Genomic DNA, 55057 nt, shown 5'->3' on the forward strand with positions numbered 1-55057 from the left:
CCCTGATGGCCGGATAACCAGCCGTCCGGTCTTGCCGAGGCGGTTACGGGCGTCTTCGATGGCGGCCTTGACCGGCGCCTCCTCGAGCGGCTTGCCGCCGGAAATATGGACGTTCTTCAGAAGCTGCGGCACGGGTTCGAATTTCTTCGACAGTTCGCTGACCGGCCGGCCCTGCCGCTTGATGCAGGCCAGCACCTGCAGCGCCGAAACCAGGCCGTCGCCGGTGGTCGAGAAATCCGACAGCACGATATGGCCCGACTGTTCGCCGCCGACATTCAAGCCATGGGCGCGCATATGCTCGACGACATAACGGTCGCCAACCTTGGTGCGGTGCAATTGCAGCTTCATGCCGCCGAGGAAGCGCTCGAGGCCGAGATTGGACATCACCGTCGAAACGACGCCGCCGCCCGCAAGCCGCCCGCTCTGGTGCCAGGATTCGGCGATCAGCGCCATGATCTGGTCGCCATCGACGATCGCGCCGTTTTCATCGACGATGACGACGCGATCGGCGTCGCCGTCGAGCGCGATGCCGATGTCGGCGCGCACTTCGTGCACCTTCTTTTGCAGGCCGGCCGGATGGGTCGAGCCGCATTCCTTGTTGATGTTGAAGCCGTTGGGCTCGACATTGATGGCGACGACTTCGGCGCCCAGTTCCCACAGCGCCTCGGGCGCCACCTTGTAGGCCGCGCCATTGGCGCAATCGACGACGATCCTCAAGCCCGTGAGCGACATCGAGCGCGGCAAGGTGCGCTTGGCGAATTCGATGTAGCGGTCATGCACGCCATCGACGCGCTTGGCGCGGCCAAGCCCGTCGGAATCGGCGAGCGCCAGTTCGATATCCTTGTCGAGCATGCTCTCGATGCGCTCCTCGATTTCGTCGGAGAGCTTGTAGCCGTCGGGTCCGAACAGCTTGATGCCGTTGTCGTAATAGGGGTTGTGCGAGGCCGAGATCATGACGCCGATATCGGCGCGCAGCGAACGCACCAGCATGGCGACAGCCGGAGTCGGGATCGGGCCGAGCAGGAACACGTCCATGCCGGCGGCACAAAGACCGGCGACCATGGCATTCTCGATCATATAGCCGGAAAGCCTGGTGTCCTTGCCGAGCACGACACGATGTCGATGGCTGCCGCGCTGGAAGGAAAGGCCGGCGGCCATGCCGACCCGCATCGCGATTTCAGCCGTCATCGGAAACTTGTTGGCGCGTCCGCGAATGCCGTCCGTGCCGAAATAATTCCCTGCCATGCTAGTCAGCTTCCTCGACGTTTCTTCCCCGGCACGTCATGCCACAATTGGCCAGGGCGCTATGATCACATTGTGTGATTATACGTTACCAATCCTTAGAAAACCATTGTTGTGCACTGCACACATGTGGCCGCAACCTGACATGCCCAGACTGCCATGTTGCAATATACAAGTCATGCGAGCCTTTCAGCGCGGATGCACCAGCAAAATCTTGCTTTGGACCAGGCAACAAACAACGATTTCATCACCTTATCGGGAGAAACCGGTCTTCGGCGATATATACGCCACTTAGCATCTGGCGCAACCGCCCGTTGAGCGGTATTGATTTGCAGGGACGTATCATGGGCTGCTGCAACGGAGAAACGCTATGCTCATCCACCGACTTGCCACTTTGACCGGCCTCGCCGTCGCGACCTTGTTCCTGACCGCGCCAGCCAACGCACTGACGATGGCCGAGTGCAGCACGAAGTACAACGCCGCCAAGGATGCGGGGACACTCGCCGGCGCGACCTGGAACCAGTTCCGCAAGGCTCAGTGCGGCACCGACGCCGCCGCGACGACCGACGCCAAGCCGGCCGATACCAAGAAAGCAACTGACACCACGAAGGCTGCCGAGACGAAGCCGGCCAAGGCTGCCGCCGCGACGGACGACAGCACGGCCAAGGGCCTGACGGCGAAGGAATGCAGCACCAAATACCAGGCGGCGAAGGCCGCCGGCACGCTGAACGGCATGAAGTGGAACGACTTCCGCAAGTCCGAATGCGCCGCCGGTGCATCCGCCGCTGCCGCCGCCAAGCCGGCAGCCACCAAGGCAGCCGCGGCTCCCGCCGACGGCAAGGGCCTGAGCATGGCCGAATGCAGCACCAAGTATCAGGCTGCCAAGACGGCCAACACGCTGAAAGGCATGAAGTGGAACGACTTCCGCAAGGCCGAATGCGGTACCGGTGCCTCGGATGACGACACCGTGCCGGCCGCCGACGAGGCGAGCTACACCAAGGAGCCGGCAAAGCCGACCACGGCCGCACCCAAGGGCGTCACTTTCCCGTCCGCGATCTCGGCTAAATATTCCAGCGAGACCCCCGGTAAAGGCCGCATGCACACTTGCCTCGACCAGTATTATGCCTTGAAGGACGCCAATGCGCTTGGCGGCCTGAAGTGGATCCAGAAGGGCGGCGGCTTCTACAGCCTGTGCAATGCCAAGCTGAAGAGCTGATCGCTTAGCCATAGTCTCCAAACAAAGGCCCGCGCATCGCAAGATGCGCGGGCCTTTTTTGTTGCGCGAAGACGCATACTGCCTTGCTCGCAACTGCATGTCGCCGGGCTGCCGGGATCATCAATTCGCCTACTGCCCACCGCCAGGCTCATCGGTAGTCCGTAACGATTCTGTTGAACATATAAAGAACAAACCGTATACAAAAAGACGTCAAACTTATTATCAACCAGGAGGGTCTTATGCACAGTTTGAAATTGGCGGTATTGGCTGCGACCGCATTTGTCGCTTGGAGCGTCGCCCCCGCAAGCGCACTGACGATGAAGGAATGCGGCGAGACCTATCGAACAGCCAAGGAAGGCGGCACTCTGAACGGCATGGACTGGACGGCTTTTCGCAAGGAGAAGTGCGCGACATCAGCAGCGGACAGTGTCAGCGAGGATACGGTCAAAACCGAGCCGCAGACGAAAAAGGAAACCAGCGCGGCGGTCGCCCCCACTGTAGCGCCCGCGGGCGTGACATTCCCAACCACGCTGGCCGCCGAGTTCAAGACCGAAAAGCCCGCGAAGGCGCGCATGAAGACCTGTCTCCAGGGCTACCATGGCAACAAGGACGCGGGCACGTTGAACGGCCTTCGCTGGATCCAGAAGGGCGGCGGTTATTACAGCCTGTGCAATGCCAAGCTGAAGAGCTGAGCGACAAGACATCTGAAGAAGAGAAGGCCTGCGAACCGCAGGGTTCGCGGGCCTTCTTTGTTGCCTTCGAGGGCACGCCCGCGGCGACGTTGCCAATCTCCCCCGCAAGGGGGGAGATTGGCTATCACCTAGGCTTTCGCCAATCGTCATCGTCGCAGATGCGAGGTCGCGGACAACTCCTCCCAACGCCAAAAACAAAAAACGCCGCGGAGCAAGCCGCGGCGTTCGATGAAATCAGTGGTCAAGCTCAGCTCGATGGCTGCGGTTCCATGCCGCCTTCGGGCTCCGGCCCCTTCTTGCGCCGGCCGCCGGACTTCGGCACGGCAGAGCCACGGCTCGGCGGCGTGTCGTCGCCAAGGTCGCGCGCTGGCTTGTGGCCGGCGATCAACTGCTTGATCTCCTCGCCGGACAGCGTCTCGTATTCCAGCAGGCCCTGCGCCAGCGCGATCCATTCCTTCTTCTTCTTGGTCAGGATGGACTTCGCCGATGAGTAGGCCTCGTCGATCAGGCGGCGCACTTCGGCGTCGATGATCTGCGCCGTTTCTTCCGACACGTTCTGCGTGCGCGCCACCGAGTGGCCGAGGAACACTTCTTCCTGGTTGTCGCCATAAGCGACATGGCCGAGCTTGTCGGAAAAGCCCCAGCGTGTGACCATGGCGCGCGCCAGTTTGGTCGCCTGCTCGATATCCGAAGAGGCACCCGAGGTGATGTTTTCCTTGCCGAACTTGAACTCCTCGGCGACACGGCCGCCCATCATGATGGCGAGCCGCGAGATCATGTATTTGTAGCTCATCGAATAACGGTCGCCTTCGGGCAACTGCATGACCATGCCGAGCGCGCGACCGCGTGGGATGATCGTGGCCTTGTGCAGCGGATCGGCCGACGGCACGTTCAGCGCGAGAATGGCGTGGCCTGCCTCGTGGTAGGCGGTCAGCTCCTTCTCGGCCTGCGTCATGGCCGACGAGCGGCGCTCGGCGCCCATCATGATCTTGTCCTTGGCGTCCTCGAATTCGGCCATGGTGACGAGGCGCTTGTTGCGCCGTGCCGCCATCAGCGCGGATTCGTTGACGAGGTTCATCAGGTCAGCGCCGGAAAAGCCCGGCGTACCGCGCGCGATCACCTTGAGGTCGACATTGGGCGCCAGCGGCACGTTGCGCACATGCACCTTGAGGATCTTCTCGCGGCCGACGATGTCGGGGTTCGGCACCACGACCTGGCGGTCGAAGCGGCCTGGCCTGAGCAGTGCCGGATCGAGCACGTCGGGCCGGTTGGTGGCAGCGATCAGGATGATGCTTTCGTTGGACTCGAAGCCGTCCATCTCGACCAGGAGCTGGTTCAGCGTCTGCTCGCGTTCGTCATTGCCGCCGCCGAGGCCGGCGCCGCGATGACGGCCGACAGCGTCGATTTCGTCGATGAAGATGATGCAGGGCGCGTTCTTCTTGGCCTGGTCGAACATGTCGCGGACGCGGCTTGCACCGACGCCGACGAACATCTCGACGAAGTCAGAACCGGAAATGGTGAAGAACGGCACATTGGCTTCGCCGGCAACCGAGCGGGCGAGCAGCGTCTTGCCGGTTCCCGGAGGGCCGACAAGCAGCACGCCGCGCGGAATCTTGCCGCCGAGCCGCTGGAATTTCTGCGGATCGCGCAGGAACTCGACGATCTCTTCCAGATCTTCCTTGGCTTCGTCGACGCCGGCAACGTCCTGGAAGGTGACGCGGCCATGCGCTTCGGTGAGCAGCTTGGCCTTCGACTTGCCGAAGCCCATGGCGCGACCGGAGCCGGACTGCATCTGGCGCATGAAGAATATCCAGACGCCGAGGATGAGGATCATCGGCAGCCACGAGATCAGATAGCCGAACAGCGAATTGGAACCGTCTGTTTCAGGCCGCGCATTGATGGTGACGTTCTTGTCCTGCAGCCGCGAGACCAGCGAAGGATCGCCGGGCGAATAGGTCTGGAAGCCGCTGGCATTGTCGGTGTAGGTGCCGCTGATACGGGCGCCCGCGATGGTCACCGTCTTGACCCGGCCCGCCGCGACATCCTGCAGGAACTGCGAATAAGGCACATCGCTGGAGGCCCCTCGCGTCTGCGGCGTCTGAAACAGATTGAACAGGGCTATGAGCAGGACCGCTATGATCGCCCAGAGCGCGAGGTTGCGATAGTTCGGATTCATCAATTGTCCCGTTGGCGTCCGCGGGGCGGACACGCGTCATGAGAGGAAACTTGCGCCTAACATAGGGAGAGCGTCCCCCCTTGCCAAGCAGAACAGCACGTCTGGGTTAAGCTTTCGCGCAACCATCAGCCGGCACTGTGGCCGCTGAAAGGCAAGGGCGGCACCGGGGCCGCGCCAATCAGCCCGGCCACGGCCCGCGCCGGCGCCAGGTCGAAGGACGGCAGGAAGCGGGCAAAGGGCGCAACGACCGGCCGCACTTCAACCGCCATTGGCGCCCGGCTATCCCCCGACAAATCAAGGCATTCACCGGCCTGCCACAACGCCGGCTCGGCGGCGAGCGCGGCGCGCATCAGGCTCGGCGGGGTTTTTCCATCGCCCTTCGCCAGCCGCTTCGCCGCTGCTGCGCCGAACGGGGCAATCAACAATGCGCTGCTGCTGTCGTTCAATGTGATGCGCCGGCGGCCATCCCAGACGGTGCCGTCCGTGATGGCAGCGGCGGAGGGCAGGCCGCGCGCCTCGCGGCGCAGGAAGATGCCGGAGCGCCGGGAATCCACAACCGTCCGCGACAATGTGGCGCAAAGAAATCCAGCCCTCAGCCGACCGAACAGAGTCTCGCTGCGGGCCTGATCCGGCAGGAAGGCAATTCCGCCGGCCATGGCCAGCAGGATACGCAACGCATAGACGGCCGCTCGCTCGTCACCTGTGTTCAGCAAAAGCGGATCAAGACGAATGAGCCCGCAGGACAGCCGGGTCGCGAAATCGCCGATCAAACTAGCGGCGGCGAGGCCGAGTTGACTGCGCGCGCGGCCCTCATGCGCGGCCAACGCCAGTGCATCGCCGATGCGCTGTGCACCGTTGCCGTCGGCAAGGGCTGCCCGCATGCGCGGCCGCTCGAAAGCCTCGTCGGCATTGGTCGGGTCGTCGGCCCAGCCGACATTCTCACGCCGCAGGACATCTCGCAGCGCCGCGCGCCGCAACCCGAGAAGCGGCCGCACGATCCACGCGCGAGAGTCATACAGGGTGGCCGGCGCCATGCCGGCAAGTCCCCGGCCTGCCATTTCGGCATGGCCTTGGCCCTCGTCCCGCGCCAATCCTTCTGCGCGCGCTTGCCGCATCAACACCGTCTCCGCCTGGTCATCGGCGGTATGGCCGGTGAGGATCATGCCGACGCCTTCGGCTTGTGCCGCTTCGGACAACAGCCGGTAGCGCGCCTCGCGAGCGGCGGCGGGCAGGCCGGTCGATGGCTTGAGGCCCGACCATGTCAGGATGCGGTGTGAAATTCCGAGTCTGGCGCACAGCTTCGCCACTGCTTGCGCTTCCGCAGCCGAACCGGACCGCAAACCGTGGTCGATCGTCACCGCCAGCAGCTTGGTTGCCGGCGCCGTACGGTCGAGATGGTGTCTGAGAAGAAGGAGCAGGGCGGTCGAGTCGCTGCCGCCGGACACGGCCGCAACAGCGCCGCTGGTAAAATCGATATGCGAAAAAGGGTTAGACGAAAGGTCCGGCTCGGTGTCGAGCATAATGCATGTCGCCCAAAAGTGATCCCGGTTTCAGGACAACGACATGTAGGACAAGGATCAGCAGGCAGCCAGAGCCTTCTCTTGCTTGACGCGTTCCTTGAGCGCACTGGAAATATCAGGGTAGCGCTTGCCGACCTCGCTGAAGGTGGCACAGGCAACATCATGCTGCTTGAGGCCGACCAGCGACACGCCGAGCTTCAGCAACATGTCGGGAGCTTTCTTGGCCTTGGGGTAGTCCTTGCTGGCGGCAAGGAAAGTCTCGGCCGCATCGCGGTATTTCTGCTGGCCGAGCAATGACTCGCCCAGCCAGTAATGCGCGTCCGCCGCCTTCGCATCCCTGGGGAAGCGGGCGATGTGGTCGCGAAAACCCTGCTCGGCGGTGCCGTAGTCGCCCGAGAGGATGAACTGGTATGAGTTGCGGTAAAGCTCCTCCGGGTTGTTGGTGGCGGGCAACGCCGCGACTACCGTGTCGGACTTGCCGGCCTTGGGCGCCGCCCCGGCGACTGGCGCGGTGTCCTGCGCCGGCGCGGTCGATTGTGTGTTGCCGCCGGCATCGATGACATTGCCATTCTTGTCGACGGTGATGGTGCCGAAATTCTTTTCCGGCGCTCCCGTACCGGGAATGACCTTGCCGGGGTCGCCATCGGGAGATTCGACGATGACGTCCTCGACCGTCTTGCCGCCTGCCGATTGGTCGTTGGCGGGCGCGGCGCCGGCATCGGCCGGCGCCCGTATTGCCGGGGCCGCCGCCACGTCGTTGTCGGGGCCGGTGGTGGCGTCCGATTTCTTCTGCGCCGGCGGCTGCCCGCCTTGCGTGCCGCCACCTTCCAGCTGCTGGAAGCGGAATTCATTATCTTCCTGCTGCTTGCGAATCTGCTCCTGCATCTGCAGGACCTGGAAATTGAGTTCCTCGATCTTGCCGTTCATCTGCCGCAGTTGCTCTTCCAGGCTGGTGACAGCGGCAGGATCGGACTGCACCAGCTGAACCTGGTCCGGTTTCTTCTTTTGACCAAAAAACCCCGGCAATTCGATACTGGGAAGATGGAAGGTAAAGCCGCTGTCGGTTGATTGCCCTGTGCCACTAGCCAAGGCGGTGACGCCTGATAGGAGCAGCAGCGCAAGCGTGCCGCTCAGAACCGATCTCAAATGCATGTGCCTCTCGCAGTGATTTCGTTAGCTTGTTCGCGCCTTCCAATCAGAATGGGACCAGCCAAGCGCCCTCGGCTCATAGCAGGAGCCGAGACTTCGGCCAAATTTTGTTTCGAGCATCCGGATATGAAAAAGGCGGCCCCAGGGCCGCCTTTCGCGCAGGTATGTTGCATTTTTACCGCTAGACGGCCGCGCGTTCTTTGACGCGCCGGTCGGCTGCGTGATGCCTCAGGAGCCAGCACCGCTGAGCGTGGTGACCGCGCGGCGATTCTGCGACCAGCAGGAGATGTCGTCGCAAACCGCGACCGGACGTTCCTTGCCGTAGGAAATGGTCTTGAGACGGCTGGCCGAGACGCCCTTGGCGACAAGGAAGTCACGGGTGGCGGCGGCGCGGCGGGCGCCGAGCGCCAGATTGTATTCGCGCGTTCCGCGTTCGTCGGCATGGCCTTCGACGACGATGGCATACTGCTTGTACTGATTCAGCCACTGCGCCTGGCGCGAGAGCGTCGTCTGCGCGTCGGCACGGATCGAGGTCGAGTCCGTATCGAAGAAGATGCGGTCGCCAATGTTGACGGTGAAGTCCTGCGCCGAGCCGGGCGTCGCCGCGCCGGCGCCGTTGAGGCCAAGATCGGCCGCGTTGTTCGGCGTCTTCTTCGAGGCGCAACCGGCGATGGCGAGCATCGCCACCAGCGCGATCATGACCGGGTTTCTGGTAAGTGCTGCGATACGGCCCATGCCGCCTCTCCTTCGTATTTCGAGTGATCTACTTTGAGTGATTTCGTTGATCACCCAGTAACCACGTTTGGGTTAACCGGCATTCAAGAAACACGGTTAAATTTTGGTTTAAGCTGCCCGTCCGCAGCCGTTTCGGCCTGAAGCCACAGTTCACGCGGACCCTAGGCGTAAATACGGCCAAAAGGCGGCCAAGGCATGGAAAAGGGGCCGAAACGGCCCCTTCTCAGCATGTGTGGCAATTCAGCCGAACCTATTCGAGCAGCGGCGACCAGGCCGGGTCCGAAGCGAAGTTCGCCGTTGGGATCGATTGCTCGTTGCGTCCGGTCAGATCGACCGAAACCAGTTTGGGGCCACCGGCGGAATCGCGGAAGAACATCAGCACGCGGCCGTTCGGCGCCCAGGTCGGTCCCTCCTGCTGGAAGCCGGAGGACAGGATGCGCTCTCCCGAGCCGTCGGTCTTCATGACGCCGATCTGGAATTCGCCGCCGGTCTGCTTGGTGAAGGCGATGAGGTCGCCGCGCGGCGACCATACCGGTGTCGAATAGACGCCGTCGCCAAAGGAGATGCGGGTCTGACCAGAGCCGTCGGCGCCCATCACGTAGATCTGTGCGCGGCCGCCACGGTCGGAGGTGAACACCACCTTGCTGCCGTCGGGCGAATAGGACGGCGAGGTGTCGATGGCGGTCGAATTGGTCAGCCTCGTCGTCGAACGGCTGCGCAGGTCCATAGCGAAGATGTTGGAATTGCCGTCGTCGCGCAGCAAGCTCATGATCACCTTCTGGCCGTCGGGCGAAAAGCGCGGCGCAAAGGTCATGCCGGGGAAATTGCCGACCAGTTCGCGCTGCCCCGTTTCGATCTGCAGCAGGTAGACCCGCGGCTGGCCGCTCTCATACGACATGTAGGTGATTTCCTGCCGGTTCGGCGAGAAACGCGGCGTCAGCACGATCGACCTGCCGTCCGAGAGATAGCGCACATTGGCGCCGTCCTGGTCCATGATCGCGAGGCGCTTCTTGCGCGCATTCTTGGCGCCGGATTCGTCGATGAAGACGACGCGGGTGTCGAAATAGCCTTTTTCGCCGGTCAGCCGCTCATAGATGGCGTCGGCGATGATGTGGGCGACACGCCGCTGATTGGCGTCGTTGGCGAAGAACTGCTCGCCGGCCATCTGCTGGCCGGCAAAGGTATCCCACAACCGGTACTGGGCGCGGATGCGGCCGTCGGCTTCTTTGCTGACGCTGCCGGTGACCAGCGCCTGCGCGTTGATCACCTTCCAGTCGTCGAAGCGCGGCGCTGCATCGGGGTTGGTGATCTTCTCGATAAAGGCGCTCTTGTCGATCGGAGCGAACAGACCCGAACGCTTCAAATCGGCGGTGACGATCTGCGAAATCTGAGCCCCAAGCGCGTCGCCGCCCTGGAAATCTGTGATGGCGATCGGCAGCGGCTCGACGTTGCCCTTGTTGACGTTGAGCTCGACCAGCGCCAGCGCCGGCAACGTGCTGGCAGTGGTCATGCCCATCGCCATTGCTGAGACCATCAGGAGCGGCTTGAGGATTGATTTCATGTCTTCTCGCTTCTCGTACTGATTTTCGGATACGCGGGCCGCCTTAGAGGCCCAGCATCTCCCTTGGATCGAAGGTGACGCGGACGTCGGCCCAGATATCCTGCTTGCCGGCGGGAACCTGCAGGCCGGTGACATCGCATTTTTGCACCGCACGAACGGCACTTTCGTCGAACTGGCGGTTTCCGCTCGACGTTTCGACCGCCGGGCGTCCGTCCAGCTTGCCGGAGGCATCCAGGTTGAACCGCACCACGACGACGAAGTTCTCGGAACCTTCAAGGCCCGCGGGAAGAGTCCAGCAGCCACCAAGCTGGCTTTCCAGGGCGCCCATTTCGGACCTGGAAAGCTTCTGGCCCTGATCCTTGTCGCCGCCAAGCGACGCCTGCTGGGTCGAGCGCTTGGCGCCGCCGCCGGATGGTTTCTGCTTGTCGAGGAGCGCGGAGATCTCGTCGGCGTTGAACTGCTTGTCATCGGACTTCGGCTTCGACGAGGCTTCCTTAACCGGCTTGTCGGCGTTCTTCCGCTCCGGCGCCTTGGCGCTTTCGGCCTGCGCAGGCTGCGGCTTCGGCCGCGCTTCCGGCGCGGGCGCCGAGTCGGGCAGCTGCGTCGCCTCGGCGGGCGGCTCCTGCGCTATGGCTTCAGCGACGGCGTCGGGTTTGACCTCGGGCGTTGGATCGATGGCGGCGGTCTTGTCCTGCGGCGGCGGAGTTGGCGCCGGCTTGGCCGGTGTCGGCTTGGGGTCGGCCTGCTTGACCGGCTCGGGCTTGACCTCTTCCTTGGGCGTTGGCGCCGGCGCCACTTCCGTTGCCGGGGTGGGCTTGGGCTTTTCCTGCGGCTTCGGCACGTCCTCGGGCTTCGGCTTTTCGATCGGGGTCGGCGCGGGCGGCGGAGCCGAGGTCATGTCGACGGGCTTCGGCTTGGCTTCCGGCGTTATCGGCTTGTCGGTGTCGACGCTGTTCTCGCCGACCTTCTGCGCATCCGGAACGATGTCCGGGCGCTGCGTCGGCACGGGTGCCGGCTTTTCGTGCATCACGGCCTTCTTGTCGCCCTGCAACGTCTGCGCAATGGCTTCCATCGGCACGATATCGACCGCGACCGACTCGACGTCGGAGGACGGAAGCGCGGCCGGCGCCGTCAGCGTGAACAAGCCGAAGGTCAGCGCCGCCGCATGCAAGATCACCGATGTGGTGAGGCCGGTCTTCATCGTCTGTCTACTGATCCTGTTCCTGCAATGAAATCAGGCCCATATTCTTGTAGCCAGCGGCCTGGATGAGGGCCATCACCTTCATCGCGGTGCCGTAGTTGGTTAACTTGTCGCCGCGGATGAAGATGCGCTCGTCATAGCCGGTCTTGGAAATCGCCTGCAGCTTGGCCACCAACTCTTCCTGCGGGATTTCGGTCTCCTGCAGGAAAATCTTGCCCGTGGCGTCGATCGTAACCATGATTGGCTGGGTATCGGCATTCATCGCCTTGGCCTGCGTCTCCGGCAGGTCGACCGGCACGCCGACCGTCAGCATTGGTGCGGCGACCATGAAGATGATCAGCAGCACCAGCATCACGTCGACCATCGGCGTGACGTTGATCTCGGACATCAGTGCATGGTGACGGCCGCGCCGCCTGTGGCCGCGCCCGCCGCGTCCTCCCATGCCCATGGACATACCCATCTGCTACTCCTCAGGCCTTGGGGGCCACTTTTTCATCGATTTGGCGCGAGAGTATGGCGGAGAACTCGTCGGAGAACCCTTCCATGCGCACGGCTATCTTGCTCGCGTCGGACGACAGCTTGTTGTAGGCGATGACGGCGGGAATGGCCGCGAGCAGGCCGATGGCCGTCGCCAGCAGCGCTTCGGCGATGCCCGGCGCAACCACGGCGAGACTGGTGTTCTTGGAGCCGGCGATCGCCTGGAACGACGTCATGATGCCGATGACGGTGCCGAACAGCCCGATGAAGGGTGCCGCCGAGCCGGTGGTGGCAAGGAAACCGAGGCGCCCTTCCAGCTTTTCCATCTCGCGGGTCAGCGCCAGGTCCATCGCCTTGTCGATGCGGGTCTGCAGGCCAAGCGGCGACTTGGCGCCCTTCTCGAAACTCTTCTTCCACTCGCGCATGGCGGCGACGAAAATGGCGCCCATGCCGGTGGTCTTGCGGTCGGCGAGCGTGCGGTAAAGCTCCTCCAGCGACTGCCCCGACCAGAACACCTGCTCGAACCGGTTGAGCGCCAGCCGCATGCGGGCATAGGAAACCAGCTTGTCGACGATGATCGCCCAGGTCCAGACCGAGGCGCAGAGCAGGCCGATCATGACCAGCTTGACCACCCAACTTGCCGAAACGAACAGCGACCAAACCGACAATTGCGCGCCCGGGTCGGCGAGTGCGATATTTTCCATCGTTACGTCCTTAAGATTTTCCGGGCGAAGCTGGCGGCTGGCCCCTGGCATCCCTTGTGGTCGGTTCGCACGAAGCTACCGGAACAACCCCAAACTGTGCCGTTATCGGCCTTTTCGGGGCAAATATTGGTGAAAGGAAGGCGTTCGATAACGCCAATCTTCACCAATCTCTTCATGAACCGTTATGGTTAAGGATGGGTTAGTATATAAGGCGCGGCGCATTGCCACGCCCAGTGGCAAGGCACATGCATTCGCCGTCGCTCACAATGAGGCTAGTCAGCCGTCGGCAAGGCCCTGGGCATGAATGCCACCACCCATTCCTTGGGAAAACGCCTTGGGCGGCCATTCTCACCGATGATCGCCGCCTCGACCTTGGCCTCGACCAGCACCTCGTCGCTGCGCTTGAGCTGCTGCGCCATGAAGATGCGCGCGCCGGAAATCTCCTCGGTGCGGGTGTCGACCGTCAGGATGTCATCGATGCGGGCGGGGCCGCGAAAGTCGATCTCCATGCGGCGCACCACCCAGACTATTCTTTCGCCATGCTTGCCGTCGGCAAGCTCTGTGTGGTGCACGCCGGTCAGCCTGAGATAGTCGGAGCGACCGCGTTCGAAGAATTCGAGATAGCGCGCATGGTAGACGACGCCGGAGAAATCGGTGTCGGCATAATAGACCCGCGCCATCAGCCGGTGGCCGAACGCGGTCAGAGCGCCCGAAATGCCGGCCAGCAGCGTCGCCGATTCACCATGATCGCCCATTGCGCTTCCTTTTTCAGCCCCGGCGAGGCACCAGTTTCCCGCGGAACATAACATCGGATGGCACTGTTGACGGCGATGATCAAGAGTTTGACGGCGGCGCTGTTCGTGCTGATGGCTTTGGCGCTGCCTGGCCAGACCGCGACATTCTCGATGAAGCGCGGCCTCAACCTCGACCAATGGGTCACATGGCCCGGCGAAGACCAGTGGGGCGATGCCACGGCCATCCTGCCCTACCCGGAATGGCGGAAATTCCTTGGGGAGAACGACCTCAAGGCACTGAAGGACGCCGGCTTCGATTTCCTGCGCATGCCGGTCGATCCATCGCCCTTTCTGTCCGACCAGACCGTGACCTTGCGTGACGATCTCTATGCCAGCGTGCTGGACTCGGTGCGCATGATCAACCGCGCCGGGCTGAAGGTGGTCGTCGACATGCACCTGATCCCGGCCGGCGGCAGCCGCAAGATCGGCATGGCGCAAGTGATGGACGACCCGCGGACCTTCGACACCTATGTCGAGATGGTCCGCAAGATGGCCCGCACGCTGGCCAGCGAAGATCCCGCCCAGGTCGCCTTCGAGCCGATGAATGAACCGATCGTCGACTGCGACAGCGATGGCACCACCCTGTGGCCGGACCGCCAGCGTAAACTGTTCGCCGCAGCGCGATCGTCGGCGACGAAACTGACCCTGGTGCTGACCGGCGCCTGCTATTCCGCCGCGAGCTCACTGGAGAAGATCGACCCGAAGACGATCCCGGACGACAACGTCATCTGGACCTTCCATTCCTACGATCCGTTCCTGCTCACCCATCAGGGCGCAACCTGGGCCGGCGACTTCATCCCCTATGTGACTGGCCTGCCCTATCCGCTGAGCGCGGTGCCCAAGGCACAGCTCGACGTGACGCTCGACACCATCCGCGCCAGGATCAAGGCCGAGGCGCCATGGACGCGGCAGAGCGGCCTGCTTGCCTATCTCGACGAACAGGTCGCCAGCATGGACAGCCCCGACAAACTGCTCGGCTTGATGGATGCGCCGTTCAAAAAGGTCGAGGGATGGGCGAAGGCCAACCGCGTCAAGCCGGAAGACATCACGCTGGGCGAGTTCGGCATGATCCGCCAGGAATATGGCAATTCCTATGTGATGCCCGCCGAGTACCGGGCCGCCTATGTCGGGGACATGATCGGGCGTGCCGAAGCACATGGCTTCTCATGGTCGGTGTGGAGCTATGGCGGTGCCTTCGGCATCGTCGACGCCTTCAACGGCGACAAGGCCGAGCCGGATGTAATGGACGTGATCCGCGGGCTGCGTTGATCGCTCAGCCAAGATCGATCGAGAAGATTCCGGGCGCATTCAAAAAACGTACCGACGCAATGCTGAGCCAGGCGCGAGACGACGGGACGGCGCGCTGGAAAATTACTCTTCCTGGAACAGGTTGATCTGCTGCTGCGCCAGATCCTTCGGCGCGTCGAGGCCGAGATGGCGCCAGGCATTGGCCGTCAGCATGCGGCCGCGCGGCGTGCGCTGGATGAAGCCCTGCTGGATCAGATAGGGCTCGATGATGTCCTCAATGGCGTCGCGCGGCTCTGACAGGCCGGCGGCGATCGTCTCGATGCCGACCGGCCCGCCGCCGAAATTGCGCGCGATCATGCTGAGATACCGCCGGTCGAGCGCGTCGAGGCCGAGCGCATCGACCTCCAGCCGAGTGAGCGCCTCGTCGGCGATCTTGCGGTCGACATGGCCGTCGCCGGCCACCGAGGCGAAATCGCGCACACGGCGTAAGAGCCGGCCGGCGATGCGTGGCGTTCCGCGGGCGCGCCGCGCGATTTCCAGCGCACCGTCATCGCCGAGCGGCATCTGCAGGATGCGAGCACCGCGCCGCACGATCTGCTCCAACTCCTCGACCGTGTAGAAATTGAGCCGCACCGGAATGCCGAAACGGTCGCGCAGCGGGTTGGTCAGCAGGCCGAGCCGCGTGGTGGCGGCGACCAGGGTGAAGCGGGCGAGGTCGATCTTGACCGAGCGTGCGGCCGGTCCCTCGCCGATGATCAGGTCGAGCTGGAAATCCTCCATCGCCGGATAGAGTATCTCCTCCACCGCCGGGCTCAGCCGATGGATCTCGTCGATGAACAGCACATCGCCTTCCTCGAGATTGGTCAGCAGCGCGGCAAGATCGCCGGCCTTGGCGATGACCGGGCCGGAGGTCGAGCGGAAATTGACGCCGAGCTCACGCGCCATGATCTGCGCAAGCGTCGTCTTGCCGAGGCCCGGCGGCCCGACGAACAGCACATGGTCGAGCGCCTCGTTGCGGCCCTTGGCGGCCTCGATGAACACTTTGAGATTGGCCCGCACCGCCGCCTGGCCGACGAAATCGTCAAGCGTCTGCGGCCGCAAGGTCTGCTCGGCATCCTCGCCGCGTTTTTCCGGCGCAATCAGGCGGGGCGACAGGCTCATGCGAGCAGTTCCATACTGGCAATGGACTTGGCGGCCCGCTGATCGAACGTGACTGTATGCGAGCAACCCAGATTTCGATTGTGCTCGGCGATCAGCGCATCGGCAAAATCTACCTGCGGCAAATTTGATCTTTCGAGCGCAATCACGATGGCATCGAAATCTTCGAACAACAGTGTCTTGACCTTCAACAGTCTCTGGATTGCCGCCTGCATCTGCTCTTTCGGTAGTCTGTAGCGCGAAATCAACGACCAGCTGAATTCCACCAGCACGATCAAGCTGACGAAGCCGGGAGCATCGTCGCTGAGGCCTTCGCCGAATGCGAGGGCTTTCGCCCGTTGCTCTGCATCGTCGTTCAGCACCATTCGAAGCAGAACGTTCGTATCAATGCCGATCGACGTCACTCGTCGCCCTCTCGTCCGCCTTGCGATCCGTCTCCGACAACATGCCTACCAACTGCATCCCGCACCGCGAGGTCGATTTCCTCCAGTGACGCCGGACCGCCGGGCGGATCGCCCAGAAATCCGGCGAGGTCCGCAAAGTCGAGATTGCGCGGTGTTCCAATCAGGTAGCCATCCATGACCGTCCAGGCGATCATGTCACCCGTTTTGAGTGACAGCGCATCCCGGACATCTTTTGGAATTGTAAGCTGACCCTTCGAGGTCAGACTGGCGTAAGCACCCATTTTCTTACTTTCTAAGAAATTTCCTACCAATCATATGATAGTTGGAATTTTCTTTTCCAACAACCATATCACTGCGCCAGTTCCTTCAGCCCGAAGCGGATCAGCTTCGGCGCATCGGCATCCTCGCCCGCCGTCTTCAGCGCCGCCGCCACAGCATTGGCGGCGGTGTCGCGCGAATAGCCAAGATTGACCAGCGCCGAGACCGCGTCGGTTATCGGCGCGGATGCCACGCCGTCGCCGAGCTCTTGTTTCAGGCCGATGGTGCCCGAGGCGGTGCCGGCATAGGCCGGCGCCTTGTTCTTCAATTCGGTGACGATGCGCTCGGCCACTTTCTTGCCGACGCCGGGCGCGCGCGAAACCATGGCGATGTCGCGCAACGCAATGGCGTTGGCGAGATCCGCCGGCGCCAACGTCGACAGGATGGCCAGCGCCACCTTGGCGCCGACGCCCGGCACATTGTTCATCAGCAACCGGAACCACTCGCGCTCGAGCTGCGACTGGAAGCCGTAGAGGCGCAGCATGTCCTCGCGCACATAGGTCTCGATGAACAGCACCACCGCTTCGCCGGGCGAAGGCAGCGCGGCCAGCGTGCGCGCCGAGCAATAGGCGACATAGCCGACGCCATGGATATCGACGAGACAATGGTCCTCGTCGACCTCGTCGAGCGTACCCTTGAGCTTGCCGATCATGCCAGACCTTTCATGGAAGATGGGCTCTCATGGGTGCGTCTCTGGAGAGATGATGTCGAGCTCCGGGAAGTAACTGCGGTAACGCGCGGCGTCGCGGGTCAAAAGACGATGTCCAGCGACGGTCGCGTGAGCGCCGATAAAGAAATCGGGCAAGGTTCTTTCCCTGTTGCCCCCGGCCCGGCGATAGCGGGAATGCGTGGCGCCCGCAAGGAATGCCGCGTCCCAAGGTACAAGTTCGCGATCCATCTCAAGCATGTCGACTGCTTTTCGAAGCGCCGTTTCCGTCGCTATCAGTGGCGCGAGTTCGGACCAAATGATGGTGTTGACCACCAAGGCTCCATCACGGCGGCAGGAAGCAATCGCCGACGCCGACCATCCTTTCAGCGGTCCGGCTGGACCCCAAACGTCGATCAGGACATTTGTGTCAATCAACGTCGAGATCTTCACGCGGCCCCCTCAACCACTCCATGTACTGATCGGTGGTCATGCCTCCCAGATCCAACGTCCCCTCCATCCGGTCGAGGACATCGCTGAACCTGCGCAATTTGTCTTCCTGGGAGAGGTTCTCGTTGACGGCAACCAGCCGAACGCCCTCGTCGGTGGCCACGAACTCCACCTCGGAGCCCGGGGCGATGCCCAGACGGTCCCTTATCGGCTTGGGGATTGTAACTTGCCCCTTGGTGGTCACGCGCATGGTAATACCTCTGCGGTATTACTTATCCCTGCAACGTGAACAAGTCAAGAACATAGCTAGCCGGCCAGCGCCATCCTGTAGGCCACGCTTTGCCGATGATGCGCGTGGCAGATGGCGATGGCCAGCGCGTCGGCGGCATGTTCGGTATCGAAGACGGCTTTTGGCAACAGCACCTTCACCATCATGTGGATCTGCTTCTTGTCGCCATGACCGACGCCGATCACCGCCTTCTTGACGGCGTTGGGCGCATATTCGGCAACGACGAGACCCGCACGCGCCGGCACCAGCATGGCGATGCCACGTGCCTGGCCGAGCTTCAGCGTCGCCACGGCGTCCTTGTTGACGAAGGTCTGTTCGACCGCCGCCTCGTGCGGCATCGCGCTGTGCAGGATATCCGCCAGCCCGTCATGCAGCTGGCACAGCCGCGTTGCCAGCGCCGCCTTGTCGTCGGACTTCACAGTGCCTGAAGCAATAAAGCGCAGCGAATTGCCGAGGCTTTCGACGATGCCCCAGCCGGTGCGCCGAAGCCCCGGATCGATACCGATGATGCGAATCGCTTCCGCCATTTGCCGACTTTACCTCCGGCCCACAGCGATGCCAGCGAAATGTGAACAAACCGGAAACAGAAAGACAGACCGAGGTCTAACCCCGAGCGAAAGCCGTGTTGAGCAGGCTGATCTGGTCGGAAACCGGATTGAGGCGGCGAGCCATCGGTTGCATGTCGATCAAGGCGCCCGAGCCATAGATCTCGTCGTCCATGCGGCGCACCAGTGCTTGCAGGCGCAGCGAGCGGGTGACGAGGTCGAGGAAATCCTCGGGCAGCTCGGCCCAGCCGGTGGCTTCGTCATGGGCGGAAGCGGTGTCGAGGCGCACCTTGGACTTTTCCGACGCGACCTGGTCGCGGGTCATCTCGCCGGAATTGGCGGCGCGCTGCAAAAGCAGCCAGGACGCAACCTGCATCAGCCTGGTGGTCAGCCGCATCGATTCGGCCGCATAGAGCGTGGCGCCCAGCCGCGACAGTTTCTTTGCCTCGGCCCGGCCCTTGCCGTCGAGATATTCGGCGGCCTGTTCGACCAGGCCCATGCCTTCCTGGTAAAGCGGCTTGAAGGATTGCGAGAAAACCCGGCGCTCCGCCAGCTTGACGGTTTTCGCACTGCCCTTCGAAGGCTCGTTCATTGATACGCCCCTGCACTTGCAACCGGCCGATTCGGCTCCCTGCCGATACACCCGGAACCCTATCTGACTGAAGCTTGAAAATGCGCTTCGTCACCGGTGAAGGCAAGCACATGTTTAACAGAAGGTTAACGGCGAGCCGCCATTGGGCGGCCCCCGCCGAGATGCGGACAAAAAGGGAAATGAAGACAAAAAAAGAGCCGCGGATAAGGCGGCTCTCAGGAGTTTAACAGGGAGGCGTCAAACAAAGTGGCTCCAACCACTCGGTAAGAATCCAGATCACTGGATGAACATAGTAAACACCTGTAAAGCTTAATGAAGCCTTAACGGCGCGGATGTTTTTTGACCGAACGCCGCCATACTGTGCCGTAACAGTACAGCATCTCAGGCGTCAGGCTAGCTCAGGCTGTCCTCCAGATCGCCCGCACAGCCTCACCTCCTTAGGTCCAGCTCAGGCCGTCCTCCAGACGGCCGGCAGCGCGATGAAGGCGAACAGCAGCATGGCTGCGTAGAAGCCCATCGAGGAGGCCGCCACCAGCGGTTCAATCGCGGCATTGCCGGCAAGCAGGAAATAGAGGCCGATCAGCAGGCCGATACCGCTGATTGCGGTCAGCCAGAAATGAACGGTAGCGAGCGTCTTCTGCCCGATTGCCGGAAACAAATGGTAGAAGAAGGCGAAGACCGCCGACATCAGCCATCCGGCCACCATCGTGTGGGCGTGGGTCGGCATCTGTCCGTGATCCTGGCTGATCGCCATGTACAGGCCGAGCGCCATGCCGCACAGCGAATAGATGATGGCCAGCGTGAAGAAATTCCGTGCTATCCCTTGCATAATGGTCCCCCGAATTGCCTTTTCCCGTTTGCGGGAATGGGTTGATCGTCAGGCGATTGTTGTCGCCACCGGGCTCCCGGCATTGGCGCACTAGCATCGGCAACGTATCCGGACGATGTCGCGCCAACCCCTCCCGACATCCGTATATTAGCAGAAAATCAGATAGTGCATTCACAATCTCGGCGACTTCGTAAGTTGAGGGCAGGCTGAAACAGAGCCGAATTTTTCGCGACATCGTACCGAAACAGGCACCACGCAAAACGCCCGCTCCTCTGACGGCCGGCGCAAATCAGCGCTGCCGCAAACCTGACCGGACACTGCAGGAGCAACCCATGGACTGGTACTCGATCGTCAAATTCCTCCACGTCACTACCGCCATTCTGTGGGTCGGTGGCGGCTTCGTGCTGTTCCTGCTGGGCATGCTTGCCGAGCGGGCGGGCAACATAGAGGAAAAACTGCAGGCAATGCGCGCCAGCGGTCAGCTGGGCGGCAGGTTCTTTGCGCCGATGTCGATGCTGACGCTGATTTTCGGCCTCATCATGTGCTGGTTCTGGGTCGGCTTCTCCGACCTGTGGATCCTGATCGGCCTGGCCGGCTACGCCACGACCTTTTCGATCGGCATGTTCATCTTCAAGCCGACCGGCGAGCGCATGGGCGAGATGATCGCCAAGGAGGGCGTCACGCCAGCCGTTCTTGCCATCGGCCAGCGCATGATGAGCGCGGCACGCTTCGACTATGCGGTGATGCTGGTGATCATTGCCGACATGGTGTTCAAACCGACCGTGCATGACATCGGCATCCTCGCCGGCATGGTGCTGGTCGTCGTGGCGGGTGCCACGCTGGCGTTTGGCGGTAACCGTCGCCTGGTCCCGAGCGCTGCCTGACCCCCTGATGACGGGCGGCGGCGCAGCCGCCTTTCTACATAAGACCTGCGATGCCATCCCACAGCAGCTTCAGCGCCACGACCGCGACGGTTGCGTAGGTGAAGGGATAGAAGGTTTCCGGCCGCATCCGGCGCACCAGCCAGGCCCCGGCAATGGTCGACAGCGGCGCGAGCGGCATCAGCACCGCCGATGCCGTCAGATTGGCGGTGTCGAACTGGCCGAGCGCGAAATAAGGCACAAGCTTCAGCGCATTGGTGGCGGCAAAGAAGATCGCGGCGGTGCCCGACAGAACCTTCGGATCGAGCCGGATCGGCAAGGCATAGACCTGGAAGGGCGGCCCGCCGACATGGGCGACGAAGCTGGTGAAACCCGCGACCGTGCCCCAGACGGCGGCGGCCACACGGTTGGGCGCGGCTGCGTGGTCGGCGCCGTGGCGGAACTGCAGATAGAGCCAGCGCAGGACAAAGATGATGGCGACGGCGCCGACGATCAGCCGCACCGCCTCTTCGGTGACCAGTGCCGCCGTCAGCCAGCCAAGGCCGATGCCGATGACGGCGCCCGGCATCATGTCGACCAGCATCTTTCTGTTATAAACGCCCCACCATGTCCATACCGAGACGATATCCATCAGGCACAGGATCGGCAGCAGGATGGCCGCCGCCTGCACCGGCGGCATGGTCAGCGCCATCAGCGGCACGCCGACGAAGCCGACGGCGCCGCCAAAGCCGCCCTTGGACAGGCCGACCAGAATGACCGCCGGAATGGCGGCCGCATAGAACCACGGGTCGAGAAGCAGGCCTGACATGGGAGGGGGACTGGTCCGGAGGGATAGCGTGTCGACGCTTGAATAGCCCAGAATGCCGGGCGGAGCGACAGCAAATATGAGCGTGGCGGCCGCACACTCGGCCGACGCCGGCCAGTGCCTAGCGCCGGGCCGAGACCAGCAGGAACATCGGCCGCTCGAGCTCTTCCGCCAGTTCCGGCTTGGCTGCGATTTGCGCATCGGTCGGCCGGAATTCCTCGACATGGCCGATGGTGAAGCCGGACCGGATCAGTGCGTTGATGGTGGCGCCGATCGTGCGGTGATGTTTCACGACACCCTTGGCCAGCCAGTCGGTGCTGCGCGGTCCTTCCACTAGATACTGGTCGACAGGCCACGTCTTGCGGCCTTCGGCATTGATCACCCAGCCAGGTTTGGTCGGCGCCATGAAGATCGGATGTTCCGTCGAAAAAACGAAATGCCCGCCAGGCGCCAGGGCCTGATGCACGGTCCCGAACAGATGCGACCCATCCTCGACATAGTGCAAGGCGAGCGAGCTGTAGACGAGATCGAAGCTGGCTTCCGGCAGGCTGAGCCGATCGAGATCGGCCGTCTCATAGTCTATGCCCGCATCCGGGCCGGCGGCCCTTGCCCGGGCAAGCATCTTCTCCGACAGATCCAGGCCAAGCACCTGCGCCGCCCCATGCTCGCGGGCCCAGCGGCAGAACCAGCCGAAGCCGCAGCCGAGATCGACGACCCTCAAGCCGCCGACATCGGGCAGCATGGCGCGCAGTGCCGGCCACTCGGCGGCACCCTCCAGCCTTCGACCGAACGGCCGAGCTGGCTGTAGCCTGCGAAGAAATCCTCACGGTCGTATATGTTCTGCGCCATGGTTCCGGCCTCGTTTGGGCCGGCACACTAACCAACCGGCCACCGGCTTTCCACCAACTCGATCAGGATGCCTGCAAGACCTTTGCCCTGTCGCGCGGTGAAGCTGCATCGAGCGGCGGTGGACGCCGCCGGATCGGCTGCGCCTTGATGATGGCGGTGCTTGTCTCGGCCTTGTCTGCGATACGGTCGAGAATCCCGTCGAGATCGCCGATCGAACGCACGAACAGCCGGGCGACGAAACAGTCATCGCCCGTCACCTTGTCGCATTCGCCGAATTCGGGGATGTCCTCGATCAGCTTCTGGACGATGTGCAGCTTGCCCGGCAAAGGCCGGATGCGCACGATCGCCTGCAAGGTATAGCCGAGCGCCAGCGGATCGATCTCGACGGTGAATGCGCGGATGACGCCGCGCTCCTCGAGCCGTCGCAGCCGCTCCGAAACGCTTGGCGACGACAGTCCGACCTGGGCGGCCAGCTCCTTCAGCGAGGTTCGCGCATCCTTGACCAGGATTTCAAGGAGATTTCGGTCGAGATCGTCCAGCATCTTTTTTCTTTCCCCGATAATTTGGAGTTTCTCCTAATATAATTAGGCAAACAGGCCATACACCCTTTCCAATCAGATGGAAAGCTTCGCGGCAGCATGAGATTATTGCGGCTCAACCGATACGGAGGTTTGTTGTGAACGAGACAGTACGCGGCACGGTCGAAATGTCCGCCGCAATGGCCATCCTGGGAACGATCGGATGGTTCGTCGTCCTGTCCGGCCAGCCGATCATGGATGTGGTGTTCTGGCGTTGCGCTTTCGGCGCGATGACGCTGCTCATCATCTGCGCCGGGCTGGGATTGCTGCGCAACAAGCTGTCGCTGCGCATCATCGGCATCGCCGCGCTCGGCGGTGTCGCAATCGTCGTCAACTGGCTGCTGCTGTTCAGCGCATTCTCGCGCGCGTCGATCTCGATCGCCACCGCTGTCTACAACACGCAGCCCTTCATGCTGGTCGGCTTCGGTGCGCTTTTCTTCGCCGAACGGCTGACCCTGACCAAGCTGACCTGGCTGGCCATCGCCTTCGCCGGCATGGTGCTGATCGTGCAGTCGGCCCCCGACGCCGGTGATGTTGGCACGGACTATTTTACCGGCATCGTCATGGCATTGGGCGCGGCTTTCTTTTGGGCCGTTGCCGCCATCGTCACCAAGAAGCTCAAGGGCACGCCACCGCACCTGATTGCGCTGATCCAGGTCTGCGTCGGCGTCGTCATGCTGGCGCCTTTCGCCAATCTTGCAGAGCTTCCAGCCGATGCCTGGAGCTGGACCATGCTGGCGACGCTCGGCATCGTCCATACCGGCCTGATGTACATACTGATGTACGGCGCCATCCAGAAGCTGCCGACGCATCTGCAGGGATCGCTGTCCTTCATCTATCCCGTCGTCGCCATACTGGTCGATGTCGTCGCCTTCGGCCATCGGCTGCATCTGAGTCAGGTCGTCGGCGCCACCGCCATCCTGATCGCCGCCGCCGGCATGAATCTCGGCTGGACGCTGTGGAAGGGCAAACCGCCCGTGGCGAGCCCGCACCCGATCAAATGAAGCGCCCCGCCGGCTGCCCGGCGGGTCAAACATCGCGATCCCGGCTGCCCGCCTGTTCAAAGCGGGCACTTTGCTCTATGCCGCAATCCAACCATCTTCGCCCGGCATAGGCGAGACGCGGGACCCGAAGAACCATGAATGAAGCAACGCCCCCCAATCGCTGTCGCATCGTGCTGATCGCGCCGTCCGACGTGCCGGCTGCCCGTATTGTCGCGGCATTCGATGGCGGCGATGTCGCTTCGCTGATCCTGCCCGAGAACGGCATGGATGAAGCCTCCTTCCAGGCTTTCGCCGAACAGATCGTGCCGGCGGCGCAAGCCGCCGGCGTTGCTGTCATCATCGCCGGCGACACCCGCATAGCCGGCCGCGTCCAGGCCGACGGCATCCATGTCGAGGTCTCCAAGGCCGAGCTCGCCGAGACGATCGAGCATTTCCAGGCAAAGATGATGGTCGGCACCGGCGGCGCCAAGACGCGTGACGACGCGCTCGAGCTTGGCGAGACACGGCCCGATTACATCTTCTTCGGCCGCTTCGGTTACGACAACAAGCCCGAACCACACCCGCGCAACCTGTCGCTCGGCGCATGGTGGGCGGACATGATCCAGATCCCGTGCATCGTCATGGCTGGATCCGACATCGCCTCGGTCGAAGCCGTGGGCGCCACAGGTGCCGAATTCGTGGCACTGTCGAGCGCCGTGTTTGCCGACGGCACCGATCCCAAGACAGCGGTCGCCAGCGCCAACGCGCTGCTCGACGAGACCGCGCCGCGCTTCGAGGACTGACGTGCCCTCGGCGAGGCTTCCCCTCCAGGCTCTGCTTGCGGTGCTGATGGTCCAGGCTGCCGCCGCGGAGACCATCCCCCTGCCGCAGCCCAAGCCGGAAATCGGCATCCACACCGACAAGCCGATCGACAAGCCATTGCCGCAGCCCGCCACCACGGCAGAACCGGCGCCGCTGCCGTCGGCCGACACGGTCAATCCCGACCGCTTCGGCGCAAAACCCGCCGACGCGGCCTATGGCGCCTTCCAGCGCGGTCTCTACAAGACAGCTTACAATTTGGCATTGGTCCGGGCGCAAAACGGCGATCCGGCGGCGCAGACCTTGGTGGCCGAGATCCTGTCGCGGGGGCTCGGTGTACCGGTCAATTCGGCGCAGGCGGCGAAATGGTACGCGCTGGCCGCCGAACAGGGTGTGCCGGAATCGCAGTTCCAGTATGCGCTGATGCTGCTCGACGGCCGCTATGTCAAAAAGGATGGAAAAGAAGCCTATGCCCTGATGCAGGCCGCCGCCGAAGCCGGCAACCGGCTGGCGCAATTCAATTTCGCGCAGATGCTGGTCCAGCAGGACCCCGGCGATGCCGGCATGGCCAAGGCGGTCTCCTACTATGAGCGCGCCGCCGCGACCGGCCTCGCGGACGCGCAATATGCGATGTCGCAGATCTACGCCAATGGCGTCGGCGGCAAGCCACGCGACGACGCCCAGGCAAGGCGCCTGCTGGCGCAGGCAGCCAGGCAGAACTACGACACCGCGCAGATCGATCTCGCCGCCTGGATGATCGAAGGCCGCGGCGGTGCGCGCGACCTGAAATCCGCCTTCGGCTGGATGAAGCAGGCGGCGGAAGGCGGCAATGTCGCCGCCCAGAACCGCCTGGCCAAGCTCTATATGCAAGGCATCGGCACCGATCCGGACCTTGTGCTTGCCGGCGCCTGGTACGTCGTCGCCCGTCGTGCCGGCCTCATCGACCCACAGATGGACGACTTCCTGCAGGGGCTGGACGACGACCAGACCAAGCAGGCGCTGCAGAAGGCCAACCGGCTGCCTTGACGGCGGTTCTCGCGGTCAACGCAAGTGTGACCTCGGCTCCCTGGCCTGGTTCCAACCTGCCCGCTCCCTTGCCTCTTCTGGCGATTTGTGGTCTTGGGAGCCCGAAATCGCTTTCCCAGCGAACATCCCATACCAACGGCGTGGCCGTTGGCATCATTCCGGATCATCTCATCATGGCCAAGATCAATGGCAACGAAATCCGTCCCGGCTATGTCATCGAGCATGATGGCGGCCTTTGGGTGGCGGTCAGGACCAACACCGTCAAGCCCGGCAAGGGCGGCGCCTACAATCAGGTCGAACTGAAGAACCTCATCAACGGCACCAAGCTCAACGAGCGCTTCCGCTCGGCCGAGACCGTCGAACAGATCCGGCTCGACCTGAAGGATTTTTCCTTCCTCTACGCGCAGGAAGACGCGCTGGTGTTCATGGACACCCAGAGCTACGAGCAGCTCGAATTGAACAAGGACTTCGTCGGCGATCGCGCCGCCTTCCTGCAGGACGGCATGATGGTGACGGTCCAGCTCTACGAAGAGCGGCCGATCGGCATTTCGCTGCCCGACTATGTGACGCTGACCATCACCGAGGCGGACCCGGTGGTGAAGGGCCAGACGGCGGCATCGTCCTACAAGCCGGCGATCCTGGAGAACGGCATCCGCGTCCTGGTGCCGCCCTTCATCGGCGCCGGCGAGCGCATCATCGTCGACACCAACGAAATCACTTACGTGCGCCGCGCCGACTGACGCATGTCGCCCAAAAGTGGCCGGTTCTGGGTCACCGACATGCATCGAGGCGGAGTTTAAAGCGCAGCACCGGGAAAAAGCACTATGGCACGCTCAGCCCTTCTCAACGTCATGGTCCAGGCCGCAATGAAGGCCGGCCGCTCGCTGTCGCGCGACTTCGGCGAAGTGCAGAACCTGCAGGTCTCGATGAAAGGCCCCGGCGACTATGTCAGCCAGGCCGACCGCAAGGCAGAGGACATCGTCTTTGCCGAACTGTCCAAGGCTCGGCCCGGCTATTCCTTCCTGATGGAAGAGCGCGGCGTGGTCGAAGGCGACGACGGCCAGCATCGCTGGATCGTTGACCCGCTCGACGGCACCACCAATTTCCTGCACGGCATTCCGCTCTTTGCCGTTTCGATCGCGCTGGAGCGCCAGGGCCAGATCGTCGCCGGCGTCATCTACAATCCGGCGATGGACGAACTCTACACCTGCGAACGCGGCGGCGGCGCCTTCATGAACGACCGCCGCTTGCGCGTCGCTGGCCGCATCAAGCTGGTCGACACCGTGATCGGCTGCGGCATGCCGCATCTCGGCCGCGGCCACCATGGCAATTTCCTCGTCGAACTGCGCAACGTCATGGCCGAGGTTTCCGGCGTCCGCCGCCTCGGCTCCGCCTCGCTCGATCTCGCCTATGTCGCCGCCGGCCGCATGGATGGCTTCTGGGAAACCGGCCTGTCGGCCTGGGACATCGCCGCCGGGCTGCTTTTGATCCGCGAGGCAGGCGGCTTCGTCTCCGACATGGACGGCGGCCAGGACATGCTCGATAACGGTTCGGTCGTCGCCGGCAACGAGGTCATCCAGCGCGCTTTGCTGAAGGTCGTGAAGAAGCCGCTCTCCTCCCGCTGACAGCCACGCCGCGCGGATGCGCCGCAGTCGCAAAACCGCAATGGAAGCTTGAAATACTGCCCGGCATGCGCCCAAATTGGAGGGCGCGGTGCAGGAACCCGGCTTAGTGAGAGACAACGAACCTTACCCCGATATCCCGTTCATCGGACGCTGGCACTATTCGCGTGCCGAGATGATCGCAGACGGTATCGTCCACGCGGTCGGCATCGTGCTGGCGATATCGGCCGGTTCGGCACTGCTGGCGCTGGCGGCGTTCCGTGTCGGACCGGGCGAATACATCGCCGCCGCCTTCTACGTGGTTTCGCTGCTCACCGTGCTCTCGGTGTCGATGACCTACAATCTGTGGCCGGTGTCGTCGCCGGCAAAATGGGTGTTGCGGCGTTTCGACCACGCCGCGATCTATCTGCTGATCGCCGCGACCTACACGCCTTTCCTGGCGCAGCTCGAAGGCTCGCCGCTGGCGCGCTGGATGATCGTGCTGGTCTGGACCGCGGCAGTGCTGGGCATTGCCATCAAGGTGTTCTTTCCCGGCCGTTTCGATCGGCTGGCGATCGGCTTCTATCTCGCCATCGGCTGGAGCGGCATCATCCTGGTCAAGCCGCTTGTCCAGACACTGCCGACGACATCGATAGCGCTGATCGTCGCCGGCGGCATCGTCTATTCCTGCGGCGTCATCTTCTTCGCCTGGAAGGGGCTGCGCTTCCACAACGCGCTGTGGCACGGTTTCGTCGTCACCGGCGCCGGCCTGCATCTGGCCGCCATGGTTGACTGTCTGGTCATCAATCGCCTCTGACACTATCGACGCGGCAATATTGCCAAGCGCCATTCAATTTGGTCACAATTCCGTTTAGAGTCGCGGTTTACGTGATCGGCGGCGGCATCGGAAACGGGGCACGGATGGCTTTTCTCAGATCCTTCGGCATGGGCAGACGTTCTGATGTCCTGATCTACGACCCGCATAAACTATCGAGCCCGCAGGTCTTTTTGCTGACCATGGTGATCTTCCTGGTCATCGTCGCCTTCATCGCCGCCATTCTGACCCGACAAATCTCGACCGCCTTTGGCAGCAATCCCGGCCTCAATGGCCTGATCGTCGGCGTGCTGGTGGTCGGCATCCTTTTGGCCTTCGCCCAGGTCGGGCGACTGTTTCGCGAGGTGCGCTGGGTCAACTCCTTCCGTGCCGGCTCTGAGACGACAGAACCGGTGCTGCTGGCGCCGATGAAGGCGATGATCGGCCGTTCCTCGGCGATGGCCTTCTCGACCAGTTCGATGCGCACCATGCTCGATTCCATCGCCACCCGCCTCGACGAAAGCCGCGACACCTCGCGCTATCTCGTCGGCCTGCTGGTGTTCCTCGGCCTGCTCGGCACCTTCTGGGGCCTGTTGAACACCATCGGCTCGATCCGCGAGACCATCGAATCGCTCGATCCCGGCACCGGTGACGCCGCCGCGGTGCTCGATTCCCTGAAGCAGGGGCTTTCCGCGCCGCTGGCCGGCATGGGCACGGCCTTCTCGTCCTCGCTGTTCGGCCTCTCCGGCTCGCTGGTGCTCGGCTTCCTCGACCTGCAGGCCGGCCGCGCCCAGACGCGCTTCTACACCGAACTGGAAAACTGGCTGTCCTCGGTGACCGACCTGTCGTCGGACATCGTAGTCGCCGACCCAGCCAAGACCGAATCCTCCGACGAGATCCGGGTGCTGTCGGAACGGCTGCGCAGCATGCAGGAGAATGGCGGCGGCTCCAACCCGCGCGTCGCCACCGCCATGGCCAATCTCGCCGACGGCATTTCCGGCCTGGTCAAGAACATGCGCTCGGAACAGCAGATCATGCGCGACTGGGTCGAGGCCCAGTCCGACGAGCAGAAGGCGATGCGCAACACGCTGGAAAAGATCGCCGATGCCTTGAAGAAGCCCGGGGTGCACTGAAGTGGCACTCGCCAGGGGCCGGCGCACCGATCGCCGCATCGACTACTGGCCGGGCTTCGTCGACGCGCTGTCGACGCTGCTTTTGGCGATTATGTTCCTGCTCACGGTCTTCGTGCTGGCGCAGTTCCTGCTGGGACGCGAAATCTCCGGCAAGGATACGGCACTCTCGCGCCTCAACTCCCAGATCAACGAACTGACGCAGCTGCTGGCGCTGGAGCGCTCGACGGCGCAGGACAAGGATGACTCGCTGGCCAATCTGCAGGCATCGCTGTCGGCGGCGGAAGCGGAAAGGAGCCGGCTCCAGCAATTGCTGGCGCAAGGTGCGGGCGCCGGCGACGCCGCCAACCAGCGCGCCGCGGCGCTCGGCGGCGAACTCGACAGCCAGCGCCAGATCAGCCAGCAGGCACTGAGCCAGGTCGAGATCCTCAACCAGCAGATCGCGGCACTGCGCAAGCAGATCGGCGCGCTCGAGGATGCGCTCAACGTCTCCGAAATCCGCGACCGCGATTCAAACACCAAGATCGCCGACCTCGGCCGTCGCCTCAACGTCGCACTGGCACAGCGCGTGCAGGAGTTGAACCGCTACCGCTCCGACTTTTTCGGCCGCTTGCGCGAAATCCTCGCCGACCGCGAGAACATCCGCATCGTCGGCGACCGCTTCGTCTTCCAGTCGGAAGTGCTGTTCCCGACCGGCTCCGAGGTGATCAACGATGCCGGCAAGGTCGAGATGAAGAAGCTCGCCGACGCCATCATCGAGTTGCAGAAGGAAATCCCGCCCGAGATCAACTGGGTGCTGCGCGTCGACGGCCACACCGACAACAAGCCGCTCTCCGGCGCCGGCCGCTACCGCGACAATTGGGAACTGTCGACGGCCCGTTCGACCTCGGTGGTGAAATTCCTGATCGAAAACGGCGTGCCTGCCAACCGGCTCGTCGCCGCCGGTTTCGGTGAGTTCCAGCCGCTCGATCCCGCCGACACCGAAGAGGCGCGCAACAAGAACCGCCGTATTGAACTGAAGCTCACCGAACGTTGATCCATCATCACGCGAACTCACGCGAACTTGTTCGTCGGCTCAACTCTAGGGCGCATATCGAGGCCGGCAAGGCCTGAAAAGATTATCTTTTTTTAATTACACATTGTCGCGGGGCGGTCCTAGCTTGCCGCCTGGGCCGAGAACCGCCGGCGATGAATCCCCGCTCATCGCGACGCGACGGAACCGGACGGCCCAAGGCCGGAAGGCGGGCGGACAACCGCCGCTTTCCTCTACAAGAGGAGACGCGTGATGCGCTCTTTCAAGACCTCGCTTAGAACTGCGACACTCACGGCGTTCCTCATCGCCGTTCCGCTTGCCGGCGCCTATGCCGCGGGCCATCACAAAGGCGCTCTCGACGCGACCGATCCGACCGACATGACTGGCCCGCGTGTCGAGGCGCTCATCCAACAGGTGCAGGGCGTGCATCAGGGCATCGTGGACGCGAGACAGGCCAACAACATCACCCCAGCCGTGGCGGAACGCCTGGAAATGCGCACGGCCTACATCGGTCAAACGGCCGAGAAAGTCGCCGCGTCCTATCATGGCAGGATACCGGCCGCGCAATACCATGACCTGTTGCGTCGTCTCGACAATATCGACCAGCGGTTGATGGTCGATACCGGCAGTGGTTTTTTGATAGGCGACGGCGCCGACGGCGGCAATTACCCGAACGGCTAAACGGTCCAAGAGGACGGCTGAAACGGTCCAAGAGGAAGGGACCGCCTGACGCCTTCGGGGGCCTCCCGCGGGCGTCCTTTTTACCAGCCGAGCCACACCGCGATCAGGGCAGCCGCCGCCGGCACGGTCTGGATGAACAGGATCTTGCGCCCGACCGTTGCCGCGCCATAGAGGCCGGCAATGGCCACGCAAGCCAGAAAGAAGACTTTGACCTGGAAACCGGCCGCACCAAGGTATAACCCCCAGATGAGCCCGGCGGCGAGGAACCCGTTGTAGAGTCCCTGATTGGCGGCGAGCACTTTCGAGGCACTGGCGAATTCCCGGGTCAGGTTGAAAGCCTTGTGTCCGCGCGGCGTGTCCCACAGCACCATCTCCAGATAGACGATGTAGGCATGGATCAAGGCCACCAGCCCGACCAGGATGTTGCCGATCATTTTTTCCCCCCTTGATGTGTTGCCGGCAGCATTTCATGCGCGGCCTCGCCTGCGCAAGGTGCATCTGCTGGACGGCGTCTGAGGGTTGCCAACGCCTTTGCGTTGGTATCTTTTCGCGCCGTCCCCAATCACGGAAGCCGCCATGTCCTTTCAGAAACTCGATAATCTCGGCCACAAGCTCGAAGCACTCGAGCATGCGCTGGCCATCCTCGGTGCCGACGAGGCCACCCACATGGCCGTCGGCGGCGGCGAGAAGCGTGCCGAGGCGATGTCGGCACTGGCCGGCATGTATCACACCAGGGCAACGGCGCCGGAGATAGCAGACTGGATCGCCGCGGCAGAGCAGGAAGCGTTGGGTGAAGAGCAGCGCACCGCGGTCTCGGAACTGCGGCGCCAATATACCAACCTGACCTGCCTGCCGGTCGAATTCGTCGAACGCCAGACGACCGCGCGCATGCGTTGCGAGCAGCTGTGGCGCGGCCTGCGCGGCAAGAACGACTGGGCAGGCTTCCAGCCGGCGCTGGAGGGCGTCGTGGCGCTGGTGCGCGAGGAGGCGGCGCTGCGTGCCGATGTGCTCGACCTAGCCCCCTATGACGCGCTGATGGAGCAATACGACCCCGGCAACCGCACCGCCGACATCACGCCAGTCTTCACCGACCTGAAGGCTTTCCTGAAAAGCTTCGTGCCGGAGGCGCTGGCTATCCAGGACGCACGGCTGCGCAAGCGCCCGCTGAAGCCGCTGTCGGGCACCTATGCGATCGACCGGCAGCGCGAGCTCGGCCTTGCCATGATGGCGTCGGTCGGCTTCGACCTGACGCACGGGTCGTTGTCGGTGTCGCACCACCCTTTCTGCGGCGGCGTGCCGAGCGACGTGCGCATCACCACCCGCTACAAGACGTCCGACTTCCTGTCGGCACTGATGGGCGTGCTGCACGAGACCGGCCATGCGCTCTACGAACAGAACCTGCCCAAGGCATGGTCGCAGTGGCCGCTCGGCAAGGCGCGCGGCATGGCCGTGCATGAAAGCCAGAGCCTGTTCGTCGAAAAACAGCTCGGCCGCAACCCGGCCTTCTGGAACTGGGCGCTGCCGGTGGTTGAAAAGCATCTCGGTGAGGCCTGGTCGCTCGACGATATCCTGCCGCATGTGCATCGCGTCGAGCGCGGCCTGATCCGTGTCGATGCCGACGAGGTGACCTACCCCCTGCATGTCATCCTGCGCTACGAACTGGAGCAGGAGCTCGTCGCGGGCCGGCTGGAGGTCGCCGACCTGCCCGAAGCCTGGGACGCCAAGATGCGCGATTACCTCGGTCTTTCCACCATCGACAATCCGGCCGACGGGCCGATGCAGGACGTGCATTGGCCAGGGGCCGCCTTCGGCTATTTCCCCTCCTATACGCTGGGCGCGATGATGGCGGCGCAGCAATGGGCGGCGCTGACGCGGGATCATCCTGCCGCCGATGACGATCTCGCCAAAGGCAATTTCGAGGCGATCAACGAGTGGCGCCGCAAAAAAATCTGGTCGCAGGGATCACGCTGGTCGACGCCGGATCTGCTCGAACGCGCCACCGGCGAAAAGCTCAACGCTACCTATTTCGTGAACCATCTGAAGCAGCGCTACGGAACCGCGTAGAGCGGCACATCAGGAACGTAGTTGGTTCTGACTACTCCGCCGCGCCCCTGAAAGCAGTGGCGCCGGTTTCGAACTGCAGCTTGGCCAGCCGCGCATAGATGCCGCCCTTGGCGACAAGGCTTTGATGCGTGCCTTCCTCGACGATCGAGCCGCCATCCATGACCAGGATCCTGTCGGCCTTCAGCACCGTTGCCAGGCGGTGGGCGATGACGATCGTGGTGCGGCCCTGCATCAGGCGTTCCAACGCCGTCTGCACCAGCGTCTCGCTTTCGGCGTCGAGTGCCGAGGTGGCCTCGTCGAGCAGCAGGATCGGCGCGTCGCGCAGGATGGCACGGGCGATCGCCACCCGCTGGCGCTGGCCGCCGGACAGCGTCACGCCGCGCTCGCCAACCTGGCTGTCATACCCGTTCTTGAGCTTGAGGATGAATTCGTCGGCAAGCGCATCCTTCGCCGCCGTCTCGATCTCGGCCTTGCTGGCTCCTGGCCGGCCGAAACCGATATTGTCACGCGCGCTTGCCGCGAAAATGGTGACGTCCTGCGGCACGATCGCGATGCGCTGGCGGACCGAAACGGGATCGGCCTCGCGCACGTCGACGCCGTCGATCAGGATCTTGCCTGTTTCGGGATCGTAGAAGCGCAGGATCAGTGAAAACACCGTGCTCTTGCCGGCCCCTGACGGCCCGACGATCGCCACCGTCTCGCCCGGCATGACCTGAAAGCTCAAGCCATGCACGGCGGCACGGTCCGGCCTTGCCGGGTAGGAGAAGGAGACATTGTCGAAGGCGATCGCGCCCTTGGCGACGGCCGGCAGCGGCTTCGGAGCGGCGGGAGCCTGGATCGCCGGCTTCTCGGCCAGGATCTCGGTCAGCCGTTCGGCAGCACCCGCCGCTTGCGCAAGCTCGCCCCAGACTTCGGACAACGCGCCCAGCGCGCCGGCGGCGAACACCGAATAGAGCAGGAACTGACCGAGCGTACCCGGCGATATCGAGCCTTCGAGCACGTCGCGCGAGCCAAACCACAGCACCGCCACGACGGACGAGAAGATGGTGAAAATGGCGAAGAAGGTAAGGAAGGAGCGCGCGAAGATCGAGGAGCGTGCCGCCTCGAAAGCGGCTTCCACGGCAGCCGAGAAGTGCCCGGTGACCAGCTTCTCATTGGTGAAGGCCTGCAGTGTGCGCACCGCGCCGATCTGTTCGCTGGCATAGGCGGTGGCATCGGCCAGCGTATCTTGCGCCTGGCGTGATTTGCGCCGCACCGAATGGCCGAAAGCGACCAGCGGCAGCACGATGACGGGTATCGCTGCGATGACCAGGCCCGACAGTTTCGGACTGGTGATGACCATCATCCCCACCGCGCCGAGACCAAGGATGACATTGCGCAGCGCCACCGAGGCCGTCGCTCCGACCGCCGACTTGACCTGCGTCGTGTCGGCGGCAAGCCGCGACACGATCTCGCCTGACTGGGCGGTGTCGAAAAAGGCAGGCGACAGCGTCGTCACATGGGCAAACACATCGCGCCGGATATCGGCGACGACGCGCTCGCCCAGCGTGATGACGAAATAGTAGCGGCCGGCGGATGCCGCCGCCAGCAGGGCGGCCATCGCCACCAGGGCGGCGAAATATTCGGCAATGAAGGTAGTGCTGGCCGACGAGAAGCCATGATCGATCATGCGTCGCACCGCCAGCGGCAGCGCCAGCGTGGTTGCCGCCGCGATGACCAGCGAGATAATGGCGCCGACGACCAGCGTGCGGTAATGCGTGATGTACGGGAACAGGCGCCGGAGCGGCTTGAGCGAACGCCGGCGCTCGTCTGCGCTGGTGATTTGCGCCATCCCGATGTTTCCTCCAGCCGCCCTTGGGGTCCGCGCCTCAATATGCGCTTGCCGCGGCCTTGTGATTCAATTCCGGCTGATGTATAGGCTCGCCGACCGTTTTAGAAGCCGTGGCTCCTCAATAGCTGCGGCTTCGAGTTTTAAAAAGAGGCGCATCGACGCAGGCTTATGCCCGTCGGCAGCGCCGGCAAGCCAGGAACCGAGCCATGAAGAGCGCTATTCATCCCGACTACCACACCATCAAGGTCGTCATGACCGATGGCACCGAATACACGACCCGTTCGACCTGGGGCAAGGAAGGCGATACGATGAACCTCGATATCGACCCGACCACCCACCCGGCCTGGACCGGCGGCCAGCAGACCCTGCTCGACCGCGGCGGCCGCCTGTCGAAGTTCAAGAAGCGTTTCGAAGGTTTCGGCATCTAATTGCATGTCGCCCAAAAGTGCGAAGCGGTTTTGGGATAACGACTGCATCAAGTAAGAACTTAAGCCAAACGACCTTTCGCAGATCAAAAACCCGCCTCCGTGGCGGGTTTTTTGTTGCGGCGCGGCGCTACTCGGCCAGCAATTCCCTCAGCGCCATGCGCTTGTAGGCGGCGACCAGCCTGTCGCCCTCCTGGCGCTCGACCGAGATCGCCAGCCGCATGGCGGCCTCGCCCATCTGCCAGACCAGAAACGCCGTGGTTTCCAGTGTCGCCGGATCGACCGCCGGCCGCAGCCGCCTCAGCACCGCGGTGAGGAATTCGGCGTTGGCGCGGCTGTCGGCGAGTTCGAGCTGGCGCAGTGCCTTGTCGGCCTGCGTGCCCGACCAGATGTCGCGGATCACCGGCTCCGCCAGGAACAGCCCGTAGTAGATATCGACCAGTTCCGAAAACGCCCGGCCCAGCCCTTCGGCATCGCTGACATCGGCGAGTGCGGCTGAGATGCAGGCCTGGCTTTCGGCGGTGTAGCGCTCGGCCAGCGCCCAGATGATCGCCCGCTTGTCCGGAAAGAACTGGTAGAGCGACCCGATCGACACCCCAGCGCGCTCCGCCACCTCACCCATGCGCACGGCATCGCTGCCTTGCTCGGCGATCAGCGCCGAGGCAGCCGCCAGCATGCGCTCGACCCGCTCGCGGCTGCGCTGCTGGCGCGGCGCCCGGCGCGGTGAAGCAAGCTGCTCCTGTGCGGAAACGAGGGCTGCCGCGTCTTCCATGACTGACTCCAAGTGCATCAAAATCGCTTGACTCACAAAATACGAGGGTTTATCACGTTTTGCAAATATGAGGATTACTCACGTTTTGATGCGAAGGAAACACAACGGGCATATGGAGCAACTGACATGATCGCGAAACTTCTTCCTACTCTCATCTTCATCGTCGCACTCGGCTCTGGCGTCGTCGGCGGCGTCTTCTTTGCTTTCTCCAGCTTCGTCATGCCGGGCCTCGCCCGCATGCCAGGCGCAAGCGGCATTGCCGCGATGAATTCGATCAATGTCACAGCTGTGACCCCGCTGTTCATGACAGCGCTGTTCGGCACGGCGCTCGTCTGCATCGTTGTCGCCATCGGTGCGGTGATTGGCTGGAGCCAGCCGGGTTCGCTCTGGCTGATTGCCGGCAGCCTGCTCTATCTCATCGGCATCGTGGTGGTGACGATGATCTTCAACGTCCCGCTGAATGATGCGCTCGCCGCCGTCGATCCAGCCAGCAGCAATGGCGCAGCCCTGTGGCCACGCTACCTCAATGAATGGGTGATGTGGAACCATGTCCGCGCCATCAGCGGCATGGCCGCGCTGGCATCCTTCTGGTTCGCCACGCGTTGACGACGATGGAGCGACCGATGAAGGATCAATACGCAAAGATGGCCTTCGGCATGGCAATCGGAGTTGGTGTCGGTGCCGCGATCGGCACCGCTCTGGATGAGCTTCCGATGGGCGTCGCCGTGGGTATTGCGATTGGTGCCGCCGTCGGTGCGTGGCGACGCAAGTGACGGCAGCGCTGGCGACCCCTATGCCTTTGTCTTCCGATCGGAATGACCGAGGTCGCGATCCGGGTCGATGACGTCGCGGACCAGTTGCTTCAGTTTGGCCGCGTCCGGAAAACCGCCGTCGCGCTTGCGGTCCCAGACCAGCACGTCATTGCAGCTGATGGTGAAGATGCCCCCAGTGCCGGGCACCAATGTCACCTCGCCGAGATCGGTGCCGAAGGTCGACAGCAGTTCCTGAGCCATCCAGCCGGCGCGCAGCAGCCAATGGCACTGCGTGCAGTAGGTGATGCGGATGGCGGGGAGTATCTGCTCGCTCATGCCGGGCTTCCGCTCATGCCGCGCTGAGCTTGGCCATCGTCTCGTCGTCGACTTCAAAGTTGGCGTAGACGCTCTGCACGTCGTCGTCGTCCTCGAGCGTGGCAACCAGCTTCATCAGCGACTGTGCCCGGTCCTCGTCGACCGGAATATTGTTTTGCGGCTTCCAGATCAGCTTCACCGATTCCGCCTCACCGAGTGCGCCTTCCAGCGCCTTCGAGACCTCGCCGAGATTTTCGAAGGCGCAATAGATCGTGTGGCCTTCCTCATCCGACTCGACATCATCGGCGCCGGCTTCGATTGCCGCGTCCATGACCTTGTCGGCACTGCCTGCGGAGGCCGGATAGTAGATCTCGCCGGCACGGTCCCACATGAACGACACCGAGCCGGTTTCACCGAGCGCTCCGCCGGCCTTGGTAAAGGCGGCGCGCACATTCGACGCCGAACGGTTACGGTTGTCGGTCAGCGCTTCGACGATGACGGCGACGCCGCCCGGGCCATAGCCCTCATACCGCACGGCTTCGTAGTTCTCGGCGTCGCCCATCGAGGCCTTGTTGACGGCACGCTGGATGTTGTCCTTCGGCATCGACACCGCCTTGGCGTTCTGGATCGCAAGGCGCAAGCGCGGGTTCATCGATGGATCGGGCGTCCCGCTCTTGGCGGCGACGGTGATTTCGCGCGCCAGCTTGGAAAACATTTTCGACCGCACCGCGTCCTGGCGGCCCTTGCGGTGCATGATGTTCTTGAACTGTGAATGGCCAGCCATGGTGTCGTCTTCTCGGCTAGAGCATCCCGAAGCGAAGCGATCTGACCTCGTCTTCCGCATGCCCGAATTCAAAATTTCAGAGCGTCCCAGGTGCAACTCGTGGAAGCACGGCGTTCTCTGTCGGAATGGCCGGCTTATAGATAAATCGGCTCAATTCGTCCAGCCGCACCGCGCAAGACATGGCACTGCATGGCATGCTGCGGCCGCTCACGCCTCGAGGTCCGACTTCAGCCGGTCGATGATGCTGAGCGCATGTCCGGCATACTGGCTGATCCAGCGGTCGTGGATCTGCTTGATCGGCAGCGCGTTGAGATGGTTCCAGCGCTCGCGGCCGTCGCGCCGCGCAACGATCAGGTCGGCCTCCTCCAATACCTTGAGATGCAGCATGACGGTGCAGCGATCGATGTCGGGAAAGGCCTCGCACAGCATGCCGGTCGTCTTCGGCGCGTCCTTCAGCTGATCCAGTATTTCACGCCGGCGCGGATGCGCCAGCGCCTTGAAAACATTGTCGTCTTGCGATCGGCTTGACATGTTATGTTTCTATAACATATTGTTGGGCCGATCAAGGGAAGGAGTTGTGGATATGTCACTTGGATTCAGTGTTTCCGGACGCATCGGCAAGCCGGTCGCCGACGTCTTCGACGCAGTCGTCAATCCGAAGAAACTGAGCGGCTACTTCACCACGATCGGCGGCGCCAGCGCCCCGCTGGAAGCTGGCGCCGGCGTCGTCTGGTGGGGCAAGGTGCCGGTCGAGGTCGACGAAGTGGTCAAGGACAGCCGCATCGTGCTGCGCTGGGATGCCACCGACGCCGACGGCAAACCCGCCTACAAGACCCGCATCGAGATGAATTTCGAGCCGCTCGACGACGGCGGCACCTTCGTCACCATCGCCGAGAGCGGTTGGCAAGAAGGCGCGGTCGGCCTGAAGAAGTCCTACCTCAATTGCGAGGGCTGGTCGCAGATGCTGGCCTGCATGAAGGCCTATGTCGAATACGGCATCAATTTGCGCGACGGCTACTACCGCAGCGAGATGAAGGGCGAACCCGCCAACGAGACCAATATCTGAGCGGCCCCCATATCTCACCGCCAGGGAGCAAGACGGAGGTCAACGATGAAGAAAGTAACGCCATTCCTGATGTTCGAGGGCAAGGCCGAAGAGGCAATGACGCTCTATTGCGAGACCATTCCTGACAGCGGCGTCCTTGACGTCACAAATTACGGCCCCGGCGAAGATGGCTCGGACGGAACGGTCAAGCTGGCGCGCGTGTCGATCGCTGGCCTGGAAGTCATGGTCTTCAACAGCCCCGTGCACCACGCCTTCACGTTCACGCCGTCGGTCTCGCTCTATGTGGACTGTTCCTCTGGGGACGAACTGAACCGAATTGTCGAGACACTGGCAAAGGACGGCGGGTTTCTGATGCCGCCCGACAATTACGGCTTCAGCCGCCGCTTCGCATGGCTGAACGACAGGTTCGGGGTCTCCTGGCAGGTCAATCTCGCATAACCAGCCTGGGCAAAGCCGACCAACAACAGCTGAACACGACAAGGGAGCCAGCTATGACCGCGAAGATCACCGGCGGCATCAACATCGCCATGAAGGTGCCGCCGCACCAGTATCAGGCGACGATCGCCTTCTACCGCGACGTCGTCGGCCTGAAGCCTTTCACGGACAAGGCGCCGGCCATCGGCTTCGAGCTTGGCCCCAACCGTCTGTGGATCGATAAGGCGCCGATGATGAGCCAGGCCGAGGTATGGCTGGAGCTGTTCACCAAGGATTTCCCCATGGCTGCGGATCATTTAGCCAAGGCCGGTGTTGTGCGTTGCGATGCCATCGAGCCCTTGGGCGAGGGCTTCCGCGGCGGCTGGATCACCAACCCGGCCAACATTATTCACATGCTGCGCGAACCGGACGCCTGGTGAACGCCAAGCCTCGAAAGGAGCATCCGATGGAGATCCGCGAAAAACCAATCGCCGAAGCCGGCATGCTGATCCGGCGGCCTGTCGCCGAGGTGTTCGAGGCCATCGTCGACCCCGCCATTACAACGAAATTCTGGTTCACTCATGGCAGCGGCCGGCTGGACAGCGGCAAGCAGATCCGCTGGGAATGGCGCATGTACGGCGTGTCGACGATGGTCGACGTCAGCGAGATCGTCGCGAACGAAAAGATCGTCATGCAATGGAGCGATCCGCCGACCACCGTGGTCTGGACCTTCACGGAAATGCCTGGCGAGACGACCTTTCTCGAGGTTCGCAATTTCGGCTTTGCCGGCGATGGCGACGAGCAGGTGAAAGAGGCCGTCGGCTCAACCGGCGGCTTCACGCTGGTGCTGGCTGGCGCCAAGGCGTGGCTGGAACAAGGCCTGACGCTCGGCCTGATCGGCGACCGTCATCCGAAGGGCGTGCCAGGACATTAGGTATTCAGGGTCTGCCTAATGCCCGCCGCCCGACTTCTTGCGCCGCCGCGCCAGCATGTTGAGCCCCTCGACCAATGCCGAAAAGCCCATCGCCGCATAGATGTAGCCCTTGGGCACATGGTAGCCCATGCCGTCTGCGATCAGTGTCATGCCGATCATCAGAAGGAAGCCCAGCGCCAGCATGACAATGCTCGGGTTCTTGGCGATGAAGTTGGCCAGCGGCCCGGCCGCCAGCATCATCACGCTCACTGCCACGATCACGGCGATGTACATGATGGCGATCTCGTCGGTCATGCCGACGGCGGTGATGATCGAATCGATCGAGAAGACCAGGTCGAGCAGCAGGATCTGGAAGATCGCGCCGGCAAGGCTGATCTGCAGCGTCTCGCCCATCATCGTATCCTTGTGGTCGTCGGGATCGACCGTGTGATGGATCTCCTTGGTCGCCTTCCAGACCAGGAACAGGCCGCCGGCGATCAGGATCAGGTCGCGCCAGGAAAAACCGTGGCCGAAGGCCGTGAACACCGGCGTGGTCAGCTGGACGATGATCGAAATGGTGGCCAGCAGCACCAGCCGCATGATCAGCGCCGCCGAGATGCCGAGCCGGCGGGCACGGGCTCGTTGTGCTTCCGGCAGCTTGTTGGTCAGGATCGAGATGAAGATCAGATTGTCAATGCCGAGCACGACCTCGAGCACAATCAGCGTCAGCAGCGCGACCCAGGCGGTCGGGTCGGACACGAATTGAAAATGCGGCGCCAGGAATTCGATGAGCTGCATGGAGGTCGTCCCCTCTTTTAACGATCTAGAGCAGTGTCGCCGGCAGTTAGGTACTAAGCGTGCCTATATCAATGTCACGACCAGAAGGACGGTGCGGTTTCTTCCAGCCGTGGCCCGCGACGAAACGGCGCGATCCGCTCGGTCAGCCCTGTGCGGTCGGAAATATCGACACCAACGCCGCACAAGGTCGCCGGTCCGGTCGCCGCCTCGAAGCGGCCTTTCGGCACCTTCGACAGGAACCGGTTGAGCGGCTCCTCCTTGTCCATGCCGAGCGAGGAATCGTAGTCCCCGCACATGCCGGCGTCGGACATATAACCGGTGCCGCCGTTGAGGACCTGGTGATCGCCGGTCGGCTGGTGGGTGTGGGTGCCGACGACGAGGCTGGCGCGGCCGTCGACGAAATGCGCGAAGCACATCTTTTCCGAGGTCGCCTCGGCGTGGAAGTCGATAATCACGGCATCCGCCTGCTCGCCGAGCGGACAGGCGGCAAGCTCGCGTTCGCCGGCCTGGAACGGATCGTCGAGCTCGGGATGCATGAACACCCGGCCCATGATGTTGGCGACCAGCACGCGCGCGCCGCTCCTGGCGATATAGACACCGGAGCCGCGCCCGGGCGTGCCCTTGGGAAAGTTGGAGGGACGCAGGAAGCGCTCTTCACGCGGCGCGAAGGCAAGCGCGTCGCGCTGGTCCCAGACATGGTTGCCGGTGGTGACGACATCGGCACCGGCGGCGATCGTCTCGCGAAAAATATCTTCGGTGATGCCGAAGCCGCCCGCGGCGTTCTCGCCATTGACGATGACGAAATCGAGTTTGAAGTCGGAGATCAGGCCGGGCAGTTGTTCCCACACCGCCGTCCGTCCTGTCTTTCCAACCATGTCACCGAGGAAGAGAAGTCTCATATGATCCCGCACCGAAGGTCAGCGAAAGCTGCATGACGCCAGTGAAGATCATGCGTCCCTTGTACTTATCTACAATTTTGGCGCGAAGCGGCGCAACCCGCTCTCGGTCAGTATTTCCGGAATGACGACGTCATGTTCCTCATCCGGCACCATTGCCACCTCCTGGCAGTCGAAGGCGATGCCGACCAGCCGCGGCGGCTGTCCCTTGTCGATCAGCTTGGCGATGGCGCGGTCGTAATAGCCGGCACCATAGCCGATGCGATGGCCGCGCGCATCGAAAGCGGCGAGCGGCACCAGCATCACAGAGGGGTCGAGCACCTCGGCTTCCTCGTGAGGGCCGACCGTGCCGAAACCCATCTCGACCATCGGCGCGCCGCGCACCAGTTCGCGAAAGACAATGGTGGTCTTGTCGAGAATGGCCGGCAGGCAAAGCCGCGCGCCCTTTTCACGCAAGGCAAACATCAACGGCCGAACGTCGACTTCAGAACGCATCGGCCAGAAGCCGGAAACGATCTGGCCTGGCTCGACATGGAGATGATCGCGTGCCGTCTCTGCCATTTCAAGCGCGACCTCCACCCGCCAGAACTCATCGAGCGCATCGCGGCGTCCGAGGGCCTCACGGCGAAGCTGCTTTTTCAGGTCTTTGAGAGAGGTCATGCAGCCAGGGTAGAAAAGGTCAGATCTGGATGGAGTTTTGGGAGCGACGTTTTCCACCGCAATCATCCACCGAAATGCGGGACGCGTGGCAATAAGTGACGATCCACACAACCGGTGGAGAGAGCGATCCCGGGAACCTACAAAGTAGGTGGGCGCCGTGTGAGAAAACCCACGGGTCTTCCCAGGGACAGCTCCCTAAGGATCGTTAAGGCCCCGGGGAAAATGTTCTCCTGCCGGGAAGCACAGACCGTCCCGCCCAATATAGGCTGCCGGCCGGCTAAGCGCCAGTGAGACGGGCATATGTTTCCATCAGGGTTCAAGCCCATTCGTCGCGGCCGGCGCACCCTTGCACAGGGTGAGCCGCGTCCTTACGGTTGCCATGACGAACCGAGGAGCAAGAATGCGTTTCGAAGGCACGGCGGCCTATGTCGCCGACAAGGATCTGATGGTGGCCGTCAACGCGGCGATCGCGCTGGAGCGGCCCTTGCTGGTCAAGGGCGAGCCAGGCACCGGCAAGACGGAACTGGCCCGCCAGGTGGCGTCAGCACTTGGCCTCGACCTCATCGAATGGCACGTCAAGTCGACCACCAGGGCGCAGCAGGGCCTTTACGAATATGACGCCGTCTCGCGCCTGCGCGACAGCCAGCTTGGTGACGAGCGCTTCAACGACATCAGGAACTACATCAAGCGCGGCAAGCTCTGGGAGGCGTTCGCCGCCGGCAGGAAGGTCGTGCTTTTGATCGACGAGATCGACAAGGCCGACATCGAATTCCCCAACGACCTCCTGCAGGAACTCGATCGGATGGAGTTCTTCGTCTACGAGACCGGCGAAACCATCCGCGCCGCCGTCAGGCCGATCGTCATCATCACCTCCAACAACGAGAAGGAGTTGCCGGACGCGTTCCTGCGCCGCTGCTTCTTCCACTACATCCGCTTTCCCGACGTCGACACGCTGCACAGAATCGTCGATGTCCACTATCCCGGCATCAAGCAGAACCTGGTGCGCGCGGCGCTGACCCAGTTCTACGAAATCCGCGACGTGCCCGGCTTGAAGAAGAAGCCGTCGACCTCCGAGGCGCTCGACTGGATAAGGCTGCTGGTCGCCGACGACATCGCGCCGGAAGATCTGCGCGCCGATCCGAAGAACGCCCTGCCCAAGTTGCATGGCGCATTGCTGAAGAACGAGCAGGACGTGCATTTGTTCGAGCGGCTGGCGTTCATGGCACGAAGGCAGCAATAGGTAGCAGCAGCGCTTTCCTTTCTGTGGACCGTTGCCGGCAGCCGAACAGGCAGGCAGCTTCGGCCAAACCTTAAGAGGAGATGACATGGCTGAGATTATCGTCCGCCCGCTCGCGCAGTCCGACCGCGCCGATTGGCGGCGGCTGTGGACCGACTACCTCACCTTCTATGAGACGAAGCTGCCGGAAGAGGTCTACGCCATCACCTGGAAGCGGCTGTTCACCGAGGGTGAGTTCGAGCCGAAAGGCTTCATCGCCACGCTGGACGGCAAGGCGGTAGGGCTCACCCACTATCTCTACCACCGCTCAGGCTGGTCGGAAAAAAACAACTGCTATCTGCAGGACCTGTTCGCCGACCCTGACATGCGCGGCAAGGGCATAGGCGCGGCGCTAATCGAGGCAGTAAGACAAGAAGCCGCGAAAATCGGCGTCAAGAACGTTTACTGGATGACGCACGAAACCAACACCACCGCGCGCAAACTCTACGACCATGTCGCGCGCCGCACCGGCTTCATCGAGTATGATCTGCTGTAGATAGACAATGTTCATCCCCTTCTTCCTCGAACTGAAGGCCGCGCGTGTTCCCGTTTCGCTCAGGGAATATCTGTCGCTGCTGGAGGGACTGGAAGCCGGGCTGGTCGACTACGACGTCGAAGGTTTTTATTACCTCGCCCGTGCGGTGCTGGTGAAGGACGAGCGCCATATCGACCGCTTCGACCAGGTGTTTGCGCATGTCTTCAAGGGCATCGAAGCGCTGGGCGGGCCGGATGCCGTCGATGTCGCTGACATTCCCGAGGAATGGTTGCGCCGCATCGCCGAAAAGCACCTGACCGACGAAGAGAAAAAACTGGTCGAGGCGCTGGGCGGTTTCGAGAAATTGATGGAGACCTTGAAGCAGCGGCTGGACGAGCAAAAAGGCCGCCACCAGGGCGGCTCGAAATGGATCGGCACCGGCGGCACCTCGCCCTTCGGTGCCTATGGGTACAATCCCGAAGGTGTGCGTATCGGCCAGCATGAAAGCCGCAACCGCCGCGCGGTGAAGGTGTGGGACAGACGTGAGTTCAGGAATTTCGATGATGCCGTCGAACTCGGCACCCGCAACATCAAGATCGCGCTGAAGCGGCTGCGTCGCTGGGTGCGCGAAGGCGCCGAGGAGGAATTCGACCTGCCCGGCACCATCCACGCCACCGCCGAACATGGCTATCTCGACGTGCAGACGCGGCCCGAACGGCGCAACGCGGTGAAGCTTTTGATGTTCTTCGATGTCGGCGGCTCGATGGACGACCACATCAAGAGCGTCGAGGAGCTGTTCTCGGCCGCCCGCGCCGAATTCCGCCAGCTCGAATATTTCTATTTCCACAACTGCCTCTATGAGGGTGTGTGGAAGGATAATCGCCGCAGGCATGCCGAGGTGATTCCGACCTTCGACCTCCTCCACAAATATGGCCCGGACTACAAGGTGATCGTCGTCGGTGACGCCTCGATGAGCCCTTACGAGATCGCTCATCCCGGCGGTTCGGTCGAGCACTGGAATCCGGAGGCAGGCAGTGTCTGGCTCGGCCGTCTGCTGCAGCAATGGCCGAACGCGGTATGGCTGAACCCCGAAGACCCCAAGAACTGGGGCTACACCCATTCGATTGCGATGATCCGCGACATCTTCGGCGGCCGCATGTTCCCGCTGACTTTGGCCGGGCTTGAGGGCGCGACCAGGCAGCTTTCAAGAAAACACTGAAAGACTGACAGGAGATCCGATGACCTGCTTTCTCTGCCTGCAATGCGGCGTCCAGTTCGCGGCGACAGAGACGCCTCCAAAACATTGCCCGATCTGCGAGGACGAGCGCCAATATGTGCGCTGGGAAGGGCAGGCGTGGATCACGCCGGAGGAACTTGCTGAAGGGCATCGGCTTGTGATGAAGGATGATGCCGGCGTTCTCGCCTTCGGCATCGAGCCGCGCTTCGCCATCGGCCAGCGGGCGCTGCTGGCACAGACGCCACACGGCAACGTGCTGTGGGACTGCGTTTCGATGGTCAGCGACGAGGCGGTGGCCGAGATCAACCGCCGCGGCGGCCTGACGGCGATCGCCATCTCGCATTGCCATTATTATTCGGTGATGGTCTGTTGGAGCGAGGCGTTTGGCGGCGTGCCGATCTATCTCCACGCCGATGACCGCCAGTGGATCATGCGGCCGCACAAGGCGATCGTCAGTTGGGAAGGCGAGACGCTCTCGATCAACCCGTCGTTGACCCTCATCCGCTGCGGTGGCCACTTTGCCGGCGGCCAGGTGCTGCACTGGAAACGCGATGACGGCGACGTCTTGCTGGCCGGCGATATCCTGCAGGTGACGCCGACGCGCCGCCATGTCAGCTTCATGTACAGCTATCCGAACTACATTCCGCTCAATGCAGCGGCCGTGCGCCGCATCGCGGCGGCGCTGGAGCCATTCGCGTTCGACCATATCTACGGCGCGTGGTGGAACCAGAACATCATCGGGGGCGCAAAAGCGGCGTTGGCTGGCTCGGTCAATCGCTATCTGGCGGCGATCGCATGAGAACCCAATCGAAAATGCGGGAAAATGCCGTAACAAATGCCTATCTTGGTGCGAATATGAGGTTGCAATCCGCGCATGACCCCGAACCTCCGGTTCGGAAAGGATCATGCGCAAAACCAAAGTGCTATAGCGTCCCTGCGCGTCCGATGGACGCGCGGCGCTGTAGGAGCGAGCCGGCAAGGCTGAGGAGATCACATGGACACCCACACCTACCCTGTAACTCGCACCGACGCCGAATGGCGCGCCCGGCTGACGCCCGAGCAGTATGCCGTCATGCGCGGTCACGGCACCGAGCGGCCGGGAAGCTGCGCTTTGCTCTACGAGAAGCGCGCCGGCACCTTTTCCTGCGCCGGCTGCGACCAGCCTTTGTTCGAATCCAAGCTGAAGTTCGAGAGCGGCACCGGCTGGCCGAGCTTCAACGACCCGGTGCCGGGCTCGGTCGAAAACACCGTCGACCGCAGCTACGGGATGGTTCGCACCGAATGCCATTGCGCCCGCTGCGGCAGCCATCTCGGCCATGTCTTCGAAGACGGCCCGCCGCCGACCGGCCTGCGCTATTGCATCAACGGCGTGGCGCTGAAATTCGAGCCCTCGGCTTGAGCCATCCGGGTTCGACACTATAGGGCGGCATCTGTCGCCCTTTTCGTTTAAATATCCGTCGCCCCCCTCTGGGCAGACGATCAGACCACGATCATCGCCACCAGCCACAGCGTGGCGCCAAGCGTCATCATCCAGGCCTTGGCCCCGGGAATCTTTTCGGTGGTCCGCCACACCGCCAAAGTCAGGAACAGGCTGTAGGGCACCGACGCGAAATGCACTGCCAGCACAAGCCCGAGCGGCAACTTCAATCCGAGCAAGACGAGCGCCAGCACCGATGCGGCGATGCTGACCGCGGTGCCGACGAGGACAAGGTCGCGCCAGAACAGCCGATCGAGCGGCACCTGGCCTTGCCAGCGTGAGCGGAAAAAGGAGCCGATACCTTCTGGCAACACCGGATGTCTATCCCTGCCCCAGGACTTCGGTTACCGCACGCTCGAAGCGCGAACATTCGGTCACCAGCCAGTCGGCCATGGCTGGCCAGTTGTCCTCGGCATAGCAGTTCACCCGCCACATCGAATTGATGCCGAGGCCCTCGCAACTCTGTTCCGGCCTGAGCTTCAGCCTGTCTTCGATTTCACGCTGAAACGGCTTCAGCCGCGACCAGGCTTGCGTGGCGCCGAACTTCTCGTTGCGACCGAAGAAGACGCCGACCTGGCTCTGCGCCGGCGCGACATACATGGAAAGGACCAAGGCGAAGTCGGGCAGCCCGCGCTGCCAAAACCAGGGTCCGCGCCGCGCCATCAGAGCCCTTTCTTCCGGATGCCGCTCAGCGAACAGCGTCCAGAAGCCGCGCTGGCGGAATTCAGAGGCGCGGCGGGCGCCGAAGTCGAATTCGCTCATGGCTCAAACCGTATCTCCGGCAACCGTGTCGGTGCCGGGGCCGGCTGATCTTACACCATGCCGAGCGCGGCCTTGTACAGATCGAGGATGGTTTCCTCTTCCTGCCGCTCGGCCTGGTCCTTCTTGCGCAGCCGGATGATCGTGCGCATCGCCTTGGTGTCGAACCCAGTGCCCTTGGCCTCGGCGAACACTTCCTTGATATCGTCGGAAATGGTTTTCTTCTCTTCCTCGAGCCGCTCTATGCGCTCGATGAAGGCACGCAGCTGGCCGGCGGCAACAGTCTGGCTGGTATCGGTGATATCGTCGGCCATATTTTTCTCCAAAAGCGTCGGCTCCGCGACTCGCGGACGACTGCGGCAAAATTTGAGCCGGTTCGATGCCCGACCGGCGGCGGCGGGTCAAGCCGTTATCGACCAAGCCACGCGGGCTGCCGCCAGAAGCCGACAACCGGTCCGTTTTGCGAACTCTAATTGAAAGCGATCAGCAGATCCTTGGCATCGATCTGGTCGCCCGCCTTGACCAGCACCTCGGCAACGGTGCCGTCGCGCTCGGCATGCAGCGCCGTCTCCATCTTCATCGCTTCGATGGAAAGCAGCACGTCACCGGCCTTCACAGCTTGGCCGGCAGCCACCGAAAGCGCCGAGACGACGCCCGGCATCGGTGCGCCGACATGCGCCTCGTTGCCGGGTTCGGCCTTGCGGCGGGCCTTGGCGGCGGACGCGCCATGCGCCCGGTCGGGCACCTTGACACGACGCGGCTGGCCGTTGAGCTCGAAGAACACGGTGACCATGCCCTTCTCGTCGACATCGCCGATGGCCAGGCAGCGCACCACCAGCGTCTTGCCCTTCTCGATGTCGACGAAGATCTCGTCTTCCGGCTTCATGCCGTAGAAATAGGTCGGCGTCGGCAGGACGCTGACCGGCCCATAGGTCTCCTGCGCGCCGGCGAAATCCGTGAACACCTTCGGATACATCAGCCAAGAGGCGAATTCGAACTCCGACAGCTTGCGCTCGAGCTTCTCCTCGATCTCCTTGCGGTTGACCTTGAGGTCGGCTGGCTTGAGCAGCGAGCCGGGCCGCACCGTGATTGGCTTGTCGCCCTTCAGCGCCTTCTTCTGCAGCGCCGCCGGCCACCCGCCTGGCGACTGGCCGAGATCGCCGCGCAGCATCGAGACGACCGAATCCGGGAATGCGATATCCTTGTCCGGGTTTTCGACATCGGCAACGGTGAGATCCTGGCTGACCATCATCAATGCCATGTCGCCGACGACCTTGGAGGACGGCGTCACCTTGACGATGTCGCCGAACATCAGATTGACGTCGTGATAGGTCTGCGCCACCTCGTGCCAGCGCGTCTCCAGTCCGAGCGAGCGCGCCTGTTCCTTCAAATTGGTGAACTGCCCGCCCGGCATCTCGTGCAGATAGACTTCCGAAGCTGGCCCCTTGAGGTCGCTTTCAAAGGCGGCGTACTGGTTGCGCACCGCTTCCCAGTAGAACGAGATTTTCCTGATCCATTGCGGGTCGAGACCGGGGTCGCGTTCTGTGCCCTTCAGCGCCTCGACGAGCGAGCCAAGGCATGGCTGCGAGGTGTTGCCGGAGAAAGCATCCATCGCCGCGTCTATGGCGTCGACGCCGCTTTCCACCGCCGCCAGCACCGTCGCCGCCGACAGGCCCGACGTGTCGTGGGTGTGGAAATGGATCGGCAGGTCGGTCGCCTCGCGCAGCGCCTTGAACAGCACGCGTGCCGCCGCCGGCTTCAGCAGTCCGGCCATGTCCTTGACGGCAATGATGTGGGCGCCGGCCGCCTGCAATTCCCTGGCTAGGCCGACATAGTATTTGAGGTCGTATTTCGCCCGCGCCGGATCGAGGATGTCGCCGGTATAGCAGATCGCCGCTTCGATCAGCTTGCCCTCGGCGCCGACCGCATCCATGGCGACGCGCATGTTGTCGACCCAGTTCAGGCAATCGAAGACCCGGAACAGGTCGATGCCACCGCTTGCTGCCTGCTTGACGAAATGCTGCACGACATTGTCGGGATAGTTGGTATAGCCGACGCCATTGGCGCCGCGCAGCAGCATCTGCAACAGCAGATTGGGCGCCGCCTCGCGCACCAGCGACAGCCGCTCCCACGGATCCTCGGTGAGGAAGCGCATGGCGACGTCGAAGGTGGCGCCGCCCCAGCATTCCAGCGATAGAAGCTGCGGCAAGGCACGCGCATAAGTACCGGCGATGCCGGCAATGTCATGCGTTCGCACACGGGTGGCGAGCAACGACTGGTGGCCATCGCGCATCGTCGTGTCGGTGACCAGCACTTGCCTCTGGTCGCGCATCCAGGCGGCGAACTTCTCCGGCCCGAGCACATCCAGCTTCTGCTTGCTGCCGCCGGGCACATTGCCGTTGAGGTAAGGCACCACGGGTGCGGCCGCATCGGCCTTCGGCTGCGGCCGGCCGCGCGTCTCGGGATGGCCGTTGACGCTGACGTCGGCGAGATAGTTGATGAGCTTGGTGGCGCGGTCCTGGCGCTTGACCTGCTGGAACAGTTCCGGCGTCGTGTCGATGAACTTGGTCGTGTAGGAATTGTCGGCGAAGCTCGGATGGTTGATGATCGCTTCGAGGAAGGTCAGGTTGGTGGCGACGCCGCGGATGCGGAACTCGCGCAGCGCCCGGTTCATGCGGGCGATCGTCTCGGCCGGCGTCGGCGCCCACGCCGTCACCTTCTCAAGCAGCGGATCGTAGAAGCGGGTGATGACAGCGCCCGAATAGGCGGTGCCGCCATCGAGGCGGATGCCGAAGCCTGTTGCGCCGCGATAGGCGGTGATGCGGCCGTAATCGGGGATGAAATTGTGTTCGGGATCTTCCGTGGTGATGCGGCACTGCAGCGCGTGGCCGTTCAGCCTTATGTCCTTCTGCGCCGGCACGCCTGATTCCGGTGTGCCGATGGCAAAGCCGTCGAGGATGTGGATCTGCGCCTTGACGATATCGATGCCGGTCACCTGCTCGGTGACGGTGTGCTCGACCTGGATGCGCGGATTGACCTCGATGAAATAGAATTTGCCGGTGTCGGCATCCTGCAGGAACTCGACCGTGCCGGCGCCGATATAACTGGTCTCGCGGGCGATCTTCAGCGCATGGCCGCAAAGCTCCTCGCGCTGCGACATTTCGAGATAGGGCGCCGGCGCCCGCTCGACGACCTTCTGGTTGCGGCGCTGGATCGAACAGTCGCGCTCGAACAGGTGCACCGCATTGCCATGGGTGTCGCCCAGCACCTGCACCTCGACATGGCGGGCGCGTTCGATCAGCTTTTCGAGATAGACCTCGTCCTTGCCGAAGGCGGCTTTCGCCTCACGCTTGCCTTCGGTGACTTCACGGGCAAGGTCGGCTTCGGCGCGGATGGCGCGCATGCCGCGGCCGCCGCCACCCCATGATGCCTTCAGCATCACGGGATAACCGATTCCCTTGGCCAGTTTCTTGACCGCCTCCATGTCATCCGGCAACGGATCGGTGGCGGGGATCACCGGCACCCCGACCTCGATGGCGAGATTGCGCGCCGCGACCTTGTTGCCGAGCCGTCGCATTGTGTCCGGCTTCGGCCCGATGAAGGTAATGCCGGCTTCGGCACAGGCGTCGGCGAATTCGGGACTTTCCGACAACAATCCGTAGCCGGGATGAATAGCATCGGCACCCGACAGCCTGGCGACGCGGATCACCTCCTCGATCGACAGATAGCTTTCGATCGGCCCCATGTCCCGGGTCAGATGCGGCCCGCGTCCGACCTGGTAGCTCTCGTCGGCCTTGAAGCGATGCAGGGAGTATTTGTCTTCTTCGGCCCAGATCGCCACGGTTTTGAGGCCGAGTTCGTTGGCCGCGCGAAAGACGCGAATGGCGATTTCGGACCGGTTGGCGACGAGGATCTTCGTGATGGCCAAGGACTGGGCTCCAGCAACGGAAGGAAGAGAAATCGGCGCAATGATTAGCGTGAAAATGCTGCAGTGCAAACAAATTTGACGCGCATTTAAACCGATTGAAATGGAATCATTGCGCCAGAGGCCATCGCATTCATCCAAACAGCCAGAAAAAGGGCCGGCTCTGCCGTGACGCACGATCATTCCCGGCTAAGGGACCCGGCTCCATCGGTCGCCCCCTGAATGGCAAAAGAAAATGCCCGGCGCGAGGCGCCGGGCATCCGTAAACGGTCTGGAGACTGACGAGTCTTACATCTTCTGGATGTAGGTGTACTTGCCGTCGTCGCCCTTCTTCCATTCGTACATCACGTAGCCGGGCAGCGTCGGGTCGCCCTTGGCGTCATAGGACAGATCGCCGAGCACGGTCTTGAACGGGCCGTTTTCATGCAGCGCCTTGGCAACTGCCTGCGGGTCGTTCGACTTGGCAGCGGTCGCTGCCTCGGCGATAGCCTGTACTGCGGCGTAGGAGTAGAGCGTATAGGCTTCCGGTTCGAAACCCTGCGCGCGGAACTTCTCGACGAGTTCCTTGTTGGCGGGGATCAGGCGCGGATCCGGACCGAACGTGTTGAGCGTGCCCGCAACAGCGTCGCCCGCGATCGAAGCCAGTTCGTTCGACACGATGCCGTCGCCGGAAATCAGTGTCGCCTTGAGGCCCTGGTCGGCCGCCTGGCGGATGATCAGGCCTGCTTCGGTGTGCAGGCCGCCCCAGTAGATGATCGAAACGCCGGCTTCCTTCATCTTGGCGATCAGCGCCGAGAAGTCCTTGTCGCCGACATTGATGCCTTCATACATGACTTCCGTCAGGCCCTTGGCATTCATTGCCTTCTTGGTTTCGTCGGCAAGACCCTGGCCATAGGTGGTCTTGTCGTGGATGACGGCGATCTTGGCGTCCTTGAAGTTCGCGGCGAGATAAGCACCGGCAATGCTACCCTGCTGGTCATCGCGTCCGCAGGTGCGGAACACATTCCACAGGCCGCGCTCGGTGAACTGCGGGTTGGTCGCGGCCGGCGTCACTTCGACAATGCCGTTTTCCGCATAGACTTCCGAAGCCGGAATCGAAACGCCCGAGTTGAAGTGGCCGACCACGAACTTGACGCCGTCGCCGACGAACTTGTTCGCAACCGAGATGCCCTGCTTCGGATCGGAGACGTCGTCGCCGACTTCGAGCTTGATCTGCTCGCCATTGATGCCGCCCTTGGCATTGATGTCGGCGACGGCCGCTTCCGCACCCTTCTGAAGCTGTGCGCCGAAGGCGGCGTTCGGACCGGTGATCGGACCGGCGACGCCGAACATGACGTCAGCCCACGCGTTGCCGCCGAACGCGACCAGCGCGGTCAGGGCGACGGCGGACAAAAGTGACTTTTTCATTTAAACGCTCCCATTTACGGAGTGGGCGTGGATGAAGCTTTCATGCGATGCCCACCCTTATCGCAGAAAGCATAGTTTGCCGATTTTCAGGCACTTGTCACGCCGATTCAATTTCGAGACGGCGTTAATGATGAACGTCAACCTTTCGGTTTCCAGCTCAAGAGTGAAGCTCTTTCGTAGAGCCAATTATACTGTGTCACCATCTGGTTGGTGCGCGTGTATTGATAGCCGACGAAGCCGAGGATCATCAGCACGATGGTGTCGACGACATAATAGTGCAGCGAGAACATGGTGCCGCCGAACAGCGCGTGATGGATGAAGCGGATGGCAATGCCGAGGCCCAGCATATAGGCGAACAGCTGGATGAAGCTGCGCCATGTCTGGGCACTGGCCTTGCCGGTCATCCACGCCGCCCAGCCGCCGAGCAGACAGGTGACGAAGAAGAACTGCCAGATCGAGGGTTCCTCGTAAAGAATGCCCTGCATGGTGAAGTCTCCTTAGCATGATCCCGAAAAGTTGCGGACTTTCCGGACAAGATCATGCGACAAACAAACAATCTGGAGCGGAATGGCGAATGCACGCATTCCGCTCCGAACTCAGTGGTGTCCGCCTTCGAGATAGGCGGCGCGCACTTCCGGATTGGCGAGCAGCTCCTTGCCGGTGCCGCTCATCGTCACATTGCCGTTGACCATGACGTAGCCGCGCGTGGCGAGCTTGAGCGCGCCGAAGGCGTTCTGCTCGACCAGGAATACGGTCAGCCCCTGGGTGCGGTTCAGTTCGCGGATGGCGTCGAAGATCTGCTTGACGATCAGCGGCGCGAGACCCAGCGACGGCTCGTCGAGCAAAAGCAGCTTCGGTCGTGCCATCAGCGCGCGTCCGATCGACAGCATCTGCTGCTCACCGCCCGACAGCGTGCCGCCGCGCTGGGTGATGCGCTCTTTCAAACGCGGGAACAGCGTGAACACCTTCTCGACGTCCTCGTCATAATGCTTGAGGTTGTCGAGGCTGGCGCCCATCTGCAGGTTTTCCATCACCGTCATGCGCGGAAAGATCCGCCGGCCCTCGGGCGACTGGGCAATGCGCATGCGCGCGATCTCGTGCGTCGGCATCTGGGTTATGTCGGTGCCGGCAAAGGTGATGGTGCCGGCGCGAGCCCGCGGCGCGCCGAAAATGGTCATCATCAGCGTCGACTTGCCGGCGCCATTGGCACCGATCAGCGCCACGATCTCACCCTGCTTGACGGCGACATCGACGCCGTTCAGCGCCCGGATGTTGCCGTAATAGGTCTGCACGCCCTTGATATCGAGCAGCGTTGTCGCGGCCATCACTTGCCCCCTCCACGCTTGCCCGCCACGGGCTTGGCAGCAGTCTTGCTCGCGGTCTTTCCGGAGGCTGCCTTTGCAGTCTTTGCGGAAGCATGGCTTGTCGCCACCTTGCCCGCGTCGACGCGGCGCGAGAATTCCGTGTCCTTGCCCTGGCCGAGCAGCCTGGCCTGTTTGACCCATTCCTCGCGCGCGATACGTCCGTCAAAGGCGAGATAGGCTTCGGCGGCCTCGACGTCGGCCTTTTTCCAGGCGCCGATCTGGTCGAAGTGGAAGATGCCGTGATCGTTGAGCTTCTTCTCGTTGACCGTACCGATGCCCTTGATGCGGGTCAAATTGTCGG

At 62.7% G+C, this 55057-nt stretch carries 64 protein-coding genes, 1 other RNA gene and 1 pseudogene (2 of these 66 only partly in view); 26 read left to right on the forward strand and 40 right to left on the reverse strand.

Going from position 1 to position 55057, the window contains the following annotated elements; genetic code table 11:
- A protein-coding gene (glmM, locus tag NKH06_RS15325; RefSeq protein WP_352893364.1) for a phosphoglucosamine mutase crosses the window boundary here: on the reverse strand, positions 1-1245 show its 5' portion. 108 nt of this gene lie to the left of the window's left edge; 1245 of the gene's 1353 nt are visible here — the first part of the coding sequence; the start codon lies at positions 1243-1245; its stop codon lies off the left edge, out of view.
- A 367-nt stretch (positions 1246-1612) separates the two neighbouring features.
- Here glmM and NKH06_RS15330 point away from each other — a divergent pair, with 367 nt between their 5' ends.
- Positions 1613-2458, forward strand: coding sequence for a hypothetical protein (locus NKH06_RS15330; protein WP_128305350.1), 846 nt, complete (start codon positions 1613-1615; stop codon positions 2456-2458).
- A gap of 239 nt (positions 2459-2697) precedes the next feature.
- Complete coding sequence (locus NKH06_RS15335; RefSeq protein ID WP_023811860.1) at positions 2698-3150, forward strand: hypothetical protein; 453 nt, start codon at positions 2698-2700, stop codon at positions 3148-3150.
- A gap of 247 nt (positions 3151-3397) precedes the next feature.
- On the opposite strand, the gene ftsH is transcribed toward NKH06_RS15335, so the two are convergent.
- From ftsH to ybgC, 9 genes are all read right to left on the reverse strand, one after another.
- Positions 3398-5326 carry an ATP-dependent zinc metalloprotease FtsH gene (gene ftsH / locus NKH06_RS15340; RefSeq protein WP_023811859.1) on the reverse strand — a complete coding sequence of 643 codons (1929 nt, stop codon included), beginning with the start codon at positions 5324-5326 and terminating at the stop codon, positions 3398-3400.
- A gap of 125 nt (positions 5327-5451) precedes the next feature.
- Positions 5452-6846 (reverse strand): tRNA lysidine(34) synthetase TilS, encoded by a 1395-nt coding sequence (tilS, locus tag NKH06_RS15345; RefSeq protein WP_128305348.1) that lies wholly within the window; start codon positions 6844-6846, stop codon positions 5452-5454.
- Between the two features lie 57 nt (positions 6847-6903).
- Positions 6904-7998: a tol-pal system protein YbgF gene (gene ybgF / locus NKH06_RS15350; protein WP_128305347.1), complete on the reverse strand. Its 1095-nt coding sequence runs from the start codon at positions 7996-7998 to the stop codon at positions 6904-6906.
- A gap of 225 nt (positions 7999-8223) precedes the next feature.
- Positions 8224-8730, reverse strand: a complete 507-nt coding sequence (gene pal, locus NKH06_RS15355; protein ID WP_013529149.1) for a peptidoglycan-associated lipoprotein Pal — start codon at positions 8728-8730, stop codon at positions 8224-8226.
- A gap of 250 nt (positions 8731-8980) precedes the next feature.
- Entirely contained in the window at positions 8981-10264 is a 1284-nt protein-coding gene (tolB, locus tag NKH06_RS15360) for a Tol-Pal system beta propeller repeat protein TolB (RefSeq protein WP_502895187.1), read from the reverse strand.
- 70 nt (positions 10265-10334) lie between these two features.
- Positions 10335-11492 (reverse strand): cell envelope integrity protein TolA, encoded by a 1158-nt coding sequence (tolA, locus tag NKH06_RS15365; protein WP_352750567.1) that lies wholly within the window; start codon positions 11490-11492, stop codon positions 10335-10337.
- 7 nt (positions 11493-11499) lie between these two features.
- On the reverse strand, positions 11500-11952 hold the full coding sequence (tolR, locus tag NKH06_RS15370; RefSeq protein WP_352750569.1) for a protein TolR: 453 nt from the start codon (positions 11950-11952) through the stop codon (positions 11500-11502).
- A gap of 10 nt (positions 11953-11962) precedes the next feature.
- Complete coding sequence (gene tolQ / locus NKH06_RS15375) at positions 11963-12673, reverse strand: protein TolQ (RefSeq protein ID WP_013529145.1); 711 nt, start codon at positions 12671-12673, stop codon at positions 11963-11965.
- Between the two features lie 272 nt (positions 12674-12945).
- Positions 12946-13428: a tol-pal system-associated acyl-CoA thioesterase gene (ybgC, locus tag NKH06_RS15380; RefSeq protein WP_352772936.1), complete on the reverse strand. Its 483-nt coding sequence runs from the start codon at positions 13426-13428 to the stop codon at positions 12946-12948.
- Between the two features lie 57 nt (positions 13429-13485).
- On the opposite strand from ybgC, the gene NKH06_RS15385 reads away from it, so the two are divergent.
- On the forward strand, positions 13486-14736 hold the full coding sequence (locus tag NKH06_RS15385) for a glycoside hydrolase family 5 protein (protein ID WP_352893365.1): 1251 nt from the start codon (positions 13486-13488) through the stop codon (positions 14734-14736).
- A gap of 102 nt (positions 14737-14838) precedes the next feature.
- Here the strand turns inward: NKH06_RS15385 and ruvB are convergent, their stop codons facing one another.
- The 9 genes from ruvB to NKH06_RS15430 all read right to left on the reverse strand — a co-directional run bounded on the left by ruvB (position 14839) and on the right by NKH06_RS15430 (position 19946).
- Positions 14839-15876, reverse strand: a complete 1038-nt coding sequence (gene ruvB / locus NKH06_RS15390) for a Holliday junction branch migration DNA helicase RuvB (protein WP_023811851.1) — start codon at positions 15874-15876, stop codon at positions 14839-14841.
- Positions 15873-16277 (reverse strand): type II toxin-antitoxin system VapC family toxin, encoded by a 405-nt coding sequence (locus tag NKH06_RS15395; RefSeq protein ID WP_127296186.1) that lies wholly within the window; start codon positions 16275-16277, stop codon positions 15873-15875. Before NKH06_RS15395 ends, ruvB begins: the two co-directional genes overlap by 4 nt.
- On the reverse strand, positions 16274-16558 hold the full coding sequence (locus NKH06_RS15400; protein WP_023811849.1) for an AbrB/MazE/SpoVT family DNA-binding domain-containing protein: 285 nt from the start codon (positions 16556-16558) through the stop codon (positions 16274-16276). The genes NKH06_RS15395 and NKH06_RS15400 overlap by 4 nt, the downstream gene beginning before the upstream one ends.
- A 68-nt stretch (positions 16559-16626) precedes the next feature.
- On the reverse strand, positions 16627-17247 hold the full coding sequence (gene ruvA, locus NKH06_RS15405) for a Holliday junction branch migration protein RuvA (protein WP_023811848.1): 621 nt from the start codon (positions 17245-17247) through the stop codon (positions 16627-16629).
- A gap of 27 nt (positions 17248-17274) precedes the next feature.
- Positions 17275-17694, reverse strand: a complete 420-nt coding sequence (locus NKH06_RS15410) for a type II toxin-antitoxin system VapC family toxin (RefSeq protein WP_352893366.1) — start codon at positions 17692-17694, stop codon at positions 17275-17277.
- Positions 17672-17941, reverse strand: coding sequence for an AbrB/MazE/SpoVT family DNA-binding domain-containing protein (locus NKH06_RS15415; RefSeq protein ID WP_023811846.1), 270 nt, complete (start codon positions 17939-17941; stop codon positions 17672-17674). The genes NKH06_RS15410 and NKH06_RS15415 overlap by 23 nt, the downstream gene beginning before the upstream one ends.
- A gap of 56 nt (positions 17942-17997) precedes the next feature.
- A complete protein-coding gene (ruvC, locus tag NKH06_RS15420; RefSeq protein WP_127296188.1) occupies positions 17998-18507 on the reverse strand; it encodes a crossover junction endodeoxyribonuclease RuvC in 510 nt (169 codons plus the stop codon).
- Between the two features lie 76 nt (positions 18508-18583).
- Positions 18584-19117 carry a protease adaptor protein RcdA gene (gene rcdA / locus NKH06_RS15425; RefSeq protein ID WP_352554252.1) on the reverse strand — a complete coding sequence of 178 codons (534 nt, stop codon included), beginning with the start codon at positions 19115-19117 and terminating at the stop codon, positions 18584-18586.
- A 448-nt stretch (positions 19118-19565) separates the two neighbouring features.
- The gene (locus NKH06_RS15430; protein ID WP_023811843.1) at positions 19566-19946 is read right to left on the reverse strand and encodes a hypothetical protein; all 381 of its coding nucleotides are present in this window, start codon (positions 19944-19946) and stop codon (positions 19566-19568) included.
- A 332-nt stretch (positions 19947-20278) separates the two neighbouring features.
- Here NKH06_RS15430 and NKH06_RS15435 point away from each other — a divergent pair, with 332 nt between their 5' ends.
- Positions 20279-20830 carry a DUF2269 family protein gene (locus tag NKH06_RS15435; protein WP_352793024.1) on the forward strand — a complete coding sequence of 184 codons (552 nt, stop codon included), beginning with the start codon at positions 20279-20281 and terminating at the stop codon, positions 20828-20830.
- A 34-nt stretch (positions 20831-20864) separates the two neighbouring features.
- On the opposite strand, the gene NKH06_RS15440 is transcribed toward NKH06_RS15435, so the two are convergent.
- From NKH06_RS15440 to NKH06_RS15450, 3 genes and pseudogenes are all read right to left on the reverse strand, one after another.
- Positions 20865-21635, reverse strand: coding sequence for a sulfite exporter TauE/SafE family protein (locus NKH06_RS15440; protein ID WP_127296191.1), 771 nt, complete (start codon positions 21633-21635; stop codon positions 20865-20867).
- Positions 21636-21753: 118 nt separating this feature from the next.
- Positions 21754-22481: pseudogene (locus NKH06_RS15445) on the reverse strand (class I SAM-dependent methyltransferase).
- Between the two features lie 62 nt (positions 22482-22543).
- A complete protein-coding gene (locus NKH06_RS15450; RefSeq protein ID WP_127296193.1) occupies positions 22544-23023 on the reverse strand; it encodes an Lrp/AsnC family transcriptional regulator in 480 nt (159 codons plus the stop codon).
- Between the two features lie 134 nt (positions 23024-23157).
- Between NKH06_RS15450 and NKH06_RS15455 the strand changes: the two genes are divergently transcribed.
- The 9 genes from NKH06_RS15455 (at position 23158) to NKH06_RS15495 (ending at position 31146) form a co-directional block, all read left to right on the forward strand.
- Positions 23158-24063, forward strand: coding sequence for a DMT family transporter (locus tag NKH06_RS15455; RefSeq protein WP_352772956.1), 906 nt, complete (start codon positions 23158-23160; stop codon positions 24061-24063).
- A 134-nt stretch (positions 24064-24197) separates the two neighbouring features.
- A complete protein-coding gene (locus NKH06_RS15460) occupies positions 24198-24845 on the forward strand; it encodes a thiamine phosphate synthase (protein ID WP_352893367.1) in 648 nt (215 codons plus the stop codon).
- Between the two features lies 1 nt (position 24846).
- Positions 24847-25887: a tetratricopeptide repeat protein gene (locus NKH06_RS15465; RefSeq protein WP_352893369.1), complete on the forward strand. Its 1041-nt coding sequence runs from the start codon at positions 24847-24849 to the stop codon at positions 25885-25887.
- A gap of 173 nt (positions 25888-26060) precedes the next feature.
- Positions 26061-26627, forward strand: coding sequence for an elongation factor P (efp, locus tag NKH06_RS15470; protein ID WP_013529127.1), 567 nt, complete (start codon positions 26061-26063; stop codon positions 26625-26627).
- An 84-nt stretch (positions 26628-26711) separates the two neighbouring features.
- Positions 26712-27512 (forward strand): inositol monophosphatase family protein, encoded by an 801-nt coding sequence (locus NKH06_RS15475; RefSeq protein ID WP_023811836.1) that lies wholly within the window; start codon positions 26712-26714, stop codon positions 27510-27512.
- A 106-nt stretch (positions 27513-27618) separates the two neighbouring features.
- On the forward strand, positions 27619-28305 hold the full coding sequence (gene trhA / locus NKH06_RS15480) for a PAQR family membrane homeostasis protein TrhA (protein WP_164780293.1): 687 nt from the start codon (positions 27619-27621) through the stop codon (positions 28303-28305).
- A 104-nt stretch (positions 28306-28409) separates the two neighbouring features.
- Positions 28410-29435: a MotA/TolQ/ExbB proton channel family protein gene (locus NKH06_RS15485; protein WP_013529124.1), complete on the forward strand. Its 1026-nt coding sequence runs from the start codon at positions 28410-28412 to the stop codon at positions 29433-29435.
- A gap of 1 nt (position 29436) precedes the next feature.
- Positions 29437-30468, forward strand: a complete 1032-nt coding sequence (locus tag NKH06_RS15490; RefSeq protein WP_023811834.1) for a peptidoglycan -binding protein — start codon at positions 29437-29439, stop codon at positions 30466-30468.
- 249 nt (positions 30469-30717) lie between these two features.
- Complete coding sequence (locus NKH06_RS15495) at positions 30718-31146, forward strand: hypothetical protein (RefSeq protein WP_023811833.1); 429 nt, start codon at positions 30718-30720, stop codon at positions 31144-31146.
- An 80-nt stretch (positions 31147-31226) separates the two neighbouring features.
- On the opposite strand, the gene NKH06_RS15500 is transcribed toward NKH06_RS15495, so the two are convergent.
- Positions 31227-31580, reverse strand: coding sequence for a DUF1304 domain-containing protein (locus NKH06_RS15500; RefSeq protein WP_352554260.1), 354 nt, complete (start codon positions 31578-31580; stop codon positions 31227-31229).
- A 142-nt stretch (positions 31581-31722) separates the two neighbouring features.
- Between NKH06_RS15500 and NKH06_RS15505 the strand changes: the two genes are divergently transcribed.
- Complete coding sequence (locus NKH06_RS15505) at positions 31723-33210, forward strand: carboxypeptidase M32 (protein ID WP_352893370.1); 1488 nt, start codon at positions 31723-31725, stop codon at positions 33208-33210.
- Positions 33211-33241: 31 nt separating this feature from the next.
- Here the strand turns inward: NKH06_RS15505 and NKH06_RS15510 are convergent, their stop codons facing one another.
- Positions 33242-35041 carry an ABC transporter transmembrane domain-containing protein gene (locus NKH06_RS15510; RefSeq protein WP_352893371.1) on the reverse strand — a complete coding sequence of 600 codons (1800 nt, stop codon included), beginning with the start codon at positions 35039-35041 and terminating at the stop codon, positions 33242-33244.
- A gap of 206 nt (positions 35042-35247) precedes the next feature.
- Between NKH06_RS15510 and rpmE the strand changes: the two genes are divergently transcribed.
- The gene (gene rpmE / locus NKH06_RS15515) at positions 35248-35469 is read left to right on the forward strand and encodes a 50S ribosomal protein L31 (RefSeq protein WP_023811830.1); all 222 of its coding nucleotides are present in this window, start codon (positions 35248-35250) and stop codon (positions 35467-35469) included.
- 127 nt (positions 35470-35596) lie between these two features.
- Here rpmE and NKH06_RS15520 read toward each other — a convergent pair whose 3' ends face one another.
- Positions 35597-36238 (reverse strand): TetR family transcriptional regulator, encoded by a 642-nt coding sequence (locus tag NKH06_RS15520; protein WP_352893373.1) that lies wholly within the window; start codon positions 36236-36238, stop codon positions 35597-35599.
- A 126-nt stretch (positions 36239-36364) separates the two neighbouring features.
- Here NKH06_RS15520 and NKH06_RS15525 point away from each other — a divergent pair, with 126 nt between their 5' ends.
- Entirely contained in the window at positions 36365-36844 is a 480-nt protein-coding gene (locus tag NKH06_RS15525) for an anthrone oxygenase family protein (protein WP_352893374.1), read from the forward strand.
- Positions 36845-36849: 5 nt separating this feature from the next.
- Positions 36850-37011, forward strand: coding sequence for a glycine zipper domain-containing protein (locus NKH06_RS15530; RefSeq protein ID WP_502914491.1), 162 nt, complete (start codon positions 36850-36852; stop codon positions 37009-37011).
- Between the two features lie 18 nt (positions 37012-37029).
- On the opposite strand, the gene NKH06_RS15535 is transcribed toward NKH06_RS15530, so the two are convergent.
- The 3 genes from NKH06_RS15535 to NKH06_RS15545 all read right to left on the reverse strand — a co-directional run bounded on the left by NKH06_RS15535 (position 37030) and on the right by NKH06_RS15545 (position 38620).
- Positions 37030-37326 (reverse strand): Rdx family protein, encoded by a 297-nt coding sequence (locus NKH06_RS15535; protein WP_352440973.1) that lies wholly within the window; start codon positions 37324-37326, stop codon positions 37030-37032.
- A gap of 13 nt (positions 37327-37339) precedes the next feature.
- A complete protein-coding gene (locus NKH06_RS15540; RefSeq protein ID WP_127296206.1) occupies positions 37340-38089 on the reverse strand; it encodes a YebC/PmpR family DNA-binding transcriptional regulator in 750 nt (249 codons plus the stop codon).
- A gap of 207 nt (positions 38090-38296) precedes the next feature.
- Positions 38297-38620 carry an ArsR/SmtB family transcription factor gene (locus NKH06_RS15545; RefSeq protein ID WP_352611388.1) on the reverse strand — a complete coding sequence of 108 codons (324 nt, stop codon included), beginning with the start codon at positions 38618-38620 and terminating at the stop codon, positions 38297-38299.
- A gap of 52 nt (positions 38621-38672) precedes the next feature.
- Here NKH06_RS15545 and NKH06_RS15550 point away from each other — a divergent pair, with 52 nt between their 5' ends.
- Genes NKH06_RS15550 through NKH06_RS15565 form a run of 4 tightly spaced genes read left to right on the forward strand, consistent with a single transcriptional unit; the run spans position 38673 to position 40503 of the window.
- Positions 38673-39155, forward strand: coding sequence for an SRPBCC domain-containing protein (locus tag NKH06_RS15550; protein ID WP_352440976.1), 483 nt, complete (start codon positions 38673-38675; stop codon positions 39153-39155).
- A 45-nt stretch (positions 39156-39200) separates the two neighbouring features.
- Positions 39201-39593: a VOC family protein gene (locus NKH06_RS15555; protein ID WP_352893376.1), complete on the forward strand. Its 393-nt coding sequence runs from the start codon at positions 39201-39203 to the stop codon at positions 39591-39593.
- 53 nt (positions 39594-39646) lie between these two features.
- Positions 39647-40009, forward strand: coding sequence for a hypothetical protein (locus NKH06_RS15560; RefSeq protein WP_352611386.1), 363 nt, complete (start codon positions 39647-39649; stop codon positions 40007-40009).
- Between the two features lie 26 nt (positions 40010-40035).
- Positions 40036-40503: an SRPBCC family protein gene (locus tag NKH06_RS15565; protein ID WP_128305330.1), complete on the forward strand. Its 468-nt coding sequence runs from the start codon at positions 40036-40038 to the stop codon at positions 40501-40503.
- A 15-nt stretch (positions 40504-40518) separates the two neighbouring features.
- Here the strand turns inward: NKH06_RS15565 and NKH06_RS15570 are convergent, their stop codons facing one another.
- The 4 genes from NKH06_RS15570 to ssrS all read right to left on the reverse strand — a co-directional run bounded on the left by NKH06_RS15570 (position 40519) and on the right by ssrS (position 43088).
- Positions 40519-41280 (reverse strand): TerC family protein, encoded by a 762-nt coding sequence (locus tag NKH06_RS15570; protein WP_128305329.1) that lies wholly within the window; start codon positions 41278-41280, stop codon positions 40519-40521.
- Between the two features lie 74 nt (positions 41281-41354).
- Positions 41355-42179, reverse strand: a complete 825-nt coding sequence (locus NKH06_RS15575) for a TIGR00282 family metallophosphoesterase (protein WP_023811815.1) — start codon at positions 42177-42179, stop codon at positions 41355-41357.
- Positions 42180-42248: 69 nt separating this feature from the next.
- Complete coding sequence (locus tag NKH06_RS15580; protein WP_128305328.1) at positions 42249-42836, reverse strand: 5-formyltetrahydrofolate cyclo-ligase; 588 nt, start codon at positions 42834-42836, stop codon at positions 42249-42251.
- A gap of 96 nt (positions 42837-42932) precedes the next feature.
- Positions 42933-43088, reverse strand: a non-coding RNA gene (gene ssrS, locus NKH06_RS15585) — 6S RNA.
- Between the two features lie 148 nt (positions 43089-43236).
- Between ssrS and NKH06_RS15590 the strand changes: the two genes are divergently transcribed.
- From NKH06_RS15590 to msrB, 5 genes are all read left to right on the forward strand, one after another.
- Positions 43237-44076: an AAA family ATPase gene (locus tag NKH06_RS15590; protein WP_023811813.1), complete on the forward strand. Its 840-nt coding sequence runs from the start codon at positions 43237-43239 to the stop codon at positions 44074-44076.
- Between the two features lie 85 nt (positions 44077-44161).
- On the forward strand, positions 44162-44608 hold the full coding sequence (locus NKH06_RS15595) for a GNAT family N-acetyltransferase (protein ID WP_352440980.1): 447 nt from the start codon (positions 44162-44164) through the stop codon (positions 44606-44608).
- A 7-nt stretch (positions 44609-44615) separates the two neighbouring features.
- Positions 44616-45806 (forward strand): vWA domain-containing protein, encoded by a 1191-nt coding sequence (locus NKH06_RS15600; protein ID WP_128305326.1) that lies wholly within the window; start codon positions 44616-44618, stop codon positions 45804-45806.
- A 19-nt stretch (positions 45807-45825) separates the two neighbouring features.
- On the forward strand, positions 45826-46623 hold the full coding sequence (locus NKH06_RS15605; protein WP_352440982.1) for an MBL fold metallo-hydrolase: 798 nt from the start codon (positions 45826-45828) through the stop codon (positions 46621-46623).
- Between the two features lie 195 nt (positions 46624-46818).
- Complete coding sequence (gene msrB, locus NKH06_RS15610; RefSeq protein ID WP_127270383.1) at positions 46819-47223, forward strand: peptide-methionine (R)-S-oxide reductase MsrB; 405 nt, start codon at positions 46819-46821, stop codon at positions 47221-47223.
- An 80-nt stretch (positions 47224-47303) separates the two neighbouring features.
- Here the strand turns inward: msrB and NKH06_RS15615 are convergent, their stop codons facing one another.
- The 8 genes from NKH06_RS15615 to NKH06_RS15650 form a co-directional block, all read right to left on the reverse strand.
- Entirely contained in the window at positions 47304-47615 is a 312-nt protein-coding gene (locus NKH06_RS15615) for a hypothetical protein (protein WP_127270382.1), read from the reverse strand.
- 7 nt (positions 47616-47622) lie between these two features.
- Positions 47623-48063: a hypothetical protein gene (locus NKH06_RS15620; RefSeq protein ID WP_352440983.1), complete on the reverse strand. Its 441-nt coding sequence runs from the start codon at positions 48061-48063 to the stop codon at positions 47623-47625.
- Between the two features lie 50 nt (positions 48064-48113).
- A complete protein-coding gene (locus NKH06_RS15625; protein ID WP_013529099.1) occupies positions 48114-48374 on the reverse strand; it encodes a DUF2312 domain-containing protein in 261 nt (86 codons plus the stop codon).
- Between the two features lie 155 nt (positions 48375-48529).
- On the reverse strand, positions 48530-51988 hold the full coding sequence (gene pyc, locus NKH06_RS15630; RefSeq protein WP_352893377.1) for a pyruvate carboxylase: 3459 nt from the start codon (positions 51986-51988) through the stop codon (positions 48530-48532).
- 285 nt (positions 51989-52273) lie between these two features.
- A complete protein-coding gene (locus NKH06_RS15635) occupies positions 52274-53392 on the reverse strand; it encodes a branched-chain amino acid ABC transporter substrate-binding protein (protein ID WP_023811805.1) in 1119 nt (372 codons plus the stop codon).
- 137 nt (positions 53393-53529) lie between these two features.
- A complete protein-coding gene (locus tag NKH06_RS15640; protein ID WP_023811804.1) occupies positions 53530-53877 on the reverse strand; it encodes a DUF6867 family protein in 348 nt (115 codons plus the stop codon).
- A 111-nt stretch (positions 53878-53988) separates the two neighbouring features.
- On the reverse strand, positions 53989-54717 hold the full coding sequence (locus NKH06_RS15645) for an ABC transporter ATP-binding protein (protein ID WP_352893378.1): 729 nt from the start codon (positions 54715-54717) through the stop codon (positions 53989-53991).
- A protein-coding gene (locus NKH06_RS15650; protein ID WP_352893380.1) for an ATP-binding cassette domain-containing protein crosses the window boundary here: on the reverse strand, positions 54717-55057 show its 3' end. It continues 1228 nt past the right edge of the window; the window shows 341 of its 1569 coding nt (coding positions 1229-1569); its start codon lies off the right edge, out of view; the stop codon is at positions 54717-54719. Before NKH06_RS15650 ends, NKH06_RS15645 begins: the two co-directional genes overlap by 1 nt.

The organism is Mesorhizobium sp. M1342, from assembly GCF_040317955.1.
In the GTDB taxonomy this organism is placed as follows: Bacteria; Pseudomonadota; Alphaproteobacteria; order Rhizobiales; family Rhizobiaceae; genus Mesorhizobium.

Coding starts and splice junctions, on each gene's coding strand:
- NKH06_RS15580 (WP_128305328.1), bottom strand. CDS start 42,836: ATGACCTCTCTCAAAGACCTGAAAAAGCAGCTTCGCCGTGAGGCCCTC.
- NKH06_RS15450 (WP_127296193.1), bottom strand. CDS start 23,023: ATGCTGGACGATCTCGACCGAAATCTCCTTGAAATCCTGGTCAAGGAT.
- NKH06_RS15460 (WP_352893367.1), top strand. CDS start 24,198: ATGAATGAAGCAACGCCCCCCAATCGCTGTCGCATCGTGCTGATCGCG.
- msrB (WP_127270383.1), top strand. CDS start 46,819: ATGGACACCCACACCTACCCTGTAACTCGCACCGACGCCGAATGGCGC.
- NKH06_RS15415 (WP_023811846.1), bottom strand. CDS start 17,941: ATGCGCGTGACCACCAAGGGGCAAGTTACAATCCCCAAGCCGATAAGG.
- NKH06_RS15535 (WP_352440973.1), bottom strand. CDS start 37,326: ATGAGCGAGCAGATACTCCCCGCCATCCGCATCACCTACTGCACGCAG.
- NKH06_RS15605 (WP_352440982.1), top strand. CDS start 45,826: ATGACCTGCTTTCTCTGCCTGCAATGCGGCGTCCAGTTCGCGGCGACA.
- NKH06_RS15560 (WP_352611386.1), top strand. CDS start 39,647: ATGACCGCGAAGATCACCGGCGGCATCAACATCGCCATGAAGGTGCCG.
- NKH06_RS15640 (WP_023811804.1), bottom strand. CDS start 53,877: ATGCAGGGCATTCTTTACGAGGAACCCTCGATCTGGCAGTTCTTCTTC.
- NKH06_RS15525 (WP_352893374.1), top strand. CDS start 36,365: ATGATCGCGAAACTTCTTCCTACTCTCATCTTCATCGTCGCACTCGGC.
- NKH06_RS15635 (WP_023811805.1), bottom strand. CDS start 53,392: ATGAAAAAGTCACTTTTGTCCGCCGTCGCCCTGACCGCGCTGGTCGCG.
- NKH06_RS15495 (WP_023811833.1), top strand. CDS start 30,718: ATGCGCTCTTTCAAGACCTCGCTTAGAACTGCGACACTCACGGCGTTC.
- NKH06_RS15575 (WP_023811815.1), bottom strand. CDS start 42,179: ATGAGACTTCTCTTCCTCGGTGACATGGTTGGAAAGACAGGACGGACG.
- NKH06_RS15520 (WP_352893373.1), bottom strand. CDS start 36,238: ATGGAAGACGCGGCAGCCCTCGTTTCCGCACAGGAGCAGCTTGCTTCA.
- NKH06_RS15530 (WP_502914491.1), top strand. CDS start 36,850: ATGGAGCGACCGATGAAGGATCAATACGCAAAGATGGCCTTCGGCATG.
- NKH06_RS15550 (WP_352440976.1), top strand. CDS start 38,673: ATGTCACTTGGATTCAGTGTTTCCGGACGCATCGGCAAGCCGGTCGCC.
- tolQ (WP_013529145.1), bottom strand. CDS start 12,673: ATGGAAAATATCGCACTCGCCGACCCGGGCGCGCAATTGTCGGTTTGG.
- NKH06_RS15385 (WP_352893365.1), top strand. CDS start 13,486: ATGGCACTGTTGACGGCGATGATCAAGAGTTTGACGGCGGCGCTGTTC.
- tolA (WP_352750567.1), bottom strand. CDS start 11,492: ATGAAGACCGGCCTCACCACATCGGTGATCTTGCATGCGGCGGCGCTG.
- NKH06_RS15545 (WP_352611388.1), bottom strand. CDS start 38,620: ATGTCAAGCCGATCGCAAGACGACAATGTTTTCAAGGCGCTGGCGCAT.
- NKH06_RS15510 (WP_352893371.1), bottom strand. CDS start 35,041: ATGGCGCAAATCACCAGCGCAGACGAGCGCCGGCGTTCGCTCAAGCCG.
- NKH06_RS15485 (WP_013529124.1), top strand. CDS start 28,410: ATGGCTTTTCTCAGATCCTTCGGCATGGGCAGACGTTCTGATGTCCTG.
- NKH06_RS15440 (WP_127296191.1), bottom strand. CDS start 21,635: ATGTCAGGCCTGCTTCTCGACCCGTGGTTCTATGCGGCCGCCATTCCG.
- NKH06_RS15625 (WP_013529099.1), bottom strand. CDS start 48,374: ATGGCCGACGATATCACCGATACCAGCCAGACTGTTGCCGCCGGCCAG.
- rpmE (WP_023811830.1), top strand. CDS start 35,248: ATGAAGAGCGCTATTCATCCCGACTACCACACCATCAAGGTCGTCATG.
- NKH06_RS15595 (WP_352440980.1), top strand. CDS start 44,162: ATGGCTGAGATTATCGTCCGCCCGCTCGCGCAGTCCGACCGCGCCGAT.
- NKH06_RS15590 (WP_023811813.1), top strand. CDS start 43,237: ATGCGTTTCGAAGGCACGGCGGCCTATGTCGCCGACAAGGATCTGATG.
- NKH06_RS15570 (WP_128305329.1), bottom strand. CDS start 41,280: ATGCAGCTCATCGAATTCCTGGCGCCGCATTTTCAATTCGTGTCCGAC.
- NKH06_RS15330 (WP_128305350.1), top strand. CDS start 1,613: ATGCTCATCCACCGACTTGCCACTTTGACCGGCCTCGCCGTCGCGACC.
- NKH06_RS15565 (WP_128305330.1), top strand. CDS start 40,036: ATGGAGATCCGCGAAAAACCAATCGCCGAAGCCGGCATGCTGATCCGG.
- NKH06_RS15645 (WP_352893378.1), bottom strand. CDS start 54,717: ATGGCCGCGACAACGCTGCTCGATATCAAGGGCGTGCAGACCTATTAC.
- tolB (WP_502895187.1), bottom strand. CDS start 10,264: ATGGTCTCAGCAATGGCGATGGGCATGACCACTGCCAGCACGTTGCCG.
- ftsH (WP_023811859.1), bottom strand. CDS start 5,326: ATGAATCCGAACTATCGCAACCTCGCGCTCTGGGCGATCATAGCGGTC.
- pal (WP_013529149.1), bottom strand. CDS start 8,730: ATGGGCCGTATCGCAGCACTTACCAGAAACCCGGTCATGATCGCGCTG.
- NKH06_RS15335 (WP_023811860.1), top strand. CDS start 2,698: ATGCACAGTTTGAAATTGGCGGTATTGGCTGCGACCGCATTTGTCGCT.
- NKH06_RS15475 (WP_023811836.1), top strand. CDS start 26,712: ATGGCACGCTCAGCCCTTCTCAACGTCATGGTCCAGGCCGCAATGAAG.
- NKH06_RS15620 (WP_352440983.1), bottom strand. CDS start 48,063: ATGAGCGAATTCGACTTCGGCGCCCGCCGCGCCTCTGAATTCCGCCAG.
- rcdA (WP_352554252.1), bottom strand. CDS start 19,117: ATGAACGAGCCTTCGAAGGGCAGTGCGAAAACCGTCAAGCTGGCGGAG.
- ruvB (WP_023811851.1), bottom strand. CDS start 15,876: ATGAGCCTGTCGCCCCGCCTGATTGCGCCGGAAAAACGCGGCGAGGAT.
- NKH06_RS15600 (WP_128305326.1), top strand. CDS start 44,616: ATGTTCATCCCCTTCTTCCTCGAACTGAAGGCCGCGCGTGTTCCCGTT.
- NKH06_RS15540 (WP_127296206.1), bottom strand. CDS start 38,089: ATGGCTGGCCATTCACAGTTCAAGAACATCATGCACCGCAAGGGCCGC.
- tolR (WP_352750569.1), bottom strand. CDS start 11,952: ATGGGTATGTCCATGGGCATGGGAGGACGCGGCGGGCGCGGCCACAGG.
- NKH06_RS15435 (WP_352793024.1), top strand. CDS start 20,279: ATGGACTGGTACTCGATCGTCAAATTCCTCCACGTCACTACCGCCATT.
- ruvC (WP_127296188.1), bottom strand. CDS start 18,507: ATGGCGGAAGCGATTCGCATCATCGGTATCGATCCGGGGCTTCGGCGC.
- NKH06_RS15400 (WP_023811849.1), bottom strand. CDS start 16,558: ATGGGTGCTTACGCCAGTCTGACCTCGAAGGGTCAGCTTACAATTCCA.
- ybgF (WP_128305347.1), bottom strand. CDS start 7,998: ATGCATTTGAGATCGGTTCTGAGCGGCACGCTTGCGCTGCTGCTCCTA.
- ruvA (WP_023811848.1), bottom strand. CDS start 17,247: ATGATCGGCAAGCTCAAGGGTACGCTCGACGAGGTCGACGAGGACCAT.
- NKH06_RS15505 (WP_352893370.1), top strand. CDS start 31,723: ATGTCCTTTCAGAAACTCGATAATCTCGGCCACAAGCTCGAAGCACTC.
- efp (WP_013529127.1), top strand. CDS start 26,061: ATGGCCAAGATCAATGGCAACGAAATCCGTCCCGGCTATGTCATCGAG.
- NKH06_RS15500 (WP_352554260.1), bottom strand. CDS start 31,580: ATGATCGGCAACATCCTGGTCGGGCTGGTGGCCTTGATCCATGCCTAC.
- tilS (WP_128305348.1), bottom strand. CDS start 6,846: ATGCTCGACACCGAGCCGGACCTTTCGTCTAACCCTTTTTCGCATATC.
- ybgC (WP_352772936.1), bottom strand. CDS start 13,428: ATGGGCGATCATGGTGAATCGGCGACGCTGCTGGCCGGCATTTCGGGC.
- NKH06_RS15555 (WP_352893376.1), top strand. CDS start 39,201: ATGAAGAAAGTAACGCCATTCCTGATGTTCGAGGGCAAGGCCGAAGAG.
- NKH06_RS15430 (WP_023811843.1), bottom strand. CDS start 19,946: ATGCAAGGGATAGCACGGAATTTCTTCACGCTGGCCATCATCTATTCG.